This is a genomic window from Acetobacterium sp. (assembly GCF_030652775.1).
Taxonomy (GTDB): domain Bacteria; phylum Bacillota; class Clostridia; order Eubacteriales; family Eubacteriaceae; genus Acetobacterium.
In genome coordinates this window covers 1-57,323 of sequence record NZ_JAUSPS010000063.1, presented here as the reverse complement: position 1 = coordinate 57,323, position 57,323 = coordinate 1, and the positions used below count along the sequence as shown (strand labels likewise).

The window sequence follows — 57,323 nt, the reverse complement described above, 5'->3', positions numbered from 1 at the left end:
CTGACCGAAGCTAAAAATTCTGCCAAAATCGGCTTAGTCATTCCTGAGGTCGGTTATGACTGGAAAAAAATCCAACAGCATAAGGACAAAATCAGCACCAAACTGGCTGGCGGCGTCAAAGGACTGCTTAAGGCCAACGGGGTTAACATTATCGCTGGCACAGCCCAGTTTTTAAGCAACGAGGTCTTACTGGTGACTGAAGCGTCCGGTAAAACTGACGAGCTACGACCGGATAAAATTATCATTGCCAGCGGTTCGTTACCAGCACTTCCGCCGATTCCCGGTATTGATCATCCCAACTGCCTGGATTCTACCGGAGCCTTGTCTTTAGATCACGTTCCGGAACGGCTGGTGATTATTGGTGGCGGCGTCATTGGTGTGGAAATGGCGTCGGTTTATAATCAGTTTGGCTCAAAGGTGACCGTTGTGGAAATGCAGCCAGGAATTCTGCCGTTAATGGACGGCGAATTGGGAGAAATGCTGCTAAAAAAACTGGTACGAGATGGGATCGAAATTTTAACCGGTGCTCAGGTATTGTCAGTCCAGGCTGATGATAGTCAAATGATGGTTAAGATTAAAAAAGACGGAAATGACAGTGATATCTCCGGCGATAAGGTACTGGTCGCAATTGGACGGAAAGCCGAACTAAATGGTCTGGGACTGGAAAACACGACCATTAACTGGGATAAAAAGGGAATTATTGTCAATCCGCAAATGCAGACAAACCTGGAAAATGTTTATGCCGTTGGGGATTGTCTGGGCAAAACCATGCTGGCTCATGTGGCCTCTCAGCAAGGGGAGATCGCTGCCGAAAATGCCATGGGTCATGCAGCCAGCTATGACGAGAAAACCAATCCTTCCTGCGTCTATACCAGTCCGGAATTTGCCGGGGTGGGTCTGACTCAAGAAGCTATCCGGGGCAATGAAAAAGATTATTCGATCGGCCGATTTCCGCTGGCGGCCAATGGCAAATCGCTGATTATGGGCGATACCGAGGGAATGGTCAAAATTATTTCCCATAAAAAATACAAAGAAGTGGTAGGCGTCCATATCCTCGGTCCCCGCGCCACCGACCTGATTGTTGAAGGAGCGCTGGCATTACGGCTAGAATCGACGGTCGAAGAGATTATTTCCACCATTCATGCCCACCCCACCGTTGGCGAAGCAATTAAAGAGGCTGCTCTGGCGACGGAAAACCGGGCCATCCACTGGAAATAAAAAAATGCGTGTGAAGTGAGAATTCTAAGCGTATTGGATCAAAATATACTAAATCAAACATACAAAGTCAAAACATACTGTTCATCTTCCGATAAAACAAGCCTCCAAATACACCTGGGTATTTGGCGGCTTGTTTGCCTAATTTTTGCAGCTTCCTAAACATTATTTCAACGCTGTTGCTTTTTTGGGGGTTCTCTCCGACTTTTATAGTCTTCATCAATCTCAGCCTTCCAATTGGCGGGAATCGGATTACTGGCTCGCATTTCACAAACCACATCGCTGACGACCCGATAGTTTAAGCGGGTTCCGACGCCATCAGCATGATAATTGGCAGCTCTGTCAGCAGCGATCCCAAACCGGGCGGCGGTTTCGATGGCATCGATATTGGCCCCCAGAAAAATGAATTCCCACTGGTACTGGGTTTTCTCCCGTTCAATCAGCTCCTTGATCTTTTCATAGGTGTATTCCCGGCTGGCATTCTCCAGCCCATCGGTGGTGATCACAAAAATAACCTGATCCGACCGATGCTCCGGCTGGGTGTAGCGCTGGGCGTTAACAATCTTGTGGATGGTTTTTCCGATCGCATCCAGCAGGGCAGTGCAGCCGCCGACATAGTATTCATTTTCAGTAATCGGGGCAACGCCCTGGATATCAATCCGGTCGTGGAGTACCTCATAACCATCATCAAAAAGCACGGTCGTGACCCGGGCTGCTCCGGGAGCTTGTTGTTGTTTTTTGAGCATGGCATTGTAACCGCCGATGGTATCGCTTTCCAATCCTGACATTGAGCCGCTTTTATCCAGAATAAAAACCAGTTCGGTTTTAGTTGTTTTGTTTTCGTTTGTGTTCATCGTATTATCCTCCGTTTCTTTGATAACCAAAGGATAACACGATTAGCCTGGCCGTTGGTCGCTTTCAAAACGACAATCAGGCACCCAGCAGAGCCTGGTCAAAGGCAAAAAGGGCTTCGTTGATTTCATAGATGTCATAGTTTCCGGCACTAATGAAATATTCAATAATCAGATCAAAGGTATGGCTGTGGGACAGGGTATAGCCAGCCCGCCCCAGCAGATCATGGGTTTCGTCCAGATTCAGCTCCAGGGCAATCGCAAAGGCAATGGCAGTTGCTTTGCTGGGATTATACTCTTTTTTACTGCGGATCTTGGAAAACAATTTCCGATCAATATTGGCTTTTTTATAGGTCTCGACATCGGTCATGCCCTTTTCGTCTATCAGCCGCAGCAGCATTTCTGAAAATGACTCATCCAACTGCCCCAGCACATCGGCCAGACTTCTTTTGACTGGTACCGACGGGGCCGGCATAAAGGGCTGATGTTCCGCCAGCTTTTCTTGCGGAGCGGTCATGCGAACCCGATTATACTGAGACAGCTCCGGCTCAACTTCCATATTTCGTTCATAAACCAGATGTTCATCCACATAGTGGTCATCAATATATTTTTCGATATCATTAAACAGCTTCTCACTGAAAACAAAGGCCTTTTTATCAAAAACCACCAGATAAACCAGCAGCTCATTTTCCAGCAAAAATTCCGCGATGGCCGCCACTGCAATCTTCAAGGCCTGATCCTTGGGATAGCCATAGATGCCCGATGAAATCAGTGGAAAGGCAATCGTTTTACAATCCTGTTTCAGAGCCAGCTGCAAGGAACTGGTATAGGCCCGATGCAGCAGCCTGGCCTCATCGGCACCGCCACCCTGCCAGACCGGCCCAACGGTGTGGATGATGCTCTTTGCCGGCAACTGATACCCTCCGGTGATCACTGCTTCTCCCACCGCGCAGCCACCAATCCGGTCACACTCCGCCTGGAGCTGGTCCGCCCCGGCTGCGGCAAAGATCGCCCCACAAACCCCACCGCCCATTTTCAGACCAGTATTGGCAGCGTTGACAATAATGTCCACCGTCATTTTAGTAATATCGTTTCGGATGATTTCAAATGGCATCTTCTACGCACCATCCCTTCATTAGCTCAATCATTATTTCAATTATGTGTTCAATCATTTTTTATTATATCAGAGTGCTCGAAAAAATTAATCCCTTTTTGAAAAAAAAGCCATGATGCCGCAAATGGCATCATGGCTTTAAATAATTATCTTATGCTTGATTTAGTAGTCTTTTCGCATTTTTGTTAAGGATATGATCTCTTGCTTCTTTATTTTCTGCAGTTGCCATTAGTATGCGCGAAAGCGTGATTGCCTGGGGCAAAGCTGGCCAATCCGAGCCAAATAACAGTCTTTCATAACCGACCGTGTCGATTAAATATTTGATGCTGTGCTGGGATTGACTTGACAATTCTGCATAAGTTGCCGGAAACTTTTTCAAATATTCGGCGACCAGCTGATATTCTGAAACACCACTATGACCGAAGATGAAGACAAAATCTTTTGGCATTTCCCCCAGCAGCTGACCAAATAATTCGACCCGGGTTGATTTTAAAAACTTCCATAGCAGTTTAGATGTCCTTTCTTGATCCACTGGAATTGACCCGGTATGCAAGATAACCGGCAATTCTGCTTCATGACAGGTTCTAAACAACGTCATTAATGAAACAAAATCATTTTTAAGCTCAATGTCCGATATTTTGAGTTTAAAACCTTTTGCACCCAGGGCTTTGTATTTTACAATTTTTTCCTTCATCTCGGGATCATCAGGATGAACCGAACAAAATGCCATAAAGCGGCTCGGATGATCAGCGGCAATTCTTAATGCCTCTGGTGAGCAGTCGCATTTTTTTGTACTCAATGGCAGCACGACATTGATGCCGATCTTATTATCCGCTTGAGACTTAAAACAATTGTCGTAAGTTCCGCCTTTTTTCATGTCCTGTAGCACCGCATAGGCATTTTGCGCATAGCGAAAGACCGGCATCATGCCTTTCCGGTTAATACCTGGTTCTTCTTTTGTCCAGTAAGGCACTGAAAAATCAATCTTTTCAATAGCCGGAAGTGTCGGAAATGTGAGTTTATTTCCTTTTGAATTTGGATCGACATGCCTAATCGGCAGGACATTGCACATGTGCGTATGAAAATCGATAATTTCGAGGTTCTCACCTGTATCAATGACAAACTCACTGGCTTCATTTAATTTCAGGTATTTTTCATCTTGAATTAAATCCTGCTTGGTTAACATGGCCTATGCTCCCTTCCTATTTTCTCCACCTGAATCGGACTGCATCCCTTCAATGACAACGGCCAATATCCGTGCGCCTAAGTCTTTGATACTTGAACCATCATCATTTTGATAAAACTCGATATTCGCCACCGCATGGGTAATGACATACGCTGCCATTTCGATATCGAGGTTTTCTCGCAACTCCCCTTTTTTTATATACAATCGGATCACGTCCGCAAGCAATCCATAACTCTTCGGAAATTCATTACTCAGTATTTTCTTTCTGATTTCTTGCGGGCATTCATTAATAAAGCGATTCTTGAGTTCTGTAATTTTGAGATCCTTTGTTTCAAACCGACTTCCTGCTTCAAGTAATAAAACAAGGTAGGATTTAAAATCCAATTGGTTAATTTTCTCTTTTGATCCCTCAAGGTTATTTTTTTTTGAATTTCCAATTTGACCAAACAAAAAAATGTACAAGTCATCTTTATTTTCAAAATACTGGTAAAAGCTGCCCTTCGGAATCTCTGCTCGTTCGACGATCTTATTTATTGTTACCTTTTCATAATGATTTTGTGCAAATTCATCAATCGCGACGGCGATGATCTTGTCTTTCTTTTCCTCTGGTAAGTTAAAAAATGTACGCTTTGGCATTTATTTATCCCTCCAAATAATTATGACCACAAGTCATGTGACTTGTGGTCATAATAACATATTGGTCTTTCTTTGTAAATACATTTTTTATTAGCTTTTTAGTCCACCCCTTCTTCAAACATCTGGCAGGGGCTGATTTTTCTGATCTTGCCGGCAACGATCAGCACGGTTACCAGTCCCAGCAGGCTGATTCCGATGGCGGTGAACACGACCAAACTGGGCGCGACATAAAAATCACAATTCAGGATCCCATTGGCCGCCAGCATCAGCGCCAGCATCGGATTGGTGGCAAAATAGCCAGCAATGGCCCCCACCACCGCAGCCCCAATAATGACCGGCATCTCACTGATTAAGATCTGCCCGATCAGCTGATTGGCGGTAAAACCAAGGGCCTTGGAAACCCCCAGTCGGGTTCGCTCACGCAAGATCCGCACCCGGATCACCAGAAATAGGACGAACACAATAATCACGGCAATAATCCCCAGACAGCCGGTCACGACAATTTTTATCGACGCTTCAAAGGAATCCAGCATCATTTCGATAGACGCAAAATAGCTGTTGGTTTGTAGTTTATCAGTCCCGTATTGATTATTTATTTTAGTGACAAACTTTTCGGTATCCTGACCCTCCGCCAGATAGATCATCAGATTTTGCTCCTGATAGGACGGTACCAGTTTTTTCATCCCGGCGGTGGTAATGGCAGCGCCTCGGCCCAGCATATTGAACTGCTGGGTGACTCCCACCACCAGAAATTCCCGGGTTGTGCCGTTATAGTCGATCGACACCGTATCCCCCATCTGGGCGCCCAGATTATCCAGCACAATACTGGTGATGGCGATCTCATTATCATGTACCGGCATCCTGCCCTTCACGCAGGTGTTAACTTTCAGGCGGCTGTAGTCTGCGGTTACTCGGGTATTGGCACTGCTTTCCTTATCTTTAAATTTAATCATGCCATCAAAAGAATTGAGCCTTATGGTATCTTCAACTCCCGGCATCGCGGCAATTTCTTCGAATATCTTCGCTTCATCCGCCAATGCCGTCACTTGAACCTCGGCGGTTTCCAGTCCAATTAATTTGATCATGGCGGTTTTGTCGACTGAAAAATTATAGTAGGACGCCAGCGAAAACACGGTTACCAGACTTAGCAGCATGATGATCAACCCGGCAATGAGATTCTGCCGTTTATTGAAAATCAGCGACTTAAAACCCATGGCCGTATTGAGGCTCAGCCTGGTCTGATCCAGGGGGATGCGGTTTTTCCCAAAATGATGGGTTTCGATGCCGCTGCGCAGCGCTGTTAAAGGGGTGATTTTTTTGATTTTTGCGGCACTGAAATAGGAAATTCCCAATACTGCCATCGTTATCACGCCCAAACTTGCCAGCACCGCCTGGGGATAAAGTCCGGTGGCCCAACGCAGCCCGATTGACGATGACACTACATTGGTAATCACCGGTGAAATCAACAGCGCGGCTCCCAGTCCCACCATAAATCCGACTGCGGTCATCAGCAGATATTCCACCAGAATCGAACCAAGGATCTGTCTTGTTGTATAACCCATGGCTTCCAGGGTACCGATATTTTTAATATTGTTTTCAATGTGGGTGGTGGTTGAAAACTTGATGACGATGGCGGCAATCGCCAGAATGATAATCGAGAAGGACAATAGCACCGCCATAATGATATTGATAAAGATGGCCACCCCCGTTTTCATTGTTCCATAACTAAGGGAGGCATAGCTGCCCGTGCCTTCCGGCATAATCGTTTTTATTTCTTTAATATATTGGGATTCAAATGCTTCGGTGCCCTTAATATCATCGGTGATCACCGCAATGTAGCTGCATTTTGAGCCATACTCCGGCTGCGCCAGGAATTCCTGGAACTGCTGATAGCCCAGAAACAATTTATACATGCTGACATTGGAAGGACTGGCAAACATCAGATCTTCATAGAAGCCGGCGATCTCAAGCTCGGTACTGGCATCATCCACGGTCAGTTTTAGGGTATCCCCAGTTTGATAGCCATTGGCTACTTTTAATACATAGGGGACAATGACGCCATTTTTCGGCATATTTTGGGCCTGATCAATAATCTTTACCTGGGATATCTCCCGGGCGGTATCCAGATTTAGAAAAACCGCCGGGATGCTGTTGGCCTCTTCCCCAGTATTTATATTCTGAAATGAGGACGACATCGACATCATCCCCTCTTCCCGTTCACTGTAGGAATAGGCTTCAATAGACTGATAAATTTCTTGAATCTCCTGATCGTAGGTGCCATCGGTAATTGAGATCAAGTGAGCGCCATTGGTTTCGGCATTTTTTTCATCAATAAAGGTGTCCATATTGGACAGCACGCTGATGCCCACATAGAGAAAAATAGTGGCAATCGCAATCAGGATGATCAGGGTGGCCGTGGCCACCTTGGCCTTCTTGATATTGTTGGTCGCAATCATCAGAATGTTCATGCTACCAACCCATACTTTCCAGAAATTCCCGCAGGATTTTATGGCGGTCCGGATCGTCCTTGCGATAGGCGCCCAGATTCAGCTCGTCGATGATGACCCCATCTTTCAGATAAAGGATGCGGTTGGCCCGGCGGGCCGTTTTGATATCATGAGTCACCATAATAATGCTCTGGCCGGAGGCATTGACCTCGGTCATCACATCCAGCACGTTGACGGCATTGGTCGAATTGAGAGCCCCGGTGGGTTCATCCGCAAAGACGATTTCCGGTGCATTGATCAGCGCCCGGACAATCGCCACCCGCTGGGCTTCGCCGCCGGAAAGCTGGGACGGATATTTATGATAGCTGGCATCACTTAACCCCACCTGCTGCAGTAGTTCCTTGGCCCGGTTGGCAATGGCCTTTTTATCGCGGCTAACCAGTAGCCCCGAGATCATAATATTATCGAGCACGGTCATGGTATCATTGAGATAGATCTGCTGAAACACAAAGCCGCAATGCTTTCTGCGAAAGACTGCCAGCTGATCATTGGAATAGTTGGAAATCGCTTCGCCTTTAAAATCGATTGTTCCCAGGGTCGGCTTGTCCATCCCGGAAAGGGCATAAAGCAGGGTCGATTTTCCCGAACCCGAGCTCCCCATGATGACGGTAAAGTCCCCGGCTTTGATTTCGATGTTGAGATTTTTTAAAACGTGCTGCATGATGCTGCCGTTTGAATAGGTTTTACTGAGCATTTCTGCCTTTAGAATTGTGTTTGACATTCGTTCCTCCTAGATTGACTAAACGGATCTTTATCCCGATGATAAAAGACCATGGTCGGCTTTTGCTTTCCATGGCCTAATTATATTTCATATGTTCTTAACCGGTCTTTTGCCAACTCTTATTAAATTCTTATCTGTTTCTTAAATGGAAAGACCATCACACCACCTTGATGCCCAGTTCCACTGTGAACCCACCCTCATTATAACAGCGGATGCTACCGCCCATGGCGACCATAAACTGCCTGGCCAGATAGAGGCCCAGCCCGGAGCCCGGGGTGTTTTGGATTGATTCCCCGGAACCCCGAAAAAACTTTTCACACACCAGCGGACATTCGTCAGGATCCACCCCCGCCCCATAATCTTTGATTTTTATGGTTAGGTTTTTGTCAGTTTTGTCCAGACCGAACCAGATATCGATATCGGTATCGGCATATTTATAAGAATTGCTGATGATATTGTCAATCACCTGACCCAGCCGCAGCGGATCACAAAAGACCAGACACTCCGCCAAGTCATTTTTAAAGCGGATTTTCCCAAAATTATCCATTTCCTTGAACATCTGGATGATCACGGTGCTGGGTTGCTCGCTGACATTGACCTTCAGCATTTCCAGTTCTTCCAGGGTGGCGTGGAAGAGATTGCTGATCAGCGCGTCAATGATGTCGGCTTTGGCATCGATCACCGCGATTTTTGCGATACTTTCAGTGATCGTTGTTGCTGCGGTTGACCCTGGCAAATCCTCAGCTTGCACAGTTGCCAGCTTGATCTCAAGTAACTCACAGATGGCTTTAATGGTGGCCACCGGGGTTTTTATGTCATGGGACAGTTCCGCCACCAGCTCTTTCTTGCTGATATTAGCCTGATATTCACCCTGCCGGGCCTTTCTCAGCTCTTCCCTCATCAGATCAAAACTTTCAGTGAATGCGCCAAAGTAATTGCCCCGGTCCATCGGTAGCCGGAACTCCAGATCACCATCGGCAATTTTTCGGGCAAACTCTTTCAGCACTCCAAAGGGCCGGAGAATCGACGTATGTACCAACCCGAAAAGCAGGTAAACCATGATCAATACCAACCCAAAGGTAAGGGTAATCATGACCGTCAGATTTCTTTTCATGGTTGCTTCTTCACTGCCGTCGGTCAGAATAATGATCTTCCCCAACAGTTTTTCCTGTCCATCCGCTGCGGTTCCGGTCAAATCGATGATCGTCTGACGATTCTTGATACCGTCATAAAGAAGAGCCTGATAGTTTTCATCCGTGACCAGGGCGATCTGGTAGGGCAGTCCCCGATTCGCACCGGATTTTTTTGTATCACCAGCCTGCCAGTCTTGTTCGATAGTTTTAGCGACCTGGTTAATCTCGGTAACATCGACCCGATTGATCTGGCTAGCATTGATGGTGGTGATTGCGGCCAGGTAGCCGGCCATCATGATAACGGTAAACAGGATCACCATATTTCTTATTTTCATGCATTTCCTCAACTAAGTAATTTATTATATCGGCAAGAAGAGCGCAGGGTTATTCATTTTCCTGGGTCTCAAATATATATCCGGTGCCCCAGATGGTTTTAATCAGCCTTGGCTGGTTGGGATTTTCTTCGATTTTCTTGCGAATTTTCCGGATATGGACATTCAGAGTGCCATCACTGAAAAACGCATCTCCCCAGATTTTGGCAAACAACTCATCTTTGGCAATCACCCGGTTTTTATTTTCATAAAGGTATAAAAACAGCCTGAATTCCTTGGTTTTGAAACCCACGTCTTTTTCATTGCGATAGACCTTCATGGCATCCTTATCAATTTTCAGGTTGCCGCAACGGTCCTGCGCTTCTAATTGCGCACTGACCACATCACTGCTCCCGGCTTTTTGCGCCGCCCCATCATAGCGTTTGATGATGACCTTCACCTTAGCCAGCAGAACGCTAAGAGAATAGGGCTTTTTAATATAATCATCGCCGCCGATATTCAGCGCAATCAGGACATCATCATCACTCTGCCGGGCGCTGATAAAAAGAATCGGCACGTCGGTATTTTTTCGGAGTGCTTTACACAATTCAAAACCGCTGTCATTTCCCAGATTGATATCCAATAAAATCAGTTTAACCTGATTGTTCTCCATAAAAAAAACGCAATCCTCAGAATTGGTCACAACGGCGCAGCTCAGGCCAAACATTTCAAAATATTCACAGGTCGCTTTCGCCAGTTCTACTTCATCATCGACAATTAAACAATCCCAGTTCACACGTACTCCCATCCCCCGACCTGGTCGGGAATGTCATTTGATTTGATTATTCTGATAATCCTTTGTTAAATGATACCATTATTCAGGTGAAATTGCATCTGGTTTGATTTATACTAGCAGGATTCAATTGCTTTCTTCAAAAAAAAAGACATGTCCTTCTATTGGAAGGAGCATGCCTTTTCTTTATTTCTCTATTCTTTGGTAATCTGTTCTGCTATTGCGGTTTTTGACCACCCTGGGGTGGATTCTGGCCGCCCTGGCCGGGTCCACCCATTCCGGTCTGGCCATTACTGGTAACCACGCCCGTCAGGGGAATTTCCACCGTTTGGCTGCCACAGGTCAGGGTATAGGTTGAGCTCTGGGCCAGATCCGGGGTGCTGATCACCACCGATTGATAGGTTTTATCCGGGGTGTAGGAAACGACCGTCTTGCCGCTGGCATCAGTCAATTTTATTTCGGTCCCGGCTGCACAGCTTGATGTGAGGTTGTAAAGCAAGGATGCCTGAGTCGAGGTTTCGGAAAACGACTGGGCCATTCCGGTACTGCCGGCAATCAGAACGGTTCCGCCAATGACATCGGCAGTGCCATTATAATCCAGGGCACCATTGCCGCTGTTGGTGGGGCCACTGACAGTCACCGTGCCGCCCGAGATATAGAGATTCCCATTGCTATCAAGTCCGTCACCAGCCGCATTGACGCTGATGGTGCCACCGGAAATTGAAACATAGACGTTTGGATCATTTTCCATGGCACCGCCGCCGCCTTTTCCGCCGGTGTCTGTTTCCGCAGCACTGGCACTGGCACCTTTAAACCCGTCATCCGATGAAATAAGGTCAATGGTTCCGCCTTCCACGATGACCGCCGTTCCTTCAATCCCCTCGGTGCTGTTTTTAACTGTAATCGTCCCGCCACAAATGTAAACATAGCCTTTTGTGGTATCATCAGCGTTCTTTGAGGTAATCCCCTTGCCTGCTGACGAATCGATGGTAAGGGTGCCGTCTTTGATTTTGACACTGTTTTTACCGCTAAGGGCATCGTCTGCTGAGGTGATATTATAAATGCCTCCGGTAATGACCAGATCATCCTTTGACACAATCCCGTGGTTACTGTTTGTTGTAATATTTAAGGTCCCTTCGCCATTGATGGTCAGATCGGCTTTGCTGAAGATCACCCCATCGACCGTATTGTCATCGGTCTGCACATAGGCCCCACCATCGGTTAAGGTATTGACCGTATTGGCATTCAAGGTGACAAAGACCTTGTTGGCACTTTTTACATAGATCGGGGCATTATCGGCACAATTGATGGTCGCACCATTTAGCACAATCTGAATCTTGTCGGTATCGGCTGCTGCTACCACAATCTGCCCGTCAGTCAGATTCCCGGTAACCACATAGGTCCCTTCCTTGGTGATAGTCAGGACCCCGTCACTGGCACTGGCGCCGTCACCGGTTACCTGGATATTGCTACCATCCAGAGTTACCTGAACTGCGGTCGCGTCATCATAGCTTGTTTCCAGATCACGATCGGTAAATTCCGGATCGACAACAATTGTCGATGTGGGCGATACCACCGCACTTAATACCGCCGTGGTCTCGGTGACTGCCTCAGCCGTGGTTTCTGTCGTTGTTGCAGAATTTGAACTGCATCCGGCCAACAATACCATCATGATTAATAAAAATGGTATTAAAATTTTTAGTCTTTTCATTGAACTTCCTCTTTTCTCTCTTTGTTAAGATGTAATTGTGAAGCGTATTATTTCCGCCTTGTTATCAAACAATTGGGGATTTACTCAGGATTGTAATAGAAATTTTATCAGGTTCCTGGAGTGCCCGCCTCTTTTTTCTTATTATAGATGGGTTATGTGACGGTTATATGGATAAAGGCTGTTTTTTAATTGAAAGACCCGATTTTATTTTGTATCATTAGCTCCGTTTTATGTCTTAAATGTTGAGTCATTCTTTTTTTGTTTTTTTTTGCAAAGCGGGCTTGACATTTTATGCAAAGCAGACTATACTAAAAATGCAAAGTATGCTATGCAGATTATCAGAAGGTGTAATATGAAAACACGAATCAAAGAATTACGAAAAGAACGAAAACTATCCCAGGAAGAACTGGCCCTGGCGGTGGGCACGACCAGACAGACCATTACCTCCATTGAAGTCGGTAAATATACTGCTTCGCTGGTACTGGCCTATAAAATTGCCTACTATTTCGGGCTGACCATTGAAGAAGTTTTTGACTTTTCAGAAGAAAATGAATTTTAGGAGGCAGTATCATGGAAAAATTTAGAACAAAGGTTAAACAAAGAATTGCGATTTCTTCAGGAATGGCATTGGTGACGGTGGTATTGGGGGCATTTAGTATTTATTCAATAATTTTTTCAGACCACTCAACGGCAACCCTCTCTGACGGTTTTGTGGCGGGGTTCCAGTTTGGCCTGATTATCAGCATCTTCGGCTTCTCGCTGTTTGACATCGTCAAGCTGAGCTTGGCAATTAATGATGAAACTAAACTAACGATATTGTACAATAAGGAAAATGACGAACGGATGAAAACCATCCGAAGCAAAGCCGGGATGCCGCTCATTGCCATAACATCAGTTCTGATGATTATTGCCGCCATTGTCGCCGGATATTTTAACATTGTGGTGTTTTATACCCTGGTCAGCGCCGTAGCGGCCCAACTATCAGTCAGCGCTGTGGTCAAGCTTTATTGTCTGAAAACCATGTAATGGGGGGGGACGATGATGAAAAAAAGCCGTTTGTTTCCTGTGACTATCACGATCATGATTCTCTGTCTGGGTGTAATGGTCGTTAACTGGCTGCTCCTACCCCTGCCAGATTGGACCGTTCGCAGCATTGGTTTGCTGATGCTGGCCGACCTGCCGGTTCTGGTTTATTCCCGGATCAGAATTATCCAGAACCATCAATAAAAGAAATGGAGTCCTTGAAATGAAAAAAACGATGCGAAAAGAACTGAAAATCGGACTTTTGCTATTTGCTATTTTTAATCTCGCCAACTTGATGATTAATCATCTGCTTCCAGAAATACCGGCCCTGCATTTTATCCTCGGTGGGCTGGCCGGGTTGGCGTTTTGCCAGACGATTATCGGCATCTTACCGGAAACCACTTACTTAAAACTGAAAAAGCTAAAAAAGAATTTATAAACAAAACCCTCAACAAACGAAAATTGTTGAGGGTTTTGTTGTGAAATTATTAATTTTGTCCGTTATTTCTGATACCGTCTTTTTTAAAACACTATTTAGCGGTGGTTCCGAAATTAAGTGCTGCCAGTTGATAATGGGCGGTTTTATAGGTACTGTATCCGCCAGCCAGATTGTAAATATTGGTAAAGCCGTGCCCCTGCAGAATACGGATTGCCAGATAAGCCCGCTGTCCCACCTGACAGGTTACATAAATGGGGGCGTCTTTGGCGATTGGTATTTCGCCAATCCGATCCCGGAGACTATCCAGTTCAATATTCACGGCACCCTTAATCCCACCAGCCCGGACTTCCATTGGTGATCGCACATCCAGCAGGAAGCCGCTATCCGCCACAATCTGATCAATTTCATGCCACTGAACGGTTTGATAAACCCCATCCAGAATATTTTCGGCGATATAACCCAGAATGTTCACCGGATCCTTCGCTGATGAGAACGGCGGCGCATAACTGAGTTCAAGGTCCTGAAGATCCAGAACTGTTGCTCCCAATTTCATCGCCGTGGCAATCACATCGATCCGCTTTTCAGTGCCCTCCTGGCCAACCGCCTGAGCACCGAGAATTTTCAGGGTTTGCGGTTCATACAACAGTTTCAGCGCAATATTGGTGGCATTGGGATAATACCCGGCATGGTTGCTCCGGTGGGCTACCACCACCTGATAGGGGATTTTTTTCATATCCAACAGGGCGGCATTATTTCCGGTGGCGGCAATGGTCTGATTGAACACCTTCGCTACCGCAGTTCCCTGAATGCCGACATTGCCGATTTTTTTGCCGTTGATATAATCGGCCACCAGCCGTCCCTGACGGTTCGCCGGCCAGGCTAGTGGAATGGCCGTCGGAGTTTTGGTGACAAAATCGACCACTTCCACGGCATCGCCGATGGCAAAAACATCCGGATTGACGGCATCATTTTCGCCGCTGTAGACCTCATAATTAGCGGTCGTGACGATATGTCCCCGGGAGCCCACTTTCAGATTGGCCTTTTTGGCCAAAGCATTTTCTGGTACCACGCCAATAGCAAGAATAACCAGCTCGGCCTGAATGACCTGGCCGCTCTCCAGCACCACTTCATGGCCCTCATTCTGGAAATGATCAACCCCATCTTCAAGAATAATATTAACGCCATTGGCATTGATTTCCTGATGGACCAACTGGGCCATTTCAAAATCCAATGGTTTTAAGACCTGATTCATTTTTTCCACTAAAGTGACATTGATGCCCAACTCCTGAAGGTTTTCGGCCATTTCAACGCCGATGAAACCGCCGCCGATGACCACTGCCCGGCTGACCTTGCCGCTGTCCACCACGGCTTTGATTTTATCGGTATCGGGAATGTTCCGCAGGGTCAGGATGTTTTTGGCTTCCGCCAATCCCGGAATCGGCGGAGCGATGGGTTTAGCCCCGGGTGACAAGATCAACTTGTCAAAGCTTTCAGTATAAACCGCTCCGGTTTGATGATTTTTCACCGCCACGGTTTTTTTATTCGGGTCAATGGCGGTGACCTCACTGAAATTGCGAATGTCCAGGTTAAACCGTTTGGACATCCCGCTTACCGTTTGAACCAGCAGTTTCCGACGATCGGTAATCACATCCCCGATATAATAGGGTAGTCCACAATTGGCAAAAGAGATATATTCGTCCCGTTCAAATAGGATGATCTGATCTTCTTCACTTAAACGACGGAGTCTGGCCGCAGCTGTGGCGCCGCCAGCGACACCACCTACAATTAGTATTTTTTTCATTGATTTCTCTCCTTAGTTATATAAAATAGTTCATTTTGTTTCAAAGCTGGTTTTACATTTTGGACAGCGGACGCTGATTTTTCCCTTATCGTTAGGAACTCGCAGTTTGGCCTGACAATTCGGACAAGCCACCACCCGATGATCCACCAGTTCCAGTACCTTCGCCTGATCCAGACCGATCACGGCATCATCGCCGATGATAAAAGCGGGCACCCCACGAATACCCCTGCGAGTCATTTCTTGTTGGGCTGCGGCGTCATAATTAACGTCCTTCTCAACAAATTGAATATGATTCTGCTTAAGAAAAGCCTTTGCCGTTTTACAGTGGGGGCAGGTTTGGGTTGTAAACAGGGTTACATCTTTCATTAATCTCACCTGATTTCTTTTTATAATTACATGCTTTGTTTATTATTTAACATAATTCATCATAACAGATACTTACCCGATTCTCTGTGATTTCATCACTGAGCGAATAAAATAATGAGAATCCTCAAAAAATTAAAACAACCAAAACCTCAGTTCTGGTTGCTCTAAGTGTTAATTCTATTCTTATTATTTGGACTCGAAAGGCTTCTTTCTGGTTATATTGCTTTTTCCATGGGGTCCATTCCCGAACAATTCATCCCATTAATGGATCTCTGTTTTTTACGGTTCTTTATTTCCCGATAAGCAAACTTGCTGCCTTTTTTACAGCCATCATCTTTTACCATTAATATCGAAAGCCCTTCCATCAACAGGGTCATTACACATTGACGAGGGCAGGTGGAGCAGGTGAGTTGAATTTCGCTGACCCCATCCTCTTGCCGAATTTTCGCTTTTTCTTCTTTTAAATTTGTGTTGATCATTGATTAGACCTCCAAAATCTTTGCTCAGAAACAGATTGACTTCAACGTCGCCGCCATTGTTTGCCGGGACCGTCGTTGCTCTCTGGCTACTTTTAGTAAAATTTTATCTTTTCTGAATTATAACACAAAATCCAAAGATTGTTAAATAAATAACTATTGGAAACGTTATCTGTTTTGGCGGGTTAATCTTCTTTAAAGATTACGGGATTTAACTGCCTGTACCTTATTAAAGGAACACAGATATAATACGATTTTCTTTGACCTTTTCGCTTTATCAACTATTTTTCTTTAATCGTAAAATTGACAAAACCCAAGGAGCGCAATCTTAACACTGCAAGTCCTTGGGTTTCTTTTTTATCCTAACCGTCTACTAATTTATTTGATGTTCTTTACACAATCACCCGAACCGCAAAGCTCTCTTTGCACTCCGGACATTTAACCATGTGTTTACCCCGCTTGATCGGTAGCTTCAGGGTCTTCTTGCAATGGGGACATTTCCGGTAACGATGAACCCGGATTTCTTTAATCCGCCGAAAGAAGATTCGGCCTTCTTTTTTTACAGGGTTCCACAGTTTCAGGAACTTTTCGTTTTCCATATGCCGGCGACTGATATTTCGGGAAAAACCCCGTAACACCATCAGCAGGATCAAGCCATTTGAAATGACCATCAAGATCGTTGAATTAACCATCATATTGATCATCATCAGTCCCAAAGCCAGAAATAACCCAGTGTAATAAAGCTGATCAATACCATAACGGCCGGTCATGAAGCGGATCAGCTTATTTTTTAAACTTTCCATTGATTGTCTCCTAATCTATTTAACCACAGGTTCTAAAATATTAGTCCTAAAAACGAAAGCAAAAACTGAATTGCGTAAAAGCCAATAAACAGCTTAACAATCGTACCCAGCGGCGAAAAATTTGAAGCCCGCCGGCCAGTCCCTCCAAACCAACTGCGTCGTCCACTCATTTGATTCAGCAGGTTTTGATATTCGCTATTATCCGGTTCCATCTCAACGGCCATGCGGGCATGTTCCACGGCAATATCCCGGTAACCCAGGCCATAGTTTGCAACAGCGCTATAGAAATGCCATTGGGCGTTGCGTTCCGACAGATGTTTGAGGACATTAAGTGCCTGTTCATAATTTCCCATATTGATATAATTCGCCGCTGCTTCAAAACTGTAGGTCTGCCGCTGGCTGGAATATGCCCCAAAAATCCACTCAAAGGGATCAAACCCTTCAAACGGATCGCTTTGGCCAGCTTGGCCATCGCTGCTGGCATAGCGATAGGTATAGGTATAGGTTCTGGTTTGTCCCGCATGGCCTTGTCGATAGGGACTGGCGGTGCCATGGGCATTCCCGTAGGCAAGATTGGCCTTACCGCTCTTGATCAAATCATAGGCCGCATTGACCTCGCTCATTTTCCGGGCAGCTTCCTGATTCCCCGGATTCAAATCCGGATGATATTGCTTTGCCAGTTTTTTATATGCTTTTGAGACGTCCTCATCGCTGGCATCGTGAGGAACCCCCAAAACTTGATAGGGATCCAAATTCATTGTGATTCCACCTTATCTGCAAATTTATTTCTAAAATTAATTGTGGAACGATTGTACCCCTAAATGTTTAGGTTTTGTTTAAACAATTGAAAAAAAGTTTTTCACTGGCTCCTTATTCCCCATAAAATCGAAACTGCCGCAAAAAGATAACAGACTTGTCATCATCTTTTTGCGGCAGTTAACCGATCAAAACGCTGTCATTTATCGCTGCTGTGACAGAATCCCGATGGTGGATCGCCCCGGCAGCACAAAATAATTATCCCCCAGAGTGACCCCAATTTTGGCGGTTTCACCGGCAAACAGGTCAAAGAGCCGTTTCTGTTCCACCGTTGACCATTCTTCACCGTTTCCAGGAACGTAGTCCTGAGCCGCCGTCCAGCCCAATTCTTCTTTCACCGCATCCGCTACAAAGACCTTACCGGTATTGACCAGCAAATTCATAACCTCATCAATCAGAAAGAGATCCATGGAATCTTTCAGGGTTTTAGAATAATCATCCAACTCGGTGCCGACCGTAACAATATAGGGGAAAACCAGATCTCCCTGCTCAACATAACCCCGAAGTAGCTGACTTTCAAAGGGCACCCCGTTGATTTTAACCCATTGATCGGTTTTTTCGGTGACCTCGGCTTTAAAGTAAATAGCTTTGGGCCTGGCAATCTGCTCCACCATTTCATAAATCGGCTCGAGAATATCCAGCATCGCTTCGTTGCCTCTTAAATTCAGTTCCTTATCAAGCGTTTCGCTATCGTAGGAAAAGGGAAATTTTTCAAAAATTTTATAGTTCATTTGTTTCTCCAATCTTTATATCTGTTTTTTATAAATATACCCAGCTTTCACGAAAATATTAAATTCAAGTAATTTTTAACGAAAATTAAGCTCTCTCAAAATCCAAAAGCTACTAAGTTTTAATTCGACACTTATATTTTCCCTGGATTAAAACCCATCAATAAATGTTTCTTGGATTAAAAATTATTGTTCTAAACAAATTGGGGTTGTGATAAAATCATTTCAACAACTTTTGTGAAATCATTTGCAAAAGCAAAATAAAAATTTAAGGAGTAACCCAAGTGATGAAAAGAAAACTGCTACCCTTATTGCTCATCTTCGCCCTGCTGTTAAGCGGCTGTACCGCGACAGATTCCTCCAAAGGTAATCCCGATCCCCTTTCCGAAGCAACCGCTGCGCTACAGAAAGAAATGGACGAGATCCAAACCATGCTGGCGGAAATCGGAACTTCTGCGGGACAAAGCCCTGCCGGTGATGAAAAAGCCTATACCCTCCTGAATGAAAAACTCAATAGCAAAACTTATTTCTTCGATATCCTGGTCTGTGATGCCGATTCTAATGTGACTCAGGTTGCCACTAAAATGGACAGCCCCTTTATCGGTCTCAATTTAAAAAGCATCAACCGTCATCCCGAACTGTTTGTCGATACCCCGGCGATGGTTATTAAAGCCAACACCGCCACCGATGACACCCCTTATCTCTATGCTTCGGTTCCCATTAAAAACGGCGGCTGGGTGATTGCCTATATCGATCCCTATACCTTTGGGGCGAAACTCAGCCAACTTACGATCGGACAGAATCTGGAACTTGGCGTCATTGATACCAACGGAACCAATGTCTACACTAGTAATATGACCGAAATCGGTAAAAATATTCTAACTGATCCTATTTACAGCAGTTTTGTTGAACTTCAGACGCTGATCAAGAACAAAATGATTCCTAATTCCCAGGGCGAAGGAAGCTATACCTATAATGCCGCTGGCACCAATGAACCAGTGAAAAAAGAAGTAAAATGGAACACCGTGAAGGCCTTTGACTCCGAGCTGCGGATTTATGCCAATTCCGAACCCGGTGCCGAAGAGGCTGCTACCACCGATGGTGACCTGCGTCAGTTTACCGACGAGGAATTATCCTGGCTGGATACCGCCAGCACCTTGATCTATGATGAATTTACAACTCTTGAAACACTCACTAAAACGGCGGTGACCGCCTATCAGCAATCCGGTGAAAATAGTGAAGCCTTCTCAAGCGCTTTGGCCGCCATCTCAAAGGATAGTCCGATCGCCAAAAATGTGGCTTTTGTCAATAATAAAAACAGCATTACCAACGCCTACCCCACCTATTTCAAAGGGATTTCATTTGATCTGTATGATAAAAATATTCCCGCCATCAGCCAGAACAAACAGCCTTTTATCACCGAATTGACCTTTGCCGATCATCAGACTCCGGCGACTCAGCTTCTGGCTTTTGTCACCCCAGTAGAAAACGATGGACAGATTGCCGGCTATATTGTGGCTCAGGTACGCCTCTATGATTTTGCTGCCTATCTGACCAATCTGGAAAGCATTGGCGAAAATGTAAACTTTATGCTCGCTAATAACGATGGAACGATTCTGTACGATGGTGATCTCACCGAGGTTGGGATGAACACTTTTGAGGATGACCTCTACTCCGAAGGCACCCTAAGCGACTATATTCACAATGAATATAAGCCCAATCGGGAAGGCCAGGCTCAATATGAATTCTATGGCGCCGGGATGACGGAAATCATCCCCAAACGGGTTGTCTGGAAAACCATGACCTTCATGTGGAATGACTTTAAACTCAGTATGAACTCCGAATGGAAACCTGCGGAATAACAAAACCAATTCATTCTTTTATGCTTTTAACATGACACTTGCAAAAAACAAAAGCCGGTTCAAAGCGAATAAATTTTTCTTCCGCTTTGAACCGGCTTGGTTCGTGTACGACCTGACTAAATTTTGTTAATGACTTTGACCGGATAGGCTTCAATGTACCCCCGGTAGCCCATCGGTGCCAGCTGAAAGCGGGGTGCTGCTTCCGGCGCCCATTGGTAGCCGTAAACGGTTGGATCAAAGCGTTTAACATGCTCCCAGATCGCATCAATTTCGGCCATAAAATCAGTATCGTCATAGGGTTCGCCCTGAAACACCATCATCGTGCAGGGCGGCAGCTCAATCAGCTCATAACCCTCCGGAATGACATTGGCATAATCCAGCGGCACCTCCACGCCCTGAACATACTGGGACGTACCTTCCCGGATCAGATGCTTGGGCAGCCACATTCCGATGGGCTCATATAAAGCTTCCTTCACACTGGTGAGTACCGACCAGATCTCACAGCCGACTTCTTCACAATAAGCAAAATACTCCGTTGCTTTGACGCCGCGTTTTAACAGCAGCTTCCGGGCCGGTCGTTCAATCACCTGGACAAATACGGTACGGGAATTTTGTTGTTCCTTCATTTTTTTCTCACTCATTTTTTTCGCTCCTTTATGCATGGACTGGTAGGTGTCGAAAACTTTCTGAGGCATAAATAATTGGATTGGCGGTGTCTGCCGGCCATATTTACTGGGGGCCATCCCAAATTCCCGGGAGAATGCCCGGGTAAAGCCTTCATGGGAATCAAAGACAAAATCCATCGCCACATCGACAATCTTCATCTCCCCATCCCGGAGCAAAAGCGCCGCCTTGGTGAGCCTTAACGCTCTAATATAATCAAAGGGGGCTTTCCCGACCACTTCTTTAAACAGCCTTGCCGCATGCCAGGGCGAATATCCTGCCGCATTGGCCAATTCTCTTAAGGTGATCTTCCGGGTTAGATTGGTTTCGATATAGTCCTGCATCCGCTGCACGGCCTGAAAAATCTGTGCCTCTTCCATTTTTCTCACCTCCCTTATCTTTATTCTAGACCATCAAGGAGCAAATTGCTTGGCTGCCCTTGCTAAAAACATTCATTGCATGGAGTGTGTATTTGGTTAACAAGCTATCTGAGCGCTGGATAAAGTGTGGAAATCTGAGCAATGATCCCTCTACCAAAAACATCAGTGATCGCCACTTCTGACCAGCAATTGAGCGATAAATTTACCACGGACACAATGCCTAGAAAAACTTCAGAACCTCATCTGCTGCCTTACGGGGCGGCATTCTGGCTTCCTGGGCGGTATACCCCACCGCAATCATCGCTTTGACGGTGGTTTCATCCACCTTTTTAGATGCATCATATTTCCGCATACTTCTTCTTGCTTCAATCACGTTTTGAAATTCCATAATAACCTCCATTTTACTTAATTTCTTTATTATAAAATAAAACTAACTTGTTTTTCACCCTGAATCAATTCCTTTTTGAGGGCAACCCGATTTTCATTCATGATTTTTATCGCAGTTTCGGTGGAATACAGAAAGTCTATTGCCTGGTCTGCTGGAATCACCACCGGCATTCGGTTGTGAATCGGCGCGACCAGTTCCACCGGGGGTTTAGTCATAATCATAAACTCATCAAAACCCTCTGTTTGTCCATGGAAAAAACCCCCGAGATAAATAAGCTCCTCGGTACCGGTAAATCGGAATTTCTCTTTTTTCTCATTCCATTCATAAAAACCTTTCGCTGGAATCAGACAACGGCGATTCAGAAAGTCATCCCGGAAAATAGCTTTTTCCATCACCGTTTCCGAGCGGGCATTAATCAGCAGGGTCTTTTTTCCAAAATGCCGATGATATCCCCATTTTTTCAACTCCAACTCCATTCCCTGACGATCCTCCCGGGGGGCATAAACCGGTGCCAGATCGGTGGGATAAATATCCCCATTTTCTATCGCCGTTTGATACTTCTGATTGACTTCTTCAACGATTGCCTTGATCGCTCTTTCCTCTTTATCAGAATATAGCATATAACGTCCACACATTTTTATTCCCCCATTTTCTATCTTGCTGAATTAAGTTAACAACCACCCATCTTGTGCATTGGTGTGTCATCAGCCCCTTAATATTTGTTTTTGGCTTCTTCTTTTTTTATTTTCCGACATTCATTTTCTACTTCTCAATCCCCAGTGTGTCAACAAAATTACTTCTTTAACTTCCCTCTTATTTAGCTTTGTTCCTTTATTGTAAACCCAATCCTCCCTTTGCACAAATTTTATTAACAGCGTTTGAAAGTGATCTAGTCACTGAACGAAGATCTCCTGTGGCTATAATAAGTACAAGAGAATTAACAAGCGGCCTGACAAACATAACACAAACTTTCATAAATGAATGCGTGCTCTACTCATGATGTTTGGCATAGATGAAGAAATCAAAACTCAAAGGAGATTTATCAAATGGCTGTTGCAGATCAAGTTTTTGGGTATTTTATGCCCGTAGTGAATTTAATGGGACCCGGTGCAGTAAAAGAAGTTGGCGAACAGGCCAAAGGACTTGGTGCGAAAAAAGCATTAATTGTAACCGATGAAGGTATGACAAAAATGGGCGTAGCAGACCAGGTCAAGGATATTATTGAGGCTTCAGGGCTGAAAGTTGTTATCTTTTCAGGCGCCCAGCCAAATCCAACCGACCTCAATGTTGCTGACGGTTTTAAAATATTCACCAAAGAAAAATGTGATTTGATTGTATCATTAGGAGGCGGATCCTCACATGACTGTGCCAAAGGAATCGGCCTCGTTGCTGGCAACGGCGGCAATATCCGTGATTTTGAAGGGGTAAATAAAAGCACCAAACCAATGACCCCACTCATTGCCATCAACACCACCGCTGGAACCGCCAGTGAAATGACACGTTTCTGTATTATTACCAATTCGGAAACCCATGTAAAAATGGCGATTGTTGACTGGAGAGCGACTCCAACCGTCTCGATTAATGACCCCGTCCTGATGATGGGCATGCCAGCCAGTTTAACCGCCGCCACCGGAATGGATGCCTTAACCCATTCGGTTGAAGCGTATATGTCAACCATTGCCACCCCCATCACCGATGCGGCTGCGTTAATGTCAATGAAACTCATCGGTGAAAACCTCCGTCAGGCCGTCGCCAACGGCCAAAACTTTGAAGCCCGTAACAATATGGCCTATGCACAGTTTTTAGGCGGTATGGCATTTAATAATGCCAGCTTAGGTTATGTCCACGGAATGGCTCATCAGCTGGGAGGTTTTTATGATCTTCCCCATGGTGTTTGCAACGCCATCTTGCTACCTCACGTTCTTAAATTCAACCTCAACAGCAATCCCAAACGTCTGGGTGATATTGCGGTTGCATTGGGTGAAAACATTCACGGTCTTTCCGTCAGAGACGCTGCTGAAAAAGCGGTACAGGCGATTATTCAGCTTTCAGAAGATGTTGGAATCCCAACCGGTTTAACTGCCCTTGGAGTCAAGGAAAAGGATTTCAAACTAATGGCTGAAAACGCCATGAAGGATGCCTGCAGCGGAACCAATCCAAGAACGGCCAAACTAGAGGATGTTATTCAAATCTTTAAAAATGCAATGTGATTCTCACAGCGACCATGCTGACAACCGATTATAGCCAAGAACCCCAGATGCAAAAAGGAGGAACTCCAAACAGAGTTCTTCCTTTTTTAAGTTATCTATAACTGGCGCTGGCAGTTCATCATTCGTTATGCTCATCTTTTCATTGACCTATCCGAACCATGGTGATAAATTGTTAGAGCTACCCCATGGAATGGCCCAAGCCGTGATTCAATCTTGGTTCTGATCCGGCTGATCTACATCTCCGTCGCAATGAGTATGACATCATCGATGGTGTACCCGGCGATGTTTGTAAAGTTGGCATAATTTCGCTTTAGCTTTTTATAAAGCTTTTTCGTATAGTTCATTCTAAAAGGTAGATATTTTTCGATGGCCTTGATGTATTCTTTACTATAATAATCCTGGTTTTGTGAAATAGCTTCAAATATCAGGAGAATCAGATTTTTCTGTAAAAAGAGTTTCATTTTACGGGATTCCTCATGATCAAGATTTTCATCTAAATCTGACATTATCATACTTGAAAAATCAAACAAAGCATTGGTTAGCTTATCTAATGGCCACTTTTTTAAAGTTACCGAAAAAATGGTCATGTGTCCATTCTCCCGATCCTCTTTGGCATCCTGTAAATCATCACATAATTGAAGCAGCACGCCATATGCAAAGGCAAAATCCATCTGCGCATCAGAAAGTTTGCCATTTACTAAATAGGCATCTGCCAGTACGGACGCTCCGCCTTTCTCAGCACTTATTCCCAAGACGTCTCTTTCGTAAGGGGAAGTCATCTCATTATGCTGCATCAGACTATTATATTGGGCATCGTGAATAGCTAAGAGACTTTCATATAATTCTTCAAAACCCACTCTACTATATTGGCTCTCAATCATCCCAACAAAATTAAATAAGGCCGCTTCGTAGGCATTATTTGCTTCTACTTGTTCACCTTCTAACCGGCTTCTAAAGCGTTCACTAACCTGTTGTTTATCCTCCAAGGATACTTCCGGGTCATCTAAATAATTATCGGTATACGGATAAAGCATACTATAGGCAAAAATTGAAGGGGTATACTCGACCTTGACCTGAAACAAAACCTGAAGCAGATTCATAATCCAGACATTTCTGAGGGCTTGCAGCATGTTGTCCAATTTTATCTCTGCGTTAAACGCTTTTACCCTGCAAATAAACTGATGCGTTACGGTTGGAAGGGCTTCGGCAAAATCTTGATTAATCGCCTCTTCCGTAAAACCCGACCGTTCTGCAAAGTTTTTTATCAGCGCCCATAAGTTGTTTTTCCAGGCCGTTTGTAAGTCTTTATTCTTAGGGCATTGTTTTAAATGCAAAAAAAGGTCATTGATAAACTGATTCATGTCCTTTTCGCGGGTCATTTTTTCTTTGATGCTAATTTCTTCGCCCAAAACAGGGAAACACTTGTCCGTGCTCCACCATCGCTTGATATTTTCACACTTAAGTTTTTCTATCATTTCATCTACAACTAAATTATCCAAAATTCCTCCCTACTTAAATCCAACCACTGTTTCTCGTGCTGTTAGGTATTTTCACACCACCAGATTATTAAATTGGCTATTATACAAATCGGCATAAAATGTACCTGCGGCCAGCAATTCCTGATGGGTTCCCGTTTCAACGATGGTACCGTTTTTCATTACCAGAATCAGATCCGCCGACTTGATAGTGGAAAGCCGATGGGCAATAACAAAGCTGGTTTTTCCCTTCATACTCGAAAGCATCGCTTTCTGCACCTGCAATTCAGTTTTGGTGTCAACGCTGGAGGTCGCTTCATCCAGAATCATCAGGGCGGGATTAGCCAGCATCGCTCGGGCAATGGTCAACAGCTGCATTTGCCCCTGGGAGACCGTTCCTTCTTCATTAGAGATCACCGTATCATAGCCTTCTGACAAAGTCCTTATAAAATGGTCGCATCGTGCCGCCTTGGCCACCTGAATAATTTCTTCCCGGGTGGCATCCATCTTGCCATAGGCAATGTTCTCGGCAATCGTTCCTTTAAAGAGCCAGGTATCCTGAAGTACCATTCCGACCATCCGCCGCAGTCCGCTTTTGGTCAGCTCTTTAACATCAATTCCATCGACTTTTATCGTGCCGCCATCCAGTTCGTAGAACCGCATCAATAGATTGACCAGGGTTGTTTTACCGGCACCGGTAGGCCCGACAATGGCCACCATCTCGTTGGGTTTGACGGTAAAGCTGACATCCTCCATCAACAGTTCATCAGGATGATAACCAAAGCGGACATGTTCAAATGCCACCGCTCCTTCCGGTTGGGTAATCTGTTTGGGCGTGCTGGTTTCAGGCACCTCTTCGGGTTCGTCCAGAAATTCAAACACCCGTTCCGCCGATGCCAGGGCGGCCTGCATCGAATTGATAAAGTAGGAAGACTGGGTAATCGGATCGGCAATCTGATTGACATACTGCAAAAAAGCTTGCACCGTTCCAATCGTCATCGTGCCATTAATCGCAAAAATCCCCCCGACAATGGCCGTTACTACAAAACTCAACTGGGTCAAAAAGCGGATCGCCGGATAGATGGCATAGATCACAAATTGCGATCTTTTGTTGGCTTGATACTGCCGATCACTCAACTCCCGCTCAGTTTGAATGACCCGCTCCTGTTGGTTGAAGCTTTTGATAATCAGGTTTCCGGTATAATATTCTTCGATTTTTCCGTTTAGTTCCCCTAGTACCTTCTGATTTTCATAGAAAATGGCCAACGTTTTTCCGGAAATCCATTTGGTCGCAAAAACACTTAGCGACATCGTCGCAATGATGATCACCGCCATGACAGGGCTTAGGACAAACATAATAACAATGCTGAAAGTAAGGTTACAGACGGCATTGGTAAACTGCAACGCCCCGGTTTTTAAAATCTCGGCAATCTTATCGGGATCATTGGTGGTTCGGCTTAAAACCTCTCCGGTTTCATTGGCATCGTAATAATGCAGCGGTAGCCTGGTAATCTTTTCGCTTATTTTCTCCCGCAGCGACAAGGCTAACTTTTCACCCACACTGGCCATGGTATATTCCTGGAGAAAGGAGAATGCCGCCCCAATCAGATAGGCCATCAGTAACAATAACAGGGACAGCCCCACGATCTTGGCCAACTCTTCAAAACCGCCGCCGATGCCGTTGGTACTGATGGCCTGAATCAGTTGATCCAGAGCTTTCCCCATGATAATGGGGGTAAAAGCATAAAGCCCGTTACTGACCACCGCTGCCAGCAGGATGATCACTAGGGCTCCCTTTTGTTTTAACAGCAGCCCCATTAATCGTTTGGCTGAAGCCTTTGAATTTTTGGGGATATCTTCCATTTCAGATAAGTCTTCCATTTTAGGCATGTCTTTACTATTAAGCGCTTGCTTATTTTCTTGCTGTGGTTTTTTTCGTTGTTTCTTCATAAACTGTCAGCCTCCGTTTCACTGAGCTGAGACGCAACGATTTCCTGATAAACGAGGCAGCTTTTCATCAGTTCACCATGGCTACCGATGCCGGCCATCCGGCCGGCATCCAGCACGATGATCTGATCGGCCTCGATAATGGTGCTGACCCGTTGAGCCACAATCACCATCGCCGCATCCGCCATCTCTTTTTTCAGTGCTTTTCTAAGCGCCGCATCGGTTTTAAAATCCAGGGCTGAAAAGCTGTCGTCAAAAATATATACCGGGGCTTTTTTTACCAGCGCCCGGGCAATGCAAAGCCGTTGCTTCTGGCCGCCAGAAAAATTGGTGCCGCCCTGAGCCACCGGACTTTGATAGCCTTCCGTCAGCTCGGTAACGAAGTCATGCGCCTGGGCTATTTGGGCGGCATGTTCCAACTCTGCCGGAGTTGCCTGGCTGTTTCCCATCCGCAGATTGTCGGCAATGGTACCACTAAAGAGAATCGCCTTCTGGGGCACATAACTGATGCCTTCCCGCAGCTCATGCTGGGTCATCTGACGGATATCCGTCCCCTCCAGGGTGATCGACCCGCTGGCCACATCATAAAGACGCAGCAACAGACTGGCAATGGTACTCTTGCCCGACCCGGTGCCACCGATAATGGCGGTGGTTTTACCCTGCTCACAAGAAAAGCTGATGCCCTCCAAAACCGACTCCTCAGCGCCCCGATAGGAGAAGCTGACCTGATCAAAGACGATTTTTGCCGGATTAGCGGGGTTTCGCAAGGCCTGTGCCTGGGTTTTATCCGCAATTTCCGGGATTGTATCCAATACTTCCTGTGTTCGATCCAGACAGGCTTTCATTTTCGGTAACATCACCATCACCATCGAAGACATAATCAGTGCGATCAACAAAAGAATGGTATATTCTGAAACGGCGATAATGCCGCCGACCTGAATTTCGCCGTTGAGCACCAGAAAACTGCCAAACCATAACACCGCCACCATACTAATCCCGACAATCGACCAGATCAGCGGACTGAACACTGCAAAGGTCTTATTCAGGCGAATCACGTTGTCGGCGTAATTTAAAAAAGCTTGATTGGTTCGTTTTCGTTCGAATTCGGAATTGTCAAAGGCTCGGATCACCCGAACTCCGGTAATCGCTTCGCCCATGATGCGATTAATGACATCCAACCGTTTTTGGATGGTTTTCGAGATCGGGCTGGCTTTGATGAAGATAAGGTAAATGGCCAACATAAAAACAACCATCGCAATGATGGGAATCATTACCAGTGATGGACTCACGCCAATGGTCATGACAATCGCTGTTATCGCAATAATCGGAGCCGGCAGAATCATTTGGGCAAACATAATCACGGTCTGCTGGATGACCGTAATATCACTGGTTGCCCGGGTAATCATTGAAGCGGTACTAAAATGGTTGAAATCACGGATTGACAAAATTTGGGTTTTGTCAAAAATCCGGTCGCGCAGGTATTTTCCTGAAAGTGCCGCTAAATCAGCACTCAGGTAGCTGGCCCATAAGGAAATCAGGGCCGATAATCCCACTGCTGCCAGCATCTGAAAACCCAATATCACAATTGCCATCAGATCTTTTTTGAGAATCCCGTCGTCGATAATTTTGGCCGCAAAATAGGGCACCGCCAACATACTGAAGGACTGGATCACCGTTGCCAGAATAATTAAAAACAGCATCACTTTTTTTTCTTTTAAAAATTGGATTAAATAGGTCATTGATCATCCCTCCTGTCTTGTTGTTCAATTGCAGAGTCACTACCCCTATCATAAACGATACCGTACCTCAACAGTCAAGCCCTTTAAGGCAATTAAAAATTTTTTTATCCAAAAGCTGCCGCCCGCTGACAGTTTCACCATTCTTTTCCCAATTCGTTAAGTTGCACCTACCCTGTGGATCAGATTATTTAACCTCAAAAAAGACCGTAAAATTCAGATATTTAAAAATACAGTCCGCTTTTAATCCTCATTAAGAAGTTTGTTGTAATTGGTGGGACGGCATCATCCGTTTTGTGATATCTATACCAACCGATCAAGGGTATTATTGGGATTTCCTTTACTATCTGCTGCTCCATCATTTACTTCCTGACCGGCTTTTGCCGCAGCTCCCCACGCCGCATTATAAATAGAACACATTTCCATTTGACGACCCGTTTCTGCCTTTGTATTTAACATCGTCCAACCACCATTTGAATATTTTGCAACCATTTCGCCATTGCCATCATAGAATTCAGCGTATTCTACTAAATCCGATTCTTTTTGATACTTTACTTTTCCTTCAAAAATCAAGGCAATCCAATCGATTGGTTTTAGAATATCCAGATCACTTTTTAATGCTTTTTGTAAACCTTCGGTAATAATTCTGCTTCGATCTGGTGATACTTCCGAAACATATTTTTTCGCCAATTTGTTAAATCCCACTGATTCGTTCTGAAATTTTCCGGCTTTCTGATCCATTATTGCTTGTTCAACTATGGCTTGTTCGTATTCACAATCACTAATACCAGATTCTTTTTTTGTATTAACATGAACATCTGTAAAATCCGGCAACCGAACCCCAGCAATTTTTCCGGTTCCTGAAAACATGCGATTCTGTGTCACATAACTATTGTTGGTAACATACATGATTGATTCCCCCTTTATCGTGATTGTCTTCAAGTCCTTTCAACTTTAAGTTAAATAGACCGGTCACGCTAATGTATTTTTTATCATTACTATCATTATACGCCTCTACCCATCAAAAATCGATGGCATTTTTCATTTTTTCGCCACGTATATTCTTTATTTTCACTTTTCTTGACAAAAGTAAAAGATTTACTCAAATGCATCCCTCCCATTTTTTTCAAATTAACTTGACCTCCCTGGCACATGGTGATAAATTCTAATTATAAAATTATCGGTGATTGGGAAAGTACCCTGGGCTTTGCAAACTGCTCCAGCACCTCTACGTTCTACGATTACCAGAAAAATATTGGAGGTTCCTCATGGAATGGAGTCAGTCTTTTGAACAGATTCATGAGCCAACAATGGCCGAGATGATCAGTTTCGTCAATAATCCCCTCTGGGTTGATTTACAAAGCTTTATTGAAACCGCCTATCACATTAAACCGATCATGAATTATAGCCGCTGTTCCGCACAGCGTGGCTGGAATTTGAAGTACCGAAAAAGCAGCAAATCGCTTTGCGTGCTCTATCCCATGGATGGTTATTTCATTGCCCTGGTAGTAATCGGAAACAAGGAGCAAAGTGAAGCAGAAGCCTACCTTCCCCAGGCCAGCCCGGAAATTCAAGCCCTCTTTGCCAGGACACCCTTTGCTGCCGGCGGCCGCTGGCTGATGATTCCTGTTACCTCTGAACGGATTCTGGAAGATGTGAAAAATCTGATTCAAATCCGGGTCCAACCCAAGCAGTGATGGGCGATATTTAAGGCTCTGCAACGATCCTTATCGGTGTCATTAATCGCTTAAGGGTAAACTAAGGGGGCAACTTTACCAAACGGCATAAAAAAAACAGCCACAAACGGCTGCATCATAACATTTCTTCATTAAATAAAATGGCGGAGAGAGAGGGATTTGAACCCTCGGTACGCTTACACGTACACACGCTTTCCAGGCGTGCTCCTTCGACCACTCAGACATCTCTCCTAAGGTAGAACAAAAAAATTTATTCGATTTTTTCATGCTTGTTGATTATACGGTAATTGGTGATAAAAGTCAATCTTTTCTTTGCCAAACCACTGGTTATATTAGAACAGCGGCGATTGCCCAATGGCTCCCGCCGCTGTTCAATATCAGGTTTATCATTAATGCTCTTAATCCGCTTGAGCTTATCGCTTATAAAGTTTCGTCACCAGAATACCCATAACCAGCAGCAGACAAGCCCCCCCTAACAGAATCAGGGTCGTGAGATCCCAATTTGTTGCTGTTGCGCCATTGGGATTGGTGCGGTTGTTTTGCAGGCCGTTCTCACTGGTTGGAGCGGCTTGCCTATCCCCGGTCTGGTTCTCGGCAGTGGTTGTTGCTTCACTGCTATCTGCTGGTTGGGTGGTTGCTGCTGCGGTTGTCTCACCCTCGGGTCGGGTCGGTGGTTGCCCCTTGGCGGACTGTTGAGTGGTTGCTGTTGTTGTCTGAGCGCCTTTCATTGGGTCGGAGCTTGCTGTTTGATCCGTCCCTTGATCGGTTGGTGTTGTCATGTTTTTGTCCATCCCACCGCCCATACTGCTGCCCAGGGCAGAAACATCCAGACTGCTGCCATCGAGTCGCAGCGTTGGCTGAGCCGCCTGTCCTTCGGTAGTGGCCGGTATCGTGCCATCCAGCTGACCACTGATGCTCTCGGCTCGGAGCGTACAGAATTGTTCCAGAACGGTAACCCCGGCTTGATACTCTTCATAAGTGCAAAAAGCGGTAGGATCGTCTTTGACATAGTCGGATATCAGGGCGGTGGCCTGATCGATGGTCTCGGTGTATTGGCCGCTTTCAAAGTAGCCAGCGATAAATTCCGCAAAATATTGATGGTATTGTTCAAGATATGCTTCATTGGAAAGCAGTTCATTGAGTAGCGGCCGCTCGTCCATGGTGGTACCAGATACCGGGGTATCGATGGGGTAATTCACCAGGGTTGTCGCTTCGTCGGTACTGGCGGTGGTTGTTTTTGTTCCGCCTCCCATTCCGCCGCCGCTGAAATTGCTGAAGGCCAGATTATAATCCCAGCCAATCATCGATAATTGGCCTTCTTCTTCCCGCAGGTAGTAATTGTGTTTCATGCTGCCGGTATAGCTATCGTAATTGTTCACAAAATTATGCACCACAAAGTATTTGAGCACCGCTTCCACATCCACTACTTCTTTCAGGTTTTCCCCGGCGTTCAGCTGTTTAATTGAGTCGATCAGTCGCTCTTTATCGCTGGTAGTGACGTCAAAAACAGCGCCTTCCCAGATATTCTCATAACTGGACAGTTCGTCGTCTGAATAAATTAACGCCACATCATTTCCCGCGGCTCCGCCCATATTCCCCATTTGACTGATGTCCGGCATACTGCTCTGATCCGGCATTTCGCTCATATCAGGCATTTGGCTCATGTCTGGCATTTGGCTCATGTCCGGCATTTCGCTACCGCCCATTTGCATGCTGTCCGGTTTATAGATATTACCATAATCTGAGCCGTAATTTCGCTCAGCAAAGGCTTCTTCCACCCCTTCCACGGCCAGATAGAGTCCAAAATATTCGCCGTTGACAGACACCTTAACAAAGCTGGATAGCGGTGCTGCCACCCCCATATAGGCCATCATGTCGTAGCTCAGGTATTCTTTTAAATACGTATTGTCCGAAATGATATTGTTAAGGTTCAGCTTGTCCAGGCCATGGTAAGTTAAGCCATCACTATATTTATCAAAATCAATTTTAAAACTGTAACGCTCCGAATCCGACGAGACCACGCTGGAAAGGGATGAATTCCCCTTGGGTCGAATGGCTACATTGTCCAGCTTTTCACCGTCAACGGTGACAGCACAAAGCTGATATTCTTCTTCTGCCGCATTCTCCTGAAGACTAATCCAATCTGTTTCACTAATCTCAATATCGATGATATGAACCACCGTGTCATCAAATAATGTCGTTACATAGCTTAAATCGGCGCTGGTACCGGCGATAATCCCAAGGCTTTCGCCGAAATAAGCGAAACCAATGCCAATGATCAGAGTGAAGATACCAATGATAATGCAAATCCGTTCAATATTCTTGTGATCTGCCAATGCGGTCACCTCTCTTAATTCATAAATTCGCCATTATAACTGACTAGGACGGCGTGGTTCACATTTTCCAACTCAACCACATTATTAATAAAGTCGGTATTATCATTCTTGAGACGCACCTCAATATTCAGTTCGATACCGTCTTTAGAAACAGTTTTATTTTTGATAATGCTTTTGCTTACATTTGTATCGATATATCTTTTTACTTCCGCTTCGGCTTCCCGGTCATTGCAGTTGACGACGACAATATAAGGCATTTCATTTGGCTTGCGGTTGATAAATACCAACAAAATAATACCGATCAGTACCGAGCCCAGAATCGCCAGAGGAATCATTCCTGCTGACAGTACAATACCTGCTGCAATCGACCAAAATACAAAGGCAATGTCCAGTGGTTCTTTGACGGCGGTTCGAAACCGGACAATCGAAAGTGCCCCAACCATCCCCAAGGACAATACCACATTGCTGGTGATGGCCAGCATCACAAAGGTCGTAATCATACATAAAGCAATCAATGTGACCCCGAATCCGGATGAATACATGACTCCTTTATAGGTCTTTTTATGAACAAGGTAAACAAACACACCAATACCAAAGGCCAGAATCAAGGCTATGGTAACATCGATCATCGACACTGATGTTACGTTTTCTAAAAAATTCGAATTAAAAATATCGTTAAAACTCATTTAGTTTCTCCTCGTTGATTTTAATAATTTGTCAGCTGTAAATTCGACTGGCCGCATATTTTGAAAAGGCCGTTTGACGTCTGCCATCCAGTTGAATGATATTTGAAATGACCTCCGGGATAAAACTATCATATTTCACCTCCAGCAAAATCTGCTGATATCCTGCTGTGACAGTGGGTAAATTGGAATTAAACAGATCCGTGCTGAAAAGACCGGTTCGAATATCCCGGTCAATGGTTACCCGGACATTGCCCGGCCCGTATACAAAGGCCTCCCGTGTATAATCAACGATGGTCTTGGGCCTGAGCTGTCCAGACTTCATCTTGGAGTATAACTCCACCACTAAAGGTTCATCACTTTGCGCCATCCATTCAGTTTTACACGATAAAATCGCCTCTGCCTGGTCTTTGGTAATGGGAGCTTTAATCTTTGAACAAAGCCCATTTATTTTGCTTTTTTTTTCGAGATTAATAAACTGAAAATCCTTGTTATAACAGCGAATCCTGAATTTTTCCCGACCGTTGATCCCACTGATCTTTTCCTGCAGGGCAACATCCCTGTAGTTATCAAAATACAGGCTGCGAATATGATATTCGCCATCTTCATTGGTATTTACATCCGGCTGCATCACTGCTTTTAATTTGCTACGCAATATCAGATAGTCCATATAGTTGATGTAATGCTTGTGTTCATGCCTAAATTGCATGTCGCACCTCCTTGTTTAGATTTAACATGTTCTTAACATAGAGATATCATAGTTTTGGTAGCTTGAATAAAGATTGAATCAAGAATCTTTTAAGCCAGAGTTCAAGTTTGATTCAAGTAAAAATGCTATAATGATTTAATCAAGACGATTAAAGGATGTGTTTTCAGAATGAGACTATTGTTGGTGGAAGATGAATGGGGGCTGGTGGAAGCCTTAAAAGCTATCTTTACAAAAGAAAATTATTGCGTCGATATTTGTATGGACGGTGAAAGCGGTCTGGATTATGCCCTGACTGGTATCTACGATTTGATTATTCTGGATATTATGCTACCCCGGAAAGACGGTTTGACGGTTTTACAGGAACTACGAAAGACTAAAATTGAAACCCCAGTTTTAATGCTGACGGCCAAAACCGAACTGGAAGATAAAATTGTGGGGTTGGATTACGGGGCCGATGATTATCTCACCAAACCCTTTCAAACCGGGGAGTTGCTGGCCCGCATCCGGGCGGTAACCCGACGCAAAGGTGAAGTAATCACGAATGATCCCAGCTGGGGTGATTTGATCTTGCGGCAGAAAACCCGGGAGATTATTTGCGGCACCGCTTCGGTTAAATTGGGTTTAAAGGAGTTCTTATTACTGGAAACCTTGATTGTCAATTCCCGTCAGATCATCTCCAAGGAACAGCTCATCGAAAAGGTCTGGGGATTTGACAGCGAAGCTGAGTATAATAATGTTGAAGTTTATATTTCTTTTCTGCGGAAAAAAATTAATTTTGTTGGCTCTCATGTTCAGATCAAGGTCAACCGGGGTATCGGTTATTTTCTAGAAATGACGGAGTGAGGGTAAACCTATATGATCAAAAAACTGAAAATTCGCTTTGTATCAACCATTATGATTATTTTGTCACTAGTTTTTGTTTTAATTATTAGTTCCATCAACTATTTCAACTACCAATCCAGTGAACGTCAGAGCATAGCACTTTTATCGACTCTGGCCGAAAATGATGGCACGACTCCTCATGAGTCCCCGCTGATGCCTGGGTCTGCTAATCATCTTCCCCCTGATATATTTGACCGGGAAAAAACCTTTTCGGTTAAGATCAATCCGGCTATCAACCTCTTTTCTGTCAACGGCAATAGTGATGCTAGCTTGGTATCGGAAGAAATTGTTGATCTGGTGAATCAGATTCAAGAACAAGAGCAAGGTTCCGGTACGTTAAACGGTTATCGATACCTGATTGTCGAAAAGCCCTATGGCGAACTGCTGGTCTTTGTCGATCAGCGGATTTCCAATGCGATGGCTGACCGGCTGCTGACCACTTCACTGATCATTGGCAGCATTACCCTGTTTATCCTTTTCTTTGTATCACTTTTTCTGGCCAACCTGATGGTTAAACCAGTAGAAGAAGCGTTTGAAAAGCAGAAGCGTTTTATTTCCGATGCCAGCCATGAGCTAAAAACACCCCTCTCAGTCATCAGCGTCAATGCCGAGGTGCTGGCGGGAGACATTGGGGCAAATAAATATCTTTCTTATATCCAATCCGAGTCAACCCGGATGAACACCCTGGTTAATAATCTCCTCACCCTGGCCAGGTTGGATTCGGGTAAAAACAGCGGCGTTTTTTCGACCTTCGATTTAAGCAATGCTGTCGAAAGCATTGCCTTAACCTTTGAAAGTACTGCCTTTGAGGAGCACAAAAACTACGCCCTTAAAATTGCGTCCGGCATTTCCTACCTGGGCGATGCTGATAAGATTAAACAAGTCATCGCCATCCTGATTGACAATGCCCTTAAACATGCCGACGATGACGGGCTGGTTGAAATCACCCTTAGGCGCATTGGTGATAAGATTCATCTTGAGGTGTTTAACACCGGCGCCGGGATTCCCGAAGATCAGCAGGATAAGATTTTCCAGCGCTTCTACCGCTACGATGAATCCCGTTCTAAAGCCACTGGCGGCTATGGGCTGGGACTGGCAATTGCCAAATCCATTGTTGACGAACACCATGGGAAAATAAAGATCAACAGCGAAATCGGTGGTTGGGCCCGGTTTATTGTGATTCTCTAAACTCCAGTCCTGTAAAAAACGGTATTAAAAAAGCCATCAGGGCTTTTGTGCTCTGATGACTTTTTATTGTTCTGCTAAGCTGTTCTAACTGGGAAGATTCTTGATCATATTGATAAATTCCCGTTTTATTTCCGGATCAAATTGCCCCTCCATTTTTTCCAGATGGATCAGAGGATTTTGATTTGATCCCAACTTCTCTCCTTCTTCAGCCGAGGTCAACCGATCATAGCAACTGACAACGGCAACCACCCTTGCCAAAAAGGGGATTTCTTCACCTTTTAGACCTTTGGGATAGCCGCTGCCATCCCATCTTTCGTGATGATGGAGCACCGCATCGGCTAGCGACATGGTATCGTCAAAGGCATTGAGAATCCGATACCCCATAATTGGATGCTTCTTGATTTCAGTTAATTCTTCTTCGCTGTGGTCACTGTTCTCAACCAGCAAGTCTTTGTGCAAGACAATCTTGCCGATATCATGAAAATAGCCGGCCAATTTCAGCCGTTTTATTTTCACATGGGGGAGTTCCATGGTCACTCCTAAATCATGACACCATTGACTGACCCGTAGTGCATGTTCCTCTTCCTGAGGGCTATCACTTTGAAGGGTCGTGATAATGGAATCCAGGGTGGTACTCTTAAAATCATCCCGTTCCAGAATCTTGACGGCATACATTTTTTCTTCGGCGGACTCCAGACATTCCACAATACTCTGCTCCATCGCTGTTTTGACATCACAACCCAGAGAAATATTTCCTTTGATGACCTTAACCCCATCTCTGGCAAACTCAGTTTTGATTCGCTTTTTAATTTGTTTCGCCTGTTCAATGGTGGTTTTCGGCAGCAGAATGACAAATTCATCACCGCCCCAGCGGGCAATGATGTCATCAGCCCGGCAGATTTTGCGCATCACATCGGCTATTTTTTTCAGAAAAATATCGCCATGAGCGTGGCCAAAAATATCGTTAGTCAATTTCAAGCCATTCACATCACCCATAATAATTGAAATCGGCAGATTTCTTTCGGTATCCAGTCGCAATAATTCCGCTTCCAGAAAACGGCGGTTATACAGTCCAGTCAGAGCATCGTGAAAGCTCAGATACTCAATCTTTTCTCGCTGTTGTTTTTTCTCTGAAACATCTCTGAATACAAGGACAATGCCGATGGTTTCGCCCTTTTCGTTTTTGATCGGCGCCGCACTGTCTTCCAGATGAAAGAGCGATCCATCCTTTGCTGTTAAGACCGCATGATTTTTAAGTTCCTGGGTCTGGTCTGTCGCCATTGCCATCTCGATGGGATCCTGAATTTCCTGGCGCTGGTCTTCATGGGACAATACAAAAACCTTGGTATAATGCTTTCCTTTTGCTTCTTCATTGGTCCAACCAGTCAGGTTCTGAGCCACCTTATTGAGCATTTCAATTTTTCCAGCGGGATCGACCACCATTACGCCATCCCCAATCGAGATCAGGGTCTGGAAATATTTACTGCGTTCTTCAAACAGTTTTTTCTGAATGATCCGTCTTTCCACATTGGTCAGGACGCCATTCATTAATACCGTAATTTCATACACGTCATTGTCGCTATAGTGATCTTCTTTACCGGCAAAGCCAACCACTGCTTTGATTCTTTCATCTATAAAAATGGGAATTGCGATGAAGTTGCCCGAAACTTTCTGCCCACCCGGCAGTTCCTGCTCTGATGATGGTTTGGTGCCGTCATTGTTAAGAATAACTGGTTTCCTAAAGCGCACGGCTTCACCCCATGACCCTGCTTCTTCTAATGGGTAGGTCAACTTTGGTTCGACAATTTCCGCCCCTTTGATCAATCCCTTTGACCAGGCATTAAGGGTGAATTGCTGTTTTTTTTCATCATAAAAACAGATATAACCAATGCTGCTATCGGTCAGTTTCAGAGCCTCGTGCAAAACATAATCCAACTGCTTTTTATCATTTCTGAAATTCTTGCTTAAAACATTAACCAATATTTTATTTCGAAAGAGCACCCGTTCCTGTTTTTTAATCAGTTTTTCTTCATCCGTAATTTCCCTGATAAAAGCCCCAACCCCGATCCGGTTCTCTCTTATTTTCACCGGAAATTTCTTTATTTTGTAAATACGGTTTTTATGTTTTTCTTCATATTCAGTTGTTTTACCGCTCTCGATAACCTGCTGATCGGTCTCAATAATTGCTGGGCCAAAAGCTTCGGTATCCAGCCGCTGATCGTCCTGAGCAATGATTTCCGTAACCGACTTATGATAATAGGGCTCCGCCGCCTTATTGATAAACCGGTAGTTCAACTGTTCATCTTTTAAATAAACGACCGTCTCATAGCTATCAATGAAGGTATTGCAGATATCCTTAATGCTTTTTGTCTCCTCATTATTTTTCTGCAATTTTTTATTACTTTGAACTAATAACGTCAAGAGAATCCCGACTGCAATAACAAGTCCAACGATCAATAGACTACTCGCCGCTACTGTTTCCATTCTTTTCTCTCCTCATCCAACCTCGATACTCACGCTGTAATCCATAATAAAGCGTTAAAATATTATCTTGACATTTGTAAAGGTTTACTTTTTATCTTAATTTCATTATTATATAACAGAATTAAATAAATTTCTATTTTATTATCTCAAAACCACATTTTTTTATTTATCACTTTCGCAATATCAGTTGAAGTGAAATACCGATCGGGCCATTTACTCAATAGTTTCCATAATTTCTGCTATCTTTCTTCTTGTTTTGGGGCGATGGTCTCTGTTTTTGTAACCAAAAGCGATCATACAGGATAATCCAAAATGGGCGGGGTCAAGAATACCCTCATGAATCAGAACCGCTTCCACCTTTTCGGTATTAAATCCTTCCATCGGGGTAGAATCGACGCCCAGCATGGCGGCGGCCGTCAGCATATTGGCTAGGGGGATATAGGTTTGTTTACAGGCCCAATCAAAGAAGGCGCGGTCATTTCCAGCGATTTTCAGGTCATCTTCCTGAAAGCTCTTTAGTTTATTTTTTCGTACCTGTCTCAACTCATCAGTAAAATGTTGGATATCGTTCATGATATATTCCACATAGTCGGAATCCGGCTTCAGATCAACGGGTTTTCTGGCCAGGATCAGCACAAAATGACTGGCACCATCCAGACTGACTTCCGCTCCCCAGGCGAAGGGTTTTATTTTTTCCCGGAGCTCCCGGTTATTCAGTAAAATAAATTTCCAGGGTTCCAGACCCATGGAGCTGGGGGACAGCCGCGCCGTCTCCATGATCACGACAAAATCTTCGTCACTGACCTTTTTATCGGCATCATAGCCCTTGCAAGTATAGCGATTGTTAAAAGTATCAAGAATCAGTTCTCGCATTTCTTCTTTTTGCATTTTAATAGCCTCCCTTTGTTTTTCATTTTCTTATTTATATTCCCTTTGAACCGGTTCACTAACAAAACATTAATTATTTTTTCTCTGGACAGCCCCGTTTCCAGCTCACTGTTTATTTATGTTATATTCGGGTAAAATAATTGCATCACACCGAATTATCTGATTAAATTTGAAAGAAGGGGATCTGAATGAATGTAATTGAAATCAATCAGCTGACAAAATATTATGGAAAACATCGAGGCATTGAAAACGTATCCTTTTCTGTAGAAGAAGGCGAGATCTTTGGTTTCATCGGCCCCAACGGGGCTGGTAAATCCACCACCATTCGAGCCCTGCTGTCGCTTATCCATCCTACCAGCGGTTCGGCCACAATTTTCGGAAAAGACTGTATAAAATACGGCAGCGAAATCCGCCGGGACATCGGCTACCTGCCTTCGGAAGTGTTTTATTATGAGCACATGAAGGTTCGCGAGGTACTCAACTATTCAGCCAGCTTCTATGACAATGTCGACACCAGCCGGATTCAAAGTCTGGCCGAGGTCATGGATCTTGATTTAAATAAACGCATCGATGACCTGTCTTATGGGAATAAAAAGAAAGTTGGCATTATTCAGGGGCTGCTTCATGAACCTAAGCTGATTATTCTGGACGAACCCACCGGGGGGCTGGATCCACTGATGCAACAAAAGTTTTTTGAACTGATCCGGACAGAAAACCAGAACGGCGCCACGGTTTTGTTTTCCTCTCATATTCTTTCTGAGGTTCAAAAGCTGTGCGGCCGGGTTGCCATCATTAAAGACGGCACGATTGTCCGGGTTGAAAATATCCGGGATATGCAAAAACACAATTATAAAAAATTCACCCTCGATTATCGGGGCGTTATTGATGTCCATCACTTTAACCTGGAAGGGGTTACCAATTTAACGGTTGATGAAAGCACCTTACACTTTTTGTTCAAAGGCGATATCAATCGGATGGTTGAGCGGCTGCAAGGCCAGAATCTGATGAATATGCTGGTTGAGGAACCCAGTCTTGAGGAGATTTTTATGCATTATTATCAGAAGGAGGATCAGCCATGAACATCCTAAAACAGGAACTGCGGATGGGCCGAAAAACCCTAGTCGTCTGGTGTATCTCGCTGATTGGGGTATTAAGCCTTTTTATGCTGCTTTACCCATCCATCGCCAGCCAACTGGAGGACTTCCAAAAAGTCTTTGAAAGTTTCCCCATTGAATTCCAGCAGGCTTTGGGCGTAGCTGATCTGGAGCTTTCCAGCATTTTGAGCTTTTACCAATTTGCCCTGATGTACGTTTTGCTGGCCGGGGCCATTCAGGCTATGAATATGGGCGTTTCGGTTATTTCTGCGGAAGTCCGGGAAAAAACCGGCGATTTTCTGTTTGTCAAACCAGTCAGCCGCAACCGGGTGGTGTCCATGAAAATCCTGGCTGTGCTGATCCAGATTCTGATCACCAATGCGGTTGTTTTTACGGCATCTCTGATCATGGTTACCCTACTCAGCAGCGATTCCTACGATGTCGAGCTGTTTGCCCTGGATACTCTGAGTTTGCTCTTTATCCAGATTTTTTTTGCCAGTCTGGGTTTGTTTGTGTCGGTTTTTTTAAGACGAATCCGAACCGTTTTGCCCATCAGTATGGGGGTGGTCTTTATTTTCTATATTATCCATCTTCTCAATGAAACTTTAAAAGATGAAAAACTGGGACTGATTTCACCCTTTGATTATTTCAATCTCTCGGAAATATCCAAAAATATGAATTACGATTCTCTGAACCTACTATTATGGTTTGTTTTAGTTGGCGTGTTTATTTTTCTGACCTTCAAGCTTTTTGCCAGAAAAGATCTGCCGTCGATCTAGCCTAAAAGGAGGCGTTACCCATGAATGTATTTAAAAAAGAAATGAAGGCCAATATCAAGTCGTTGATCATCTGGTGTTGTGCCCAGGTTTTCATTATCTTTGCCGGAATGATGAAATACCAGGGCTTCTCCGATTCCCAGGTGGACGTTAACGCTCTATTTGCGGCCTTTCCCGAAGAAATTATGGTAGTTTTTGGGTTGGGTTCGGTGGATATTACCAAGGTCGCTGGTTTTTATTCGGTGTTCTTTCTCTACTTTATGCTGCTGGCCGCTGTTCATGCGGTGATGTTCGGGGCAGTGGAGGTATCCAAGGAAGAACGGGATCATTGTGCCGATTTTATCTATACCAAACCGGTACGCCGGTTTCAGGTCATCTGGCCTAAGCTGCTGGCCGGGGTCGTCAATATTTTGATTTTTAACATGGTGACCTTTGCCGCTTCGGTTTTTTTCATTGCCCAGCACAACGACGGCGATGGCTTGATCGACAAGGTTTCCCTGACGATGCTGGCACTCTTTATTCTCCAGTTGTTCTTTTTGGCGCTAGGGGCTCTTTTTGGGTCGCTTTTAAAAAACACCAAACAGGCGACTGCTACCGCTTCCGGGCTGGTGATGGGTTTTTTTATCTTATCCGTAGTGGTGGATTTATATGATAAGCTGGCATTTCTGAAAGTCTTCACCCCTTTTAAGTATTTTGAAGGCGCTAGTCTAATGATCAATGATCAGCTTTCATTCAGCTCTGCCGCAATTTTACTGATTGTCTCACTGATTTTTTTCGGGTTGACATTTTTGGCCTTTAACCGACGGGATTTGACCACCTAGGCTGATTGTGATCACTGCGATTTCTTAAATAAACATTTTCCTTCCGGCAGATCCCCAAAATATGGTGTGGATCTGCCGGTTTTATGCTAAAATGATTAAAAGATATCGAGGTAAGAAATGGAAATTTTTTCGACACTTGACACCTTGCAGAGCTTTCTTTTACAATTTGGCATATGGACACCGCTGGCATTTTTTTTATTGCAGCTGCTCCAGATCATCATCGCTCCGATCCCGGGGGGGACGGTCGGCCTGGTCGGCGGTGCTCTCTTTGGTACCATTGGCGGCTTTTTGATCAGCGCCGCTGGTACCCTGACTGGCTCCATCATCGTTTTTGTTTTGGCTAAACGATTTGGGAGGCCCTTTGTTTTGCGCTTTGTCAGTCCGGAACTGATTGAAAAATACGATCATATTAAAGAATCAAAGTTAAATACCGTTCTTTTTCTGATTTTTCTCTTTCCGCTTTTTCCCGATGACATGCTTTGTTTTATCGCTGGTCTTTCCTCCATGCCGTTGAAAACCTTTTTCATCATTGTCCTGTTGGCACGAACCCCCAGTGTTTTTATTAACACCATGATCGGTGCTGGAATTATGGATGACAGTCCCACCCAGTTTATTATTGCGGTGGCCATTTATGCTGTTCTGATTGCCATTCTTTACTTTAATCGTAAGCGCCTGGATGCTTTTATTCAACACAGTAAAAAAATAGTGGTTGAACTTCCCCCAGCGCCAAAAATTGACAAGGAGCTTTAGATGACCGAGAAAACCAAAAAAGAACTGAACCGCTTATATATGAGCGAACTGATCACCGCCCTGGTCTGCGGTGTGCTGATGTATTTACTCACTGACTCCACCGGTCAACCTCTGGATTTGCGGCTGCTGATTCCTGGCGGCGTGCTGATTTTTATTATCCTCCAAAGTGCCGGCTATTGGTATTATCGTTATCAGCTGCTAGATGCCCCCCGCACCCCGATGGACTGGGTAATGCCGGCTTTTTCCGTGCTAAAAAAGCTGGATCTGGCTTTATTTGTCCTGTATCCGCTGTACTTACTCTATCTGCTGATTTTTCAGCCGAACGCCTTTTTTATGACCATGAATATTTTTGGCCTGATCCTTTATGCTTTTTCAATGATTGAATACTACAATTACTATTATTTTAGTGTTCAAATCGGAGTGATCAAAAAGAAAATTCCCTCTGAACTCAGGCTGGAACTTTCTCAATATGAAAAGACAAAATTAATTTAACGAAGGGTAACGGTTCCCCCCTGGGCAGAACCGTGGTTTATACAACATGATGTACTTTGTTTCTATTTTACACACCATTAATCCGCTTTTTTTTGCACTTCTAGCCGTCCTTGCGCTCCTTCTCTGGAAAGCTATCTATACCTACAAAACCTACCCGGACGACAAGGAGCTTCGCCGAAATGCTACTAAGGAAATGGTCGTCGGCGGTCTTGTGCTTTGTTTAATTCTGGGTATCTTTGTCGTGGTTCCCCTGGTTGCCGGCATTACCGTCAAAGATGACGAATTATCGCTGCGACTGCCCACCGGTTTTACCTTTGAGACCTATCCCGAGGCGGATATTCTCTCGGCCAAAATGGTCAGTCTGGATCAGACCGAGTATGCCATTGCGTCCAAGGTGGTCGGTACTGAAACCCGGAATTATCGGGAAGGCATCTTCCTGCTCCAGAATGGCACCGAAGCCGCAGTCTTTGCCAACGGCAATACGGCCATCCTGGTGGAAACTCCCAACCGGATCCTACTGTTAGGGCCTGATCGATTCGATAATTTTGTCAAAAACTTTAGTGAGAAACTGATTCCCGTTCAGCCTTAATCATTAAAAGGAGCTGTTGCAACTATGCAACAGCTCCTTTTTTATAACCCTGATCAAAATTCAAAACCTCTTCAGCATTTCCTAATCTATCAGCCCTTTAAAATTGTTTTGTGGTCAGGCATTTGATTTGATATCTCCAACTGCATGCCTGCGAGGATACGTTCCACCTGTTTTCGTTTATCAACTACATAATAATTCTCACTTATCTCATAAACATCAACATCTACCGTTGGTAAGGGCTTTTTCTTAGCAATCGAAACACCCATTAACTGATTGCCACCACCAGCTAGATACCAGAGGGGAATATCGTCTAAGTTATTACCCGCCGCTAAACTGATCTCAGTATTGGGAAGAATCAAGCGAGCCATTGCTGTAACAAGTGCCGTTTCCCAGGGAGAACAACGTGGTTTATTCTGAAAAGCGGTTCCCTGAAAAGGCATAAAACGGGAAATGCGAAGTTGATATAATTTATTATACTGTTTTAAAAAATACAGATGCTCAATTCGTTCGCGGTCGGTTTCACCTAATCCTACCAGCATCATCGAGCGACTGGGCATATCCGCATCCTCACAAAATTGTAGCAGTTCTCTCCGCCGGTCCAAACTATCTCCCGGCTTTGCGAGGCTGAATACTTCTGGCGAATTGGATTCCAATGAACTTGTAATACTGTCCACTCCGAGTTTTTTTAATTCCAAAACCGTTTCTTTTTTAAATGAAGGGCCCAGATTGATTTCTAATTTCAGTCCTGAACGTGCTTGAATCAAATGAACCATCTCTAAAAGAGCGTCGTCATAACCGCTATTCAAGTCCGTGCCACCGCTGATATGAAATTGCTGAATCCCCAGGTTTTCAATTCGTTCCAAACTTTTTAAAAGCACATCAATGGGAAACATTTTATCCGTGCAAAAGGTACAATATGAACAGCGCGGTGTTATCATACAAGGGAAAATCCCCCCTGAACCGGAAGTCCACCACAAACGACGACCAATCTCTTTATCTCTAATTTCTGATGCCTGGTGAAAGAGTTCATATGCATTCCGTGAATCTCGTGCCTTCTCAAATATCGCTAATGCCTGCTCTTTAGTTAAATTCGTATTCATTTACAAACCTTTCTTTACTTTCAATTGATAAAATCACGACCCAATAATTTCTTGTATTTGCTCATTGGTAAAATCGTATTTAAAGAAATGACTATAGAAATATGAAATATCTTCGGACAATGCTTCATTTGTCATAATTTCCGGATATAGTTTATTCATTGTCCACATAATTGTCAAAGGTTGTTCGGTTGTACGGTTACCCCAAACATGGGCAACTCGCGGCATGATGTATATGGCACTGTCCTTAACTGCCGTAATATCGGCAAGACGGGCATCCGCCATAATTGTTTCTTTTTCAGATTTACTCGTAACAATTATTACATCCGGATTCCATTGCAGCAGATCCTCCATGGTATACACTAATTTCTCAGTATTTGCATCGGTTCTGCTATCACCTGTCACACTAATTCCACCTGCTGCAGGTATCCACCATTCAGCAATAAGATGCGGTTGTGTAAATTCAGAAATTGTCCCATAAACAACTTTCTTTTTATCAGTTTCCTTAATGTTCTTTGTCAATTTGTTTGCATCTTCCACCATCTTGTCAAAATATGCTAGGTAGTCTGTGGCAACATCCTGTTTGTTCAAGACCTCACCAAGTAGGGTAATACATGGTTTTACATCTTCAGTTTTTTTCCATGAAAGTTGTATAACTGTTAAACCCTGGGCCGTAAGTTGATCCGTCATTGCTGTATCCATTGTTAAACAAACATCTGGTTTTACCGATAATACATTCTCCATCAGTACTTCGCTGTCGGCACCCTGAAATGGCAAACAATTTGGCAACTGAGGCGCAAATAAATATTGATATTTTGTCCAACTTGGGCTTTTAACAAAGGAAGGGGACCCTTCATTACAAATTTTATCGCCTGCCCCCATGGTTTCAACAAAGGCATTGAGTACACCAATCGCCCCAAAAGTACCGATTTTATTTATTTCTGCCGGGAGGGTGACGGTTCTTCCGGCCATGTCGGTAACCGTCCGTTCCGTCGGTTCTGTCTTTGCGGCTGTTGTCGTCTTAGTACATCCTGCCAAGCAGCTTATGCACAACACCATTACTACGAGTAGGGTAATCATTTTTTTGCTTTTCTTCATCTCTTCTTCTCCTCTATTTTTATCTTAATTCATAACCGGAATACAGACTTTGATCATCCGATCCTGAAAATCCAGCCGGGCTTCAGTGACGCATACCGGTGTCGCATAAAGCTTTGTCAGATTTTCGGTATTCACAATATCTTCGGGCAATCCCTGTGCCATGATATAGCCATCTCTCATGAGTACTGCTCTGTTGCAAGCCAAAAATGCATGATCAGGAAAATGAGAAGTCATTAAAATTGAATACCCTTGCTCAGCTAATGATTTAATGACCTGAAGCATCTTTATTTGGTTACTATAATCCAGGTTGGCGGTTGGCTCGTCCATAATTAATATCTTAGCCTGTTGTACCATTGCTCTGGCAATCAATACCATTTGCTTTTCACCGCCGCTCATTTCATTAAATAAATGGCGACTCATATGCAGTATTCCAAGCTTTTCCATGGCTTCCTCAGCAAGCCTCCAGTCTTCTTTCGATGGGCTTCCTCCCGTAGCTAGATGAGTCACCCGACCCATTTGCACAATTTCTCGCGCTTCATATGGAAACGCCATCATTGTCGCCTGGGGGACATAGGCCATCATTTCCGCTCTTTTTTTAATCGACGCCTTGGTTAAATCATTTCCGTCAATTTTGATGCTGCCACTTTTCATTTTATTTAATGCAAGCATACATCGCAGCAATGTCGTTTTTCCAGTTCCATTCGGTCCCAGCAAACATAAAATATCATGGCTTTCGAGATCAAATGAAATATCTTTCAAAATTAATCGCTCGGGATTATAAAAATAACTTAACCCTTTAACAGTTAACACTACGTCCACCCCTTTTTTACTCTTGATAACAAAAATACAAATACCGGCGTTCCAACCAATGCAGTCAACACACCCAGCGGTAGTTCAACGCCTTCAACGCCACGAATGATATCATCAATCATAAGCAAAAAGGCACCGCCAACCAGAAAGGATGTCACCACAATTTTTGAAAAATTTGCGCCAGTGAGCATTCTTGCAATATGTGGTACAATTAATCCAACCCATCCGACAATGCCACAAACGCTTACTGCTGAAACTGTCATCAGCGTGGAGCTGACAACAACAACCAATTTAACCAGGGGAACATTTACCCCCATGGTAATTGCCTCATCTTCCCCTGCTGCCAAGGTATTAATCTGATTACGAAATATATATATTAGCGACAGGGAAAAAATCAAGGCTGGTAACATCATTAAAACATCACTATTAGTCCCCTTACCTAGGCTTCCCATCAACCAAAAAGTAATGGATGGTAATTGATTATCGGTATCAGCCAGGGTTTTTATAATGGAAATTAAAGAATGAAACAAACTTGATACAACGATGCCAGCTAGGATCAGTACCGTTATTGTGTTGCCTCCAAAAAAATGAGCAATTGTATAGGCTGCGATTACAGCAATAAGTCCAAAAATAAATGCCACCGACTGTACTTCCCACCATGTTGCCCCATTAATCATCGCCAACGCCGCCCCAAACCCGGCACCCGCTGAAACCCCTAAAATATCTGGCGAAACCATCGGATTTTTAAACAGCGTTTGATAAGAAGCACCGGATACTGAAAGTGCTCCGCCAACTAAAATAGCCAGAACAATTCTAGGCAAACGCACCTGTAAAATTACCGTATTTAGAGTATCATCCCAATACTGAGGGATATTTATAAATTGGGAAAGAATGATATCAATCACTGTTCGAATGGATATTGCATATCGACCAACCAAAAAAGATGCCAAGAACAACGCCAGCGTAAAACACCCCAGCAAAATTATTTTTAACTTGAAATGATCGTTACTTCTAATTTTCAATCGGTTGTCCTTCTTCCTTTGCGATCATCAATCCTTGTTTTTACACACTTCTTATTACCGTTCTTTCTGCATATTTGCCAAAAAAATGATACCCCGATCCTCCTTCGCTGATGATATCCAATATTTCGTCTGCTTTTGTGACTATGATTCCTCCCAAAACAGTTACTCCCTTGTCAAAAAAAGCATCTGGCAACATGCTGGCGGTGGGACCGGTAACAATTATTTCCGCACCTTTTTTAGCCATTTTTAGCAAATCAGCTAACGTGTTATTTAAAATGGTTACTCCGGTAATCACGATTAAATCGGCATCGGGTATGTAAAGGGATGCCTCTGTAGCCGGGGCATAATGTTCAAGCTCTTTTCCTTTAAGTGTTCTTGAGTCCATTTCCAGAACTTTATAATCTGCCTCCGCCTGTGTAAGCTTCTTTAGCATGGGTACCAAAGCACCAATAACGATTGTTTTTTTAAACTGCGTGGTATCAACCTGATCAAATGCATCTTCGCCCATACTGATTTCATAATTTCCATCACTGGCCTTTTGCTTTTCCCAGCACAGTGCACTAAGAGCATTTAATGTAGCAATACCCAAGGTTCTTTTTAATGGATTCTTCGAGTGAACATCTTCAATATATTTCAACACTGATCGATCGGAAAGCTTTCCTGATAAGGGCATTGCTTTTGCGGTACTGGGACAGCAGACTGCTTCAGGCATTTCTTTTACTGGTGTGAAACACAGCCCGCCATGGCCGGTAGACAGTTTGACCCCCGAGAAAAACAGTCCAAAAACCGCTCGCTCCACCGTGATCTGATCTAATTCCGAGCCTAATGTATGCTCAATTTTTTCGATGGTTTCTGCAATGATAATATTTTTTTCTTCCATGCTTATGCTTCCTCAACATATTCTTTGGGATAACGCATTTCCACCGAAATTTTCGTTCCCGCTTTAATCACTGCTTCTTTTTCGATATACAAGTAGCCATTGGTCTGGTGATAAAATTCTGCCCGAGTCATTCCCTGATTGGCAATCGGTTGTGCTAAATATCTTCCATCTTTTACAACTACCTTCATCTGGCGGATAAAATCAAAGGCAATACCGTTAACATCTTCGGTGAGTTCCGCTTCAATCGCATAAGGGGACTGAACCGGCTGCATTTGCATCAGATGCATGGCATTCTTAACATATAATCCTGCCGTCAAATCGGCTCCCATAGGCGGCCCCGGCAAGCCGATAATCGGGGTGTTTCCAGCATACGCTAAGCTGCAGTGTTTTCCGGGACCATGACCCAGTTCATACACCAGGACGTTTCCGACACTTTCCAATAGTTCAATGGTGAAATCCTTATTCCCTTTGGAAGAGCCAGCACAGATCAAAACCAGATCGGCCACTTCAATCGCTGAGCTGATCGCTTCGGTAAGCTTTTCCATCACATCGGGGATGATCGGATAGAGAATTGCTTCTCCTCCACATTCATTGATATGCGCTTTTAACATCAGACTATTTGATTCGACATTTTTACCTAATGGGGTGTCGTAACCTGCCGGTACCAGTTCATCTCCAGTGGGGATAAATGCGACCTTCGGTTTTGCCAACACTTTAATATTGGTGATGCCGCTGGTCAGCAGAATACCGATTAATGAGGCATTGATTATTTCGCCTTGATGCGCAATCAACTCACCTGCTTTGGTCTGTCCGCCCACCACTCCGACCCGGTCCCCGGAATTCTTCGGGGCGCTTAAAAAAGAAATTTCGCCCTTTTCGTCAAACTCAACCTTTTCAATTGGAATAACCGTGTCGAAAGCATCTTTGATTGCGACCCCCGTATTACTGAAACAATAGTCTTTACCTTCTACCCATGAGAGGGTGTCTGGCATTCCTTCGAAAAAGTCCTCATACCTGACTGATACACCGTCACAAGCGCTGGTCGGCTTGTTTGGCAGGGTGTTTTTTGCTAAAACATCGACCGCACAAACTCTTCCTAAGGAATCAGCAACCCGGATGGTCTCGGTTCTGGTAACCGGTTTTATATTATCTTCAAGTATTCTAAACATCTCATCTCTGCCTGGCAGAAAATCTGGTACTTTATACATTGCGCTTCTCCTCAACTCTATTTTTATGTTTTATTAAAAAATAAGTGCCTACTTCCCAATCTTCCGATCAAAATAATTATGTTTTAATCATTATTCATTTTAGACGCACTTTAAAATTAATTATTGATTTTCATTTATACCGCAATCACCCCTTTAAACCTTTTTAGTTCTTTTTTGTGTTGTTTTGTTGTGTTTTTTCATTATACAACTATCCTTTAACATATGTCAAAATATTTTTCCGATAAAATATTTCTCAAGTCACTTCATTTCTGTTCAATTCTTTAACATATGTCAAGATATTGATGCCATCTGTCTTTATTCTATTCGATTGGGAGTCTGTTGATTACTTCCAGCGCCTCATCCTTGAGACCATCTCTGGAACCAAAATATCCGGATACAAAAAAAGAGAATTCGTAGTTGCGCCTTTGCAACGAATTCCCTTTAAACCAACAATTCAATTTTATTTTTAAGCTGCCTAAAACCACCTGCCTTTCAACACTCAGTCTATGCTTTTTCGTTTTGTTTTGTTGCTTTTTATATTTATTGTTAATGTTTCGTAGATTATAGCATTTTATATTGGGGGCGTCAATGACGATTAAGTGATTTTTTAATTTAAGCGATTTCACTTTTTTCTGCATAGTGCCAGACATCATTCTAGCCTGATTGGCATTTGATCCAATGAAAAAAGAGGTGATTTCTCACCTCTTTTTCATAACTTTTTTGGGGTACTATTCACATTAATTCTGTTCTTCAACTATTTTGGCTACCCGACCCACCTGGCCGTCGGTGAGCATGACCTTGATCCCGTGGGGATGCGTGGGGCTTTTTGTGAGCAATTTGCCGACCCGACCCTGGGTCAGCTTGCCGCTGCGCTGATCCGCCTTTAAGATGATCTCGACTAATGCGCCAACCTTAACGTCGCTTCTTTTCTGTCCGTTCATTCTTTTTCCTCTCGGGCGTCTTCCAGCGCAATAGCCAGCTGATCCATGCAGGAGGTGGGCTTTTTCCCGCAGGTTTGACCTCTAAACATTGCGATGATCGCATCGGCCGTTTTTCCCTCAAGCAGCTTAACCAATGCTTTTAAATTCCCGTCACAGCCGCCTTCAAAGACCAGATTACTGACCACATCATCGGTTAGATCAAATTGAATATTGCGAATACAAACGCCCTGGGGCTTAAAATTTAACGTCATTTTTTCCTCTTTCTATTTTAAGACATTTGCCAATCTGCTTTTCATTTGTTTAGTGTAATCCTCAATCGGATGCACATATTCTTCATTCATAAACTGCGAATGAATGATAAAATCAGCCGTCGCCAGATTATTGGCCACCGGGATATCATAAACCGTCGCAATCCTGAGTAAGGCCTTAATATCTGGGTCGTGAGGCTGCGCTTCCAGGGGATCCCAAATAAAGATCAGCATGTCAATTTTGCCATCCACAATCCGGGCGCCGATCTGCTGATCACCGCCTAATGGCCCGCTTTTAAAAATCTGTACCGGCAATCCAGTTTGCTCTTGAATAAGACTTCCGGTTGTTCCGGTTCCACACAAATGATGCCTCTGTAATATTTCTTTGTTGCGACTGACCCAATCCAACAACTCTGCTTTTTTTCCGTCATGAGCAATTAAAGCGATCTTCTTAGTTTTTTCAATTGTAACATCAATATATTCAGCTTCCATTTTTTATCCTCATCTACTTTCTTTGTTCAGTTTTTACCACAGCTTATTTTCTGACTTCAAAATCCAGCAGTTTGACATCTTTTGATAAAAATTCCAATTTTACCTTTTCTTCTTTAACATAGTCCGTGCTTAAATATTTTTTATTATCATCGGCAAAGACGGTGACAACCACCGCATTAGGATCTTCCAATAGATTCTGGGCTATGATGGCAGCGATAAAGTTAGCGCCGGATGAAATCCCCACCCCCAGACCTAATTCTTTAGACAGCTTCTGCGCCATAATGATGGCATCCCCATCATCGACGGCGATGATATCATCCAATTCTTCTAATTTTATCAGATCGGGCACAAATTCATCTGAGATTCCCTGGATCCGATGGCTGCCAACCTTATAGCCGGTGGACATCGTTGGTGAACTAGCTGGTTCCATCGGATGGACTTTAATATCCGGATTCTTTTCTTTAAAGTACCGGCCTAATCCCATGACCGTTCCCCCAGTTCCGACCCCCGCGACCAATGCCTGGGGTGTTACTCCAAAAGCCGCCAATTGAATATCAATTTCCGGAGCCGTGCGTTCATACTGAGCCTGAGTGTTTTCTTCATTGGAAAACTGGCAGGGCAGAAAGGCATTGCCTTTAGCTGCCAGGGCACCGCATTGAGCAATACTCCCTAAAAAACCACCTTCTTCTTTGGAAACCAGCCGAACTTCGCCGCCATAACTCCGAATCAGGTTTTTTCGTTCGTCACTCATCCAGTCAGGCATGTAAATCACCACCGGATGTCCTAAGCAGGTGCCGACGGCAGTAAATGCAATCCCGGTATTTCCACTGGTAGCTTCAACAATCGTTTCCCCGGCATGGATTTCACCCTTTTCATAAGCCTTCTTCAGTATATGCAAAGCTACCCGATCTTTAATACTACCGGTAAGATTATAATGCTCTGCTTTTGCGTAAACACACCTGGGCTGGCCCTGATATAAAAAATTAATTTTTAACAAGGGTGTATCCCCGATGAGTTTTTCTAATGCTATAAATTTTTCTTCGTTATCCATTTACCTTATCCTTCGTTGTCTTTAGTATATTTCCCCAATGACCCAAGTCAAATAATATGGGTGTCAAGCTGAGTCCACCATCGGTTAATGAATACTCCACTTTTGGTGGCACTTCGTTATAGGATTCCCGATGAATAATACCACATTCTTCCAATTCTTTAAGGGAACTTGTCAGCATCATACTGGTAATTCCAGCGATTTCTCTTTTTAATTCATTAAATCGCATGGTTTGTTGACCAAGTGTACAGATAATCGGGAGTTTCCATTTACCGTCAATCATCTTGAGTGCCTGTTTAATGGTACACCCCGGTTTCACACAATGATTGTCCTGATCGGATTCCGCCTGATTTACCGGACATATTTCGCCGTTTATGCAATGGTTGTCTTTCATCACTCTCTCCAACACTCAGAAATTTGTTTCTAAGTCATTATTTTCTGCCTACTTGTTTTATATTCTGGGATTGTTATAATCATACTAAATTAAACAAAATAAATCAATGTTTATCAGGAGGTAAAGATGAACGAAGTAATTGAATTTCTAAATGACTGTGGTGTTTTCTTTTTAAGTACGGTGGATGGCGACAAACCCAAGGTTCGTCCATTCGGATTCGTCATGGATTATGATGGAAAACTCTGTCTTTGCACAAGTAATAAAAAACCGACTTTCAGCCAAATTAAAGCAAACCCAGCTATCGAAATTTGCGCTTCAAAAGGTCCTAAGTGGGTGCGTGTCAATGGAAATGCGGTTGTTTGTACAACACCGGAATCTCAAGCCAGAGCTTTAGAATTAGTCCCAATGTTAACCAGCATGTATGCAGTCGGTGATGAATTATTTGAAATTATTGCTATTGAAAACGCTGTAGCTGATTTTTCTTCCATGACCGGCGAAAGCCATCAGGTCGTTTTATAGTTCCTGCAAAATTCCCTTAAGTATTTGTCATCCCTGTATTTTACTATTTTTGAAAAGTCAGAACTTCGGTTCAGACTTTTTTTATTGAAACCACGATGGAATAGCGGATTCTACTATGAAAGTTTTATCAACCATGCTAAAATGAAAAGCATAAAATAGGTGGACACAAATGGGTAATTTCCATCTTAAAACTGTGATGACTTTTGTCTCCCATAATTAAAAAAACTAGGAGGTTAATGAATGATCGTCGGTTTAACCAAGAATCAGCAAATTCCCACAGCAAAAATGAATCGCAATAGCGGCAGAGCCATTCGAGAAAAAATACCTTTTTCAGCCCAATCCGTTTTTCATCCTGTCGAACGTGACCCGGTGGCGATAATTGAGAGTCAGAACTATTTTCGCATCCCTGAACTCATTCCCCTTCGTCATCAAAAAATGTCAACATCTCCCTTCGCCTTTTTCCGGGGAACGGCTCTGTTAATGGCACATGATTTATCCCATCAGGCGCAATCTGGCATTCATGTGACTATCTGTGGTGATGCCCATATTGGCAATTTCGGGTTTTACGCCTCCCCGGAACGGCGACTGATTTTTGATCTTAATGACTTTGACGAGGCTGCTCCAGGACCCTGGGAATGGGATTTAAAGCGCCTGATCACCAGCATTATTCTCTGTGCCCATGAGTTAGACTTTGATGCGAAAATGATCAAGGAAGCCGTGCTTCAAACGGCATCCTTTTACCGCAAAGGTCTTGACTTGATGTCCGATATGACCTCACTCGAACGTTACTTTGTCCTCGGTGATGAGGAACTTTTTCTTGAGAGTTTTTCCGATGCCTCCCGGGAAGAATTTGAAAAGATTATCAAAAAAGCCAAAAAAAGAACCTCTAGTCAGGTCATCTCAAAAATGACCGAAACCGATCAGTTTGGTCGCCGAATCTTTATCGAGAGTCCGCCGATTACCACCCATTTAGATGCTAAAGTGATCGACGAAGTGGAATTATATTTCAGACAGTATTTAAAAACCGTTCGTCCGGATATTGAAATGCTGTTGTCTCAGCATGTTTTAACGGATATTGCCCGACGGGTAGTAGGAGTTGGCAGTATCGGAACCCGCTGTTACCTTCTGGTGCTGACCTGTGAAGACCAAAGCCATCTTGTTTTACAGATCAAACAAGCGAATGACTCGGCGATTACCCAGTACAACCAGAAAAACTTCACCACCCCCGATACCATGACCCATGGTTTAGGCAACGGCTACCGGGTGGTCAGCCATCAGCAGATTCTCCAGGCCGCTTCGGATCCCTTTCTTGGATATTTTTCGGCCGCCGAAGGAATGGATTTTTATGTCCGTCAGTTTCGCGATATGAAAGGAACTGTTGATCTGTCAGAACTGGATTTTGAGACCTTTAAACAATACGTCATTAATTGCGGGGTATCGCTCGCTCGCGCTCATGTCCAAAGCCCTTATGCCAACTGGATCAATGGCTATTTAGGCACCGACGATGGTTTTGATCATGCTGTTTTTGACTGGTGTTTGGCCTATTCCGAACAAGTTTACCGTGATTATGAAACCTATAAAAAAAGTATGGCAACTAACTGAAACCGCCCTTCGCTATTTGAAAATGTCCGATTTCGGACATTTTCTCTTGCCTTTTTTCCAGATATCCGTTATAGTGTTAGATAATGAGACTTGTCTCAGCCATTCTTCGTGTGTTCGTGACCTTCCACACGTAAAACAAAACTAAAGGAGTTTTTTTTATGCGAAAAATTAGTGTTCTCTTTGTTACCCAAGCGGCGGTCATTGCCGCAATGTACGTGGTTCTGACCTTTGTGTCGAGCTCAATGGGTTTGGCCAGTGGCGAAATTCAAATTCGGCTCTCCGAAATGCTCTGTATCCTGCCAGCCTTTACACCGGCCGCCATCCCAGGCCTTTTCCTTGGCTGTTTACTCAGCAATCTGTTAACCGGCTGCACTGTGATTGATATTGTCTTTGGCAGCCTGGCAACGCTTATTGCGGCGGTCTTCAGTTATCAGCTGAGAAACCACAAGTATCCGCTGCTGGTCACAGTTCCACCAGTGGTTGCTAATATGATCGTCGTGCCGTTTATTTTAAAATTCAGTTATGGCGTTCCCTTACCAATCCCAGTCATGATGGCAACAGTGGGGATTGGCGAAGTGATCTCCGTCATGGTCCTTGGTTCCGTACTGTACTTTGCCCTGGATAAGCGTCGGGTTATTTTTCACCAGAGTTAAAGTGGTCGCTCTATATGTACTACAATCGATTCTTTAAAGACAGGCCATCGGCCTGTCTTTTTTGTTAGACTACGGTTGGGGAAACCGCTCTGAAAATTACTGCCGTTATACTCACTCATGCGGCACTTCGGCTCCGCTGCGTTGCACCTACGTCGCGTCAATCGCCAGATGGCTCCTCGTAACATTACTGCCGTTAAATGATAGCCGTGCAACTCCGTCTTCGCTGCGCTACGCCTGCGTTTGGGGCTTCGCCCCATAAAAAAATAGATTCATAATGAAAGATATTAAGTATCCTTATATCTCTCTCATAGCTTTACTACCGTTGTACTCGCTCCTGCGGCACTTCGGCTCCGCTGCGCTGCGCCTTCGTCGCGTCAGTCGCCAGATGGCTCCTTCCTAAAAAAATAAAAAAGATATAAAAATCCAAGTAACCTTGATTTTTTATATCTTTTTTATTTTTTTGCCACATGGCTCGTTGTTTCGCGCAAAAAATTAAAAGTCCCGCAATGTCCTATCCTCCCAGGCAGTTGCCCACCAAGTACTTTCGGCGCTGGAAGACTTTACTTCTGTGTTCGGTATGGGAACAGGTGTGGCCCTTCCGCCATCATTACGGAACTAGTTAGACTAGTTA

Annotated in this window: 57 protein-coding genes, 1 tRNA gene and 1 rRNA gene (1 of these 59 running past the window's edge); 19 read left to right on the top strand and 40 right to left on the bottom strand. The window is 44.1% G+C overall.

Annotation, left to right across the window (positions count from 1 at the left end; translation table 11 throughout):
- Positions 1-1,218, top strand: partial view of a dihydrolipoyl dehydrogenase gene (gene lpdA / locus Q7J41_RS11110; RefSeq protein ID WP_304888062.1) — the 3' portion only. 168 nt of this gene lie to the left of the window's left edge; 1,218 of the gene's 1,386 nt are visible here — the last part of the coding sequence; its start codon lies beyond the left edge, outside the window; it ends in the stop codon at positions 1,216-1,218.
- Between the two features lie 167 nt (positions 1,219-1,385).
- On the opposite strand, the gene Q7J41_RS11105 is transcribed toward lpdA, so the two are convergent.
- The 9 genes from Q7J41_RS11105 to Q7J41_RS11065 all read right to left on the bottom strand — a co-directional run bounded on the left by Q7J41_RS11105 (position 1,386) and on the right by Q7J41_RS11065 (position 12,178).
- Positions 1,386-2,069, bottom strand: a complete 684-nt coding sequence (locus tag Q7J41_RS11105) for a vWA domain-containing protein (protein ID WP_304888061.1) — start codon at positions 2,067-2,069, stop codon at positions 1,386-1,388.
- A gap of 76 nt (positions 2,070-2,145) precedes the next feature.
- Positions 2,146-3,180, bottom strand: a complete 1,035-nt coding sequence (locus tag Q7J41_RS11100) for a macro domain-containing protein (RefSeq protein WP_304888059.1) — start codon at positions 3,178-3,180, stop codon at positions 2,146-2,148.
- Between the two features lie 151 nt (positions 3,181-3,331).
- Complete coding sequence (locus Q7J41_RS11095; RefSeq protein WP_304888057.1) at positions 3,332-4,366, bottom strand: amidohydrolase family protein; 1,035 nt, start codon at positions 4,364-4,366, stop codon at positions 3,332-3,334.
- Between the two features lie 3 nt (positions 4,367-4,369).
- On the bottom strand, positions 4,370-5,002 hold the full coding sequence (locus tag Q7J41_RS11090; protein ID WP_304888055.1) for a TetR/AcrR family transcriptional regulator: 633 nt from the start codon (positions 5,000-5,002) through the stop codon (positions 4,370-4,372).
- A 98-nt stretch (positions 5,003-5,100) separates the two neighbouring features.
- Positions 5,101-7,470 (bottom strand): ABC transporter permease, encoded by a 2,370-nt coding sequence (locus tag Q7J41_RS11085; RefSeq protein ID WP_304888054.1) that lies wholly within the window; start codon positions 7,468-7,470, stop codon positions 5,101-5,103.
- Position 7,471: 1 nt separating this feature from the next.
- A complete protein-coding gene (locus Q7J41_RS11080; protein ID WP_304888052.1) occupies positions 7,472-8,230 on the bottom strand; it encodes an ABC transporter ATP-binding protein in 759 nt (252 codons plus the stop codon).
- Between the two features lie 157 nt (positions 8,231-8,387).
- The gene (locus Q7J41_RS11075; RefSeq protein ID WP_304888050.1) at positions 8,388-9,698 is read right to left on the bottom strand and encodes a HAMP domain-containing sensor histidine kinase; all 1,311 of its coding nucleotides are present in this window, start codon (positions 9,696-9,698) and stop codon (positions 8,388-8,390) included.
- 49 nt (positions 9,699-9,747) lie between these two features.
- The gene (locus Q7J41_RS11070; RefSeq protein WP_370651011.1) at positions 9,748-10,482 is read right to left on the bottom strand and encodes a response regulator transcription factor; all 735 of its coding nucleotides are present in this window, start codon (positions 10,480-10,482) and stop codon (positions 9,748-9,750) included.
- 202 nt (positions 10,483-10,684) lie between these two features.
- Positions 10,685-12,178: a carbohydrate-binding domain-containing protein gene (locus Q7J41_RS11065; RefSeq protein WP_304888048.1), complete on the bottom strand. Its 1,494-nt coding sequence runs from the start codon at positions 12,176-12,178 to the stop codon at positions 10,685-10,687.
- 352 nt (positions 12,179-12,530) lie between these two features.
- On the opposite strand from Q7J41_RS11065, the gene Q7J41_RS11060 reads away from it, so the two are divergent.
- From Q7J41_RS11060 to Q7J41_RS11045, 4 genes are read left to right on the top strand one after another with little or no spacing between them, the layout of a single operon-like run.
- A complete protein-coding gene (locus Q7J41_RS11060; RefSeq protein WP_304888046.1) occupies positions 12,531-12,737 on the top strand; it encodes a helix-turn-helix transcriptional regulator in 207 nt (68 codons plus the stop codon).
- 11 nt (positions 12,738-12,748) lie between these two features.
- Complete coding sequence (locus Q7J41_RS11055) at positions 12,749-13,204, top strand: hypothetical protein (protein WP_304888044.1); 456 nt, start codon at positions 12,749-12,751, stop codon at positions 13,202-13,204.
- Positions 13,205-13,216: 12 nt separating this feature from the next.
- On the top strand, positions 13,217-13,405 hold the full coding sequence (locus Q7J41_RS11050; RefSeq protein WP_304888042.1) for a hypothetical protein: 189 nt from the start codon (positions 13,217-13,219) through the stop codon (positions 13,403-13,405).
- 19 nt (positions 13,406-13,424) lie between these two features.
- Complete coding sequence (locus tag Q7J41_RS11045) at positions 13,425-13,640, top strand: hypothetical protein (protein WP_304888040.1); 216 nt, start codon at positions 13,425-13,427, stop codon at positions 13,638-13,640.
- Positions 13,641-13,731: 91 nt separating this feature from the next.
- Here the strand turns inward: Q7J41_RS11045 and Q7J41_RS11040 are convergent, their stop codons facing one another.
- From Q7J41_RS11040 to Q7J41_RS11015, 6 genes are all read right to left on the bottom strand, one after another.
- Positions 13,732-15,441, bottom strand: a complete 1,710-nt coding sequence (locus Q7J41_RS11040) for an FAD-dependent oxidoreductase (RefSeq protein WP_304888038.1) — start codon at positions 15,439-15,441, stop codon at positions 13,732-13,734.
- A 30-nt stretch (positions 15,442-15,471) separates the two neighbouring features.
- Entirely contained in the window at positions 15,472-15,807 is a 336-nt protein-coding gene (locus tag Q7J41_RS11035) for a glutaredoxin domain-containing protein (RefSeq protein WP_304888036.1), read from the bottom strand.
- Positions 15,808-16,022: 215 nt separating this feature from the next.
- Positions 16,023-16,286, bottom strand: a complete 264-nt coding sequence (locus Q7J41_RS11030) for a hypothetical protein (RefSeq protein ID WP_304888034.1) — start codon at positions 16,284-16,286, stop codon at positions 16,023-16,025.
- 389 nt (positions 16,287-16,675) lie between these two features.
- Positions 16,676-17,086, bottom strand: a complete 411-nt coding sequence (locus Q7J41_RS11025; protein WP_304888032.1) for a hypothetical protein — start codon at positions 17,084-17,086, stop codon at positions 16,676-16,678.
- A 32-nt stretch (positions 17,087-17,118) separates the two neighbouring features.
- On the bottom strand, positions 17,119-17,844 hold the full coding sequence (locus Q7J41_RS11020) for a DnaJ domain-containing protein (RefSeq protein ID WP_304888030.1): 726 nt from the start codon (positions 17,842-17,844) through the stop codon (positions 17,119-17,121).
- Between the two features lie 201 nt (positions 17,845-18,045).
- Positions 18,046-18,633 (bottom strand): hypothetical protein, encoded by a 588-nt coding sequence (locus Q7J41_RS11015; RefSeq protein ID WP_304888028.1) that lies wholly within the window; start codon positions 18,631-18,633, stop codon positions 18,046-18,048.
- Between the two features lie 281 nt (positions 18,634-18,914).
- Here Q7J41_RS11015 and Q7J41_RS11010 point away from each other — a divergent pair, with 281 nt between their 5' ends.
- Positions 18,915-20,492, top strand: coding sequence for a hypothetical protein (locus Q7J41_RS11010; protein WP_304888026.1), 1,578 nt, complete (start codon positions 18,915-18,917; stop codon positions 20,490-20,492).
- Positions 20,493-20,608: 116 nt separating this feature from the next.
- Here Q7J41_RS11010 and Q7J41_RS11005 read toward each other — a convergent pair whose 3' ends face one another.
- From Q7J41_RS11005 to Q7J41_RS10995, 3 genes are all read right to left on the bottom strand, one after another.
- Positions 20,609-21,535, bottom strand: a complete 927-nt coding sequence (locus Q7J41_RS11005) for a helix-turn-helix transcriptional regulator (protein WP_304888024.1) — start codon at positions 21,533-21,535, stop codon at positions 20,609-20,611.
- Between the two features lie 220 nt (positions 21,536-21,755).
- Positions 21,756-21,923: a hypothetical protein gene (locus Q7J41_RS11000; RefSeq protein ID WP_304888022.1), complete on the bottom strand. Its 168-nt coding sequence runs from the start codon at positions 21,921-21,923 to the stop codon at positions 21,756-21,758.
- Between the two features lie 29 nt (positions 21,924-21,952).
- Entirely contained in the window at positions 21,953-22,558 is a 606-nt protein-coding gene (locus Q7J41_RS10995; RefSeq protein WP_304888020.1) for an SOS response-associated peptidase, read from the bottom strand.
- Positions 22,559-22,969: 411 nt separating this feature from the next.
- Here Q7J41_RS10995 and Q7J41_RS10990 point away from each other — a divergent pair, with 411 nt between their 5' ends.
- Positions 22,970-24,133 carry an iron-containing alcohol dehydrogenase gene (locus tag Q7J41_RS10990; protein ID WP_304888018.1) on the top strand — a complete coding sequence of 388 codons (1,164 nt, stop codon included), beginning with the start codon at positions 22,970-22,972 and terminating at the stop codon, positions 24,131-24,133.
- Positions 24,134-24,366: 233 nt separating this feature from the next.
- Here the strand turns inward: Q7J41_RS10990 and Q7J41_RS10985 are convergent, their stop codons facing one another.
- The 4 genes from Q7J41_RS10985 to Q7J41_RS10970 form a co-directional block, all read right to left on the bottom strand.
- On the bottom strand, positions 24,367-25,632 hold the full coding sequence (locus tag Q7J41_RS10985; RefSeq protein ID WP_304888016.1) for a hypothetical protein: 1,266 nt from the start codon (positions 25,630-25,632) through the stop codon (positions 24,367-24,369).
- A 51-nt stretch (positions 25,633-25,683) separates the two neighbouring features.
- Positions 25,684-27,558 (bottom strand): ABC transporter ATP-binding protein, encoded by a 1,875-nt coding sequence (locus tag Q7J41_RS10980; RefSeq protein ID WP_304888014.1) that lies wholly within the window; start codon positions 27,556-27,558, stop codon positions 25,684-25,686.
- Positions 27,555-29,294 carry an ABC transporter ATP-binding protein gene (locus tag Q7J41_RS10975; protein WP_304888012.1) on the bottom strand — a complete coding sequence of 580 codons (1,740 nt, stop codon included), beginning with the start codon at positions 29,292-29,294 and terminating at the stop codon, positions 27,555-27,557. Before Q7J41_RS10975 ends, Q7J41_RS10980 begins: the two co-directional genes overlap by 4 nt.
- A 300-nt stretch (positions 29,295-29,594) precedes the next feature.
- The gene (locus tag Q7J41_RS10970) at positions 29,595-30,200 is read right to left on the bottom strand and encodes a hypothetical protein (protein ID WP_304888010.1); all 606 of its coding nucleotides are present in this window, start codon (positions 30,198-30,200) and stop codon (positions 29,595-29,597) included.
- 359 nt (positions 30,201-30,559) lie between these two features.
- Here Q7J41_RS10970 and Q7J41_RS10965 point away from each other — a divergent pair, with 359 nt between their 5' ends.
- A complete protein-coding gene (locus Q7J41_RS10965) occupies positions 30,560-30,988 on the top strand; it encodes a DUF3788 domain-containing protein (protein WP_304888008.1) in 429 nt (142 codons plus the stop codon).
- Positions 30,989-31,129: 141 nt separating this feature from the next.
- Here Q7J41_RS10965 and Q7J41_RS10960 read toward each other — a convergent pair.
- From Q7J41_RS10960 to Q7J41_RS10945, 4 genes are all read right to left on the bottom strand, one after another.
- Positions 31,130-31,219, bottom strand: a tRNA-Ser gene (locus Q7J41_RS10960).
- Between the two features lie 182 nt (positions 31,220-31,401).
- Positions 31,402-33,324: a CotH kinase family protein gene (locus tag Q7J41_RS10955; protein WP_304888006.1), complete on the bottom strand. Its 1,923-nt coding sequence runs from the start codon at positions 33,322-33,324 to the stop codon at positions 31,402-31,404.
- Positions 33,325-33,338: 14 nt separating this feature from the next.
- On the bottom strand, positions 33,339-34,010 hold the full coding sequence (locus Q7J41_RS10950) for a DUF4956 domain-containing protein (RefSeq protein WP_304888004.1): 672 nt from the start codon (positions 34,008-34,010) through the stop codon (positions 33,339-33,341).
- A 31-nt stretch (positions 34,011-34,041) separates the two neighbouring features.
- Complete coding sequence (locus tag Q7J41_RS10945; RefSeq protein WP_304888002.1) at positions 34,042-34,716, bottom strand: polyphosphate polymerase domain-containing protein; 675 nt, start codon at positions 34,714-34,716, stop codon at positions 34,042-34,044.
- A gap of 168 nt (positions 34,717-34,884) precedes the next feature.
- Between Q7J41_RS10945 and Q7J41_RS10940 the strand changes: the two genes are divergently transcribed.
- Both Q7J41_RS10940 and Q7J41_RS10935 read left to right on the top strand, forming a co-directional pair.
- A complete protein-coding gene (locus Q7J41_RS10940; protein WP_304888000.1) occupies positions 34,885-35,559 on the top strand; it encodes a response regulator transcription factor in 675 nt (224 codons plus the stop codon).
- A gap of 12 nt (positions 35,560-35,571) precedes the next feature.
- Positions 35,572-36,786 carry a cell wall metabolism sensor histidine kinase WalK gene (locus tag Q7J41_RS10935; RefSeq protein ID WP_304887999.1) on the top strand — a complete coding sequence of 405 codons (1,215 nt, stop codon included), beginning with the start codon at positions 35,572-35,574 and terminating at the stop codon, positions 36,784-36,786.
- Positions 36,787-36,870: 84 nt separating this feature from the next.
- Here Q7J41_RS10935 and Q7J41_RS10930 read toward each other — a convergent pair whose 3' ends face one another.
- Positions 36,871-39,270, bottom strand: coding sequence for an HD domain-containing phosphohydrolase (locus tag Q7J41_RS10930; protein WP_304887997.1), 2,400 nt, complete (start codon positions 39,268-39,270; stop codon positions 36,871-36,873).
- Between the two features lie 213 nt (positions 39,271-39,483).
- The gene (locus Q7J41_RS10925) at positions 39,484-40,158 is read right to left on the bottom strand and encodes an NAD(P)H-dependent oxidoreductase (protein WP_304887995.1); all 675 of its coding nucleotides are present in this window, start codon (positions 40,156-40,158) and stop codon (positions 39,484-39,486) included.
- Positions 40,159-40,346: 188 nt separating this feature from the next.
- Here Q7J41_RS10925 and Q7J41_RS10920 point away from each other — a divergent pair, with 188 nt between their 5' ends.
- The 6 genes from Q7J41_RS10920 to Q7J41_RS10895 all read left to right on the top strand — a co-directional run bounded on the left by Q7J41_RS10920 (position 40,347) and on the right by Q7J41_RS10895 (position 44,680).
- A complete protein-coding gene (locus Q7J41_RS10920) occupies positions 40,347-41,237 on the top strand; it encodes an ABC transporter ATP-binding protein (protein ID WP_304887993.1) in 891 nt (296 codons plus the stop codon).
- A complete protein-coding gene (locus Q7J41_RS10915) occupies positions 41,234-42,031 on the top strand; it encodes an ABC transporter permease subunit (protein WP_304887992.1) in 798 nt (265 codons plus the stop codon). Before Q7J41_RS10920 ends, Q7J41_RS10915 begins: the two co-directional genes overlap by 4 nt.
- Before the next feature lie 20 nt (positions 42,032-42,051).
- Positions 42,052-42,849, top strand: coding sequence for an ABC transporter permease subunit (locus Q7J41_RS10910; protein ID WP_304887990.1), 798 nt, complete (start codon positions 42,052-42,054; stop codon positions 42,847-42,849).
- Positions 42,850-42,966: 117 nt separating this feature from the next.
- Positions 42,967-43,599, top strand: coding sequence for a TVP38/TMEM64 family protein (locus Q7J41_RS10905; RefSeq protein WP_304887988.1), 633 nt, complete (start codon positions 42,967-42,969; stop codon positions 43,597-43,599).
- On the top strand, positions 43,600-44,091 hold the full coding sequence (locus Q7J41_RS10900; protein ID WP_304887986.1) for a hypothetical protein: 492 nt from the start codon (positions 43,600-43,602) through the stop codon (positions 44,089-44,091).
- A gap of 46 nt (positions 44,092-44,137) precedes the next feature.
- The gene (locus tag Q7J41_RS10895) at positions 44,138-44,680 is read left to right on the top strand and encodes a PH domain-containing protein (RefSeq protein WP_304887985.1); all 543 of its coding nucleotides are present in this window, start codon (positions 44,138-44,140) and stop codon (positions 44,678-44,680) included.
- Positions 44,681-44,769: 89 nt separating this feature from the next.
- Here the strand turns inward: Q7J41_RS10895 and Q7J41_RS10890 are convergent, their stop codons facing one another.
- The 11 genes from Q7J41_RS10890 to Q7J41_RS10840 form a co-directional block, all read right to left on the bottom strand.
- Positions 44,770-45,780 (bottom strand): radical SAM protein, encoded by a 1,011-nt coding sequence (locus tag Q7J41_RS10890; protein WP_304887983.1) that lies wholly within the window; start codon positions 45,778-45,780, stop codon positions 44,770-44,772.
- A 33-nt stretch (positions 45,781-45,813) separates the two neighbouring features.
- Positions 45,814-46,875 (bottom strand): ABC transporter substrate-binding protein, encoded by a 1,062-nt coding sequence (locus Q7J41_RS10885; protein ID WP_304887982.1) that lies wholly within the window; start codon positions 46,873-46,875, stop codon positions 45,814-45,816.
- A gap of 24 nt (positions 46,876-46,899) precedes the next feature.
- Positions 46,900-47,685, bottom strand: a complete 786-nt coding sequence (locus Q7J41_RS10880; protein ID WP_304887980.1) for an ABC transporter ATP-binding protein — start codon at positions 47,683-47,685, stop codon at positions 46,900-46,902.
- Positions 47,685-48,707 (bottom strand): iron ABC transporter permease, encoded by a 1,023-nt coding sequence (locus Q7J41_RS10875; RefSeq protein WP_304887978.1) that lies wholly within the window; start codon positions 48,705-48,707, stop codon positions 47,685-47,687. Before Q7J41_RS10875 ends, Q7J41_RS10880 begins: the two co-directional genes overlap by 1 nt.
- 40 nt (positions 48,708-48,747) lie before the next feature.
- Positions 48,748-49,587, bottom strand: a complete 840-nt coding sequence (locus Q7J41_RS10870; RefSeq protein ID WP_304887976.1) for a DUF364 domain-containing protein — start codon at positions 49,585-49,587, stop codon at positions 48,748-48,750.
- 2 nt (positions 49,588-49,589) lie between these two features.
- Positions 49,590-50,795: a molybdopterin molybdotransferase MoeA gene (locus Q7J41_RS10865; protein WP_304887974.1), complete on the bottom strand. Its 1,206-nt coding sequence runs from the start codon at positions 50,793-50,795 to the stop codon at positions 49,590-49,592.
- 737 nt (positions 50,796-51,532) lie between these two features.
- Positions 51,533-51,736 carry a YwbE family protein gene (locus tag Q7J41_RS10860; RefSeq protein ID WP_304887972.1) on the bottom strand — a complete coding sequence of 68 codons (204 nt, stop codon included), beginning with the start codon at positions 51,734-51,736 and terminating at the stop codon, positions 51,533-51,535.
- Complete coding sequence (locus Q7J41_RS10855; protein ID WP_304887970.1) at positions 51,733-51,987, bottom strand: TIGR03905 family TSCPD domain-containing protein; 255 nt, start codon at positions 51,985-51,987, stop codon at positions 51,733-51,735. Before Q7J41_RS10855 ends, Q7J41_RS10860 begins: the two co-directional genes overlap by 4 nt.
- Before the next feature lie 12 nt (positions 51,988-51,999).
- The gene (locus tag Q7J41_RS10850) at positions 52,000-52,476 is read right to left on the bottom strand and encodes a methylglyoxal synthase (RefSeq protein WP_304887968.1); all 477 of its coding nucleotides are present in this window, start codon (positions 52,474-52,476) and stop codon (positions 52,000-52,002) included.
- A 43-nt stretch (positions 52,477-52,519) separates the two neighbouring features.
- Complete coding sequence (locus tag Q7J41_RS10845) at positions 52,520-53,527, bottom strand: PLP-dependent cysteine synthase family protein (protein ID WP_304887966.1); 1,008 nt, start codon at positions 53,525-53,527, stop codon at positions 52,520-52,522.
- Complete coding sequence (locus Q7J41_RS10840; RefSeq protein WP_304887964.1) at positions 53,520-53,918, bottom strand: helix-turn-helix domain-containing protein; 399 nt, start codon at positions 53,916-53,918, stop codon at positions 53,520-53,522. The genes Q7J41_RS10845 and Q7J41_RS10840 overlap by 8 nt, the downstream gene beginning before the upstream one ends.
- Before the next feature lie 126 nt (positions 53,919-54,044).
- Here Q7J41_RS10840 and Q7J41_RS10835 point away from each other — a divergent pair, with 126 nt between their 5' ends.
- From Q7J41_RS10835 to Q7J41_RS10825, 3 genes are all read left to right on the top strand, one after another.
- Entirely contained in the window at positions 54,045-54,437 is a 393-nt protein-coding gene (locus Q7J41_RS10835; RefSeq protein ID WP_304887963.1) for a pyridoxamine 5'-phosphate oxidase family protein, read from the top strand.
- Between the two features lie 240 nt (positions 54,438-54,677).
- The gene (locus tag Q7J41_RS10830) at positions 54,678-56,039 is read left to right on the top strand and encodes a DUF2252 domain-containing protein (RefSeq protein ID WP_304887960.1); all 1,362 of its coding nucleotides are present in this window, start codon (positions 54,678-54,680) and stop codon (positions 56,037-56,039) included.
- A 158-nt stretch (positions 56,040-56,197) separates the two neighbouring features.
- The gene (locus tag Q7J41_RS10825; RefSeq protein WP_304887958.1) at positions 56,198-56,692 is read left to right on the top strand and encodes a QueT transporter family protein; all 495 of its coding nucleotides are present in this window, start codon (positions 56,198-56,200) and stop codon (positions 56,690-56,692) included.
- A gap of 498 nt (positions 56,693-57,190) precedes the next feature.
- Here the strand turns inward: Q7J41_RS10825 and rrf are convergent.
- Positions 57,191-57,307: ribosomal RNA gene (rrf, locus tag Q7J41_RS10820) — 5S ribosomal RNA — on the bottom strand.
- Between the last annotated feature and the right edge of the window lie 16 nt (positions 57,308-57,323).

Excerpts from the sequence above, each read along its gene's own strand:
- Q7J41_RS11105 (WP_304888061.1), bottom strand. The coding sequence starts at position 2,069 with ATGAACACAAACGAAAACAAAACAACTAAAACCGAACTGGTTTTTATT.
- Q7J41_RS11100 (WP_304888059.1), bottom strand. The coding sequence starts at position 3,180 with ATGCCATTTGAAATCATCCGAAACGATATTACTAAAATGACGGTGGAC.
- Q7J41_RS11095 (WP_304888057.1), bottom strand. The coding sequence starts at position 4,366 with ATGTTAACCAAGCAGGATTTAATTCAAGATGAAAAATACCTGAAATTA.
- Q7J41_RS11090 (WP_304888055.1), bottom strand. The coding sequence starts at position 5,002 with ATGCCAAAGCGTACATTTTTTAACTTACCAGAGGAAAAGAAAGACAAG.
- Q7J41_RS11085 (WP_304888054.1), bottom strand. The coding sequence starts at position 7,470 with ATGAACATTCTGATGATTGCGACCAACAATATCAAGAAGGCCAAGGTG.
- Q7J41_RS11080 (WP_304888052.1), bottom strand. The coding sequence starts at position 8,230 with ATGTCAAACACAATTCTAAAGGCAGAAATGCTCAGTAAAACCTATTCA.
- Q7J41_RS11075 (WP_304888050.1), bottom strand. The coding sequence starts at position 9,698 with ATGAAAATAAGAAATATGGTGATCCTGTTTACCGTTATCATGATGGCC.
- Q7J41_RS11070 (WP_370651011.1), bottom strand. The coding sequence starts at position 10,482 with ATGGGAGTACGTGTGAACTGGGATTGTTTAATTGTCGATGATGAAGTA.
- Q7J41_RS11065 (WP_304888048.1), bottom strand. The coding sequence starts at position 12,178 with ATGAAAAGACTAAAAATTTTAATACCATTTTTATTAATCATGATGGTA.
- Q7J41_RS11060 (WP_304888046.1), top strand. The coding sequence starts at position 12,531 with ATGAAAACACGAATCAAAGAATTACGAAAAGAACGAAAACTATCCCAG.
- Q7J41_RS11055 (WP_304888044.1), top strand. The coding sequence starts at position 12,749 with ATGGAAAAATTTAGAACAAAGGTTAAACAAAGAATTGCGATTTCTTCA.
- Q7J41_RS11050 (WP_304888042.1), top strand. The coding sequence starts at position 13,217 with ATGATGAAAAAAAGCCGTTTGTTTCCTGTGACTATCACGATCATGATT.
- Q7J41_RS11045 (WP_304888040.1), top strand. The coding sequence starts at position 13,425 with ATGAAAAAAACGATGCGAAAAGAACTGAAAATCGGACTTTTGCTATTT.
- Q7J41_RS11040 (WP_304888038.1), bottom strand. The coding sequence starts at position 15,441 with ATGAAAAAAATACTAATTGTAGGTGGTGTCGCTGGCGGCGCCACAGCT.
- Q7J41_RS11035 (WP_304888036.1), bottom strand. The coding sequence starts at position 15,807 with ATGAAAGATGTAACCCTGTTTACAACCCAAACCTGCCCCCACTGTAAA.
- Q7J41_RS11030 (WP_304888034.1), bottom strand. The coding sequence starts at position 16,286 with ATGATCAACACAAATTTAAAAGAAGAAAAAGCGAAAATTCGGCAAGAG.
- Q7J41_RS11025 (WP_304888032.1), bottom strand. The coding sequence starts at position 17,086 with ATGGAAAGTTTAAAAAATAAGCTGATCCGCTTCATGACCGGCCGTTAT.
- Q7J41_RS11020 (WP_304888030.1), bottom strand. The coding sequence starts at position 17,844 with ATGAATTTGGATCCCTATCAAGTTTTGGGGGTTCCTCACGATGCCAGC.
- Q7J41_RS11015 (WP_304888028.1), bottom strand. The coding sequence starts at position 18,633 with ATGAACTATAAAATTTTTGAAAAATTTCCCTTTTCCTACGATAGCGAA.
- Q7J41_RS11005 (WP_304888024.1), bottom strand. The coding sequence starts at position 21,535 with ATGGAAGAGGCACAGATTTTTCAGGCCGTGCAGCGGATGCAGGACTAT.
- Q7J41_RS11000 (WP_304888022.1), bottom strand. The coding sequence starts at position 21,923 with ATGGAATTTCAAAACGTGATTGAAGCAAGAAGAAGTATGCGGAAATAT.
- Q7J41_RS10995 (WP_304888020.1), bottom strand. The coding sequence starts at position 22,558 with ATGTGTGGACGTTATATGCTATATTCTGATAAAGAGGAAAGAGCGATC.
- Q7J41_RS10990 (WP_304888018.1), top strand. The coding sequence starts at position 22,970 with ATGGCTGTTGCAGATCAAGTTTTTGGGTATTTTATGCCCGTAGTGAAT.
- Q7J41_RS10980 (WP_304888014.1), bottom strand. The coding sequence starts at position 27,558 with ATGAAGAAACAACGAAAAAAACCACAGCAAGAAAATAAGCAAGCGCTT.
- Q7J41_RS10975 (WP_304888012.1), bottom strand. The coding sequence starts at position 29,294 with ATGACCTATTTAATCCAATTTTTAAAAGAAAAAAAAGTGATGCTGTTT.
- Q7J41_RS10970 (WP_304888010.1), bottom strand. The coding sequence starts at position 30,200 with ATGTATGTTACCAACAATAGTTATGTGACACAGAATCGCATGTTTTCA.
- Q7J41_RS10965 (WP_304888008.1), top strand. The coding sequence starts at position 30,560 with ATGGAATGGAGTCAGTCTTTTGAACAGATTCATGAGCCAACAATGGCC.
- Q7J41_RS10950 (WP_304888004.1), bottom strand. The coding sequence starts at position 34,010 with ATGAGTTTTAACGATATTTTTAATTCGAATTTTTTAGAAAACGTAACA.
- Q7J41_RS10945 (WP_304888002.1), bottom strand. The coding sequence starts at position 34,716 with ATGCAATTTAGGCATGAACACAAGCATTACATCAACTATATGGACTAT.
- Q7J41_RS10940 (WP_304888000.1), top strand. The coding sequence starts at position 34,885 with ATGAGACTATTGTTGGTGGAAGATGAATGGGGGCTGGTGGAAGCCTTA.
- Q7J41_RS10935 (WP_304887999.1), top strand. The coding sequence starts at position 35,572 with ATGATCAAAAAACTGAAAATTCGCTTTGTATCAACCATTATGATTATT.
- Q7J41_RS10930 (WP_304887997.1), bottom strand. The coding sequence starts at position 39,270 with ATGGAAACAGTAGCGGCGAGTAGTCTATTGATCGTTGGACTTGTTATT.
- Q7J41_RS10925 (WP_304887995.1), bottom strand. The coding sequence starts at position 40,158 with ATGCAAAAAGAAGAAATGCGAGAACTGATTCTTGATACTTTTAACAAT.
- Q7J41_RS10920 (WP_304887993.1), top strand. The coding sequence starts at position 40,347 with ATGAATGTAATTGAAATCAATCAGCTGACAAAATATTATGGAAAACAT.
- Q7J41_RS10915 (WP_304887992.1), top strand. The coding sequence starts at position 41,234 with ATGAACATCCTAAAACAGGAACTGCGGATGGGCCGAAAAACCCTAGTC.
- Q7J41_RS10910 (WP_304887990.1), top strand. The coding sequence starts at position 42,052 with ATGAATGTATTTAAAAAAGAAATGAAGGCCAATATCAAGTCGTTGATC.
- Q7J41_RS10905 (WP_304887988.1), top strand. The coding sequence starts at position 42,967 with ATGGAAATTTTTTCGACACTTGACACCTTGCAGAGCTTTCTTTTACAA.
- Q7J41_RS10900 (WP_304887986.1), top strand. The coding sequence starts at position 43,600 with ATGACCGAGAAAACCAAAAAAGAACTGAACCGCTTATATATGAGCGAA.
- Q7J41_RS10895 (WP_304887985.1), top strand. The coding sequence starts at position 44,138 with ATGATGTACTTTGTTTCTATTTTACACACCATTAATCCGCTTTTTTTT.
- Q7J41_RS10890 (WP_304887983.1), bottom strand. The coding sequence starts at position 45,780 with ATGAATACGAATTTAACTAAAGAGCAGGCATTAGCGATATTTGAGAAG.
- Q7J41_RS10885 (WP_304887982.1), bottom strand. The coding sequence starts at position 46,875 with ATGAAGAAAAGCAAAAAAATGATTACCCTACTCGTAGTAATGGTGTTG.
- Q7J41_RS10870 (WP_304887976.1), bottom strand. The coding sequence starts at position 49,587 with ATGGAAGAAAAAAATATTATCATTGCAGAAACCATCGAAAAAATTGAG.
- Q7J41_RS10865 (WP_304887974.1), bottom strand. The coding sequence starts at position 50,795 with ATGTATAAAGTACCAGATTTTCTGCCAGGCAGAGATGAGATGTTTAGA.
- Q7J41_RS10860 (WP_304887972.1), bottom strand. The coding sequence starts at position 51,736 with ATGAACGGACAGAAAAGAAGCGACGTTAAGGTTGGCGCATTAGTCGAG.
- Q7J41_RS10855 (WP_304887970.1), bottom strand. The coding sequence starts at position 51,987 with ATGACGTTAAATTTTAAGCCCCAGGGCGTTTGTATTCGCAATATTCAA.
- Q7J41_RS10850 (WP_304887968.1), bottom strand. The coding sequence starts at position 52,476 with ATGGAAGCTGAATATATTGATGTTACAATTGAAAAAACTAAGAAGATC.
- Q7J41_RS10845 (WP_304887966.1), bottom strand. The coding sequence starts at position 53,527 with ATGGATAACGAAGAAAAATTTATAGCATTAGAAAAACTCATCGGGGAT.
- Q7J41_RS10840 (WP_304887964.1), bottom strand. The coding sequence starts at position 53,918 with ATGAAAGACAACCATTGCATAAACGGCGAAATATGTCCGGTAAATCAG.
- Q7J41_RS10835 (WP_304887963.1), top strand. The coding sequence starts at position 54,045 with ATGAACGAAGTAATTGAATTTCTAAATGACTGTGGTGTTTTCTTTTTA.
- Q7J41_RS10830 (WP_304887960.1), top strand. The coding sequence starts at position 54,678 with ATGATCGTCGGTTTAACCAAGAATCAGCAAATTCCCACAGCAAAAATG.
- Q7J41_RS10825 (WP_304887958.1), top strand. The coding sequence starts at position 56,198 with ATGCGAAAAATTAGTGTTCTCTTTGTTACCCAAGCGGCGGTCATTGCC.